Consider the following 55,113-nt stretch of genomic DNA (forward strand, 5'->3'; position numbering starts at 1 on the left):
CTCAAGCTTTACTTCAACGAGCGCGGCCGGGCCAAGCTGCAGCTGGCGGTTGCAAAGGGCAAGAAGCTGCACGACAAGCGCGAGTCCGAGAAGAAGCGCGATTGGAGCCGGGAGAAAGGCCGGCTGCTGCGGGCGAGGGGATGACGAGATGAATCAACGGAACCTGCTCGAGGTCGACTGGAGTCAGATTCCCGCGCCTGCCGACGACGGCGCCGCCGCGCATCTTGAGGGCATGACGTTGCCGCCGATCGGCCTGCTCGCGACCGACGACACATCGGTCACCCTGTCGGCGCTGCGCGGCCGCACCGTGGTGTTCGCCTATCCCCGCACCGGCGAGCCCGGCAAGATTGCGCTGGTCGACGATTGGGACATGATCCCCGGAGCGCGCGGCTGCACGCCCCAGACCTGCGCATTCCGCGATCTCTACGCCGAGCTGAAGGCCGCCGGCGCCGCGCAGGTGTTCGGTCTTTCGACCCAGAGCAACGACTACCAGATCGAGATGGCCTCGCGCCTGCATCTGCCGTTCCCGGTGCTCTCGGACGAGAAGCTGGCGCTGACGCGCGCCTTGAACTTGCCGACCATGGAGGTCGCGGGCCTGACGCTGATCAAGCGCCTCGCGCTTGTTATCGACGACGCCAGGATCACGCACGTGTTCTATCCGGTGTTTCCGCCCGACCGGAACGCCGGCGACGTGCTGGCTTGGCTCAAGGCGAATCCCGTCAACAAAGCGCCATCCGATTAGGATGAACGTCATCGCGCTTTGGCTCATTGTTTGAGCATGATCCGGAAAACCGCTACGCACTTTTCAGGATCATGCTCTAATCGAGATCCGCCTTCACCCTCGCGAACACGGATCTGAACATATCAGGCGTCAGCACACCGGTGTTCGTGTTGTAGCGGGAGCAGTGATAGCTGTCGTAGAGCCTGAACGCGCCGGCCTGATGCACCGCGCCGTGGCCGAAGGGGGCTTGCGAGGCCTTCAGTTTCAGCGGCTTGAGCACGCTGTCGTGCGCAATCCGCCCGAGCGCCACGATCGCGCGCAGGTTCGGCATCGTCGCGAGATTGGCCACGAGGAACTGGCGGCAGGTGTTGATCTCGATCGGAAGCGGCTTGTTCTGCGGCGGAACGCAATGCACGGCATTGGCGATCCGGCAGTCGACGAGTTTCAGTCCGTCATCCGGGCGCGCCTGATAGGTGCCCCTGGCAAAGCCGTACTCGATCAGCGTGGCGTAAAGCAGGTCGCCGGCGTAGTCACCCGTGAACGGCCGCCCCGTGCGGTTGGCGCCCTGCATGCCCGGGGCGAGGCCCACGATCAGGAGGCGGGCCTTGATGTCGCCGAAGGGCGCAACCGGCGCATTGTGCCACCATGGCTCGCGCGCGCGGTTCGCCTCGCGGAAGGCGACCAGGCGCGGGCAGAGCGGGCAGTCACGGTCGGGAACGATTGTGAGAGGCTGGCGGCTTGACCGGACCGCCTCACTCCTCGAAGTCGTCATCGCCCCTCGGCGCCATCGTGGTCGCGCGCTGGAGGAATTGCGGGGCGTGGTGACGTTCGCCGCGCTCGCCGCGGTCACGCGGGGCGGGGCGCTCGGACGGATCGCGGCCGAGCTTGGACTGCAGCTCGACGAGGTCGGTGAAGACGTCGGCCTGGCGGCGCAGCTCGTCGGCGATCATCGGCGGCTGGCTCGCAATGGTGGAGACCACCGTGACCCGCACGCCGCGGCGCTGGACGGCCTCGACCAGGGAGCGGAAGTCGCCATCACCCGAGAACAGCACCATCTGGTCGATGTGCTCGGCGAGCTCCATGGCGTCGACAGCGAGTTCGATGTCCATGTTGCCCTTCACCTTGCGCCGGCCGGAGGCGTCGATGAATTCCTTGGTCGCCTTGGTGACGACGGTGTAGCCGTTGTAGTCCAGCCAGTCGATCAGCGGGCGGATCGAGGAGTATTCCTGGTCCTCGATGATGGCGGTGTAATAGAACGCCCGCAACAACGTCCCGCGGCTCTGAAACTCCTTCAGCAGGCGCTTGTAGTCGATGTCGAAGCCGAGGGTTTTCGCCGTCGCGTAGAGATTGGCCCCGTCGATGAAGAGCGCGATCTTGTTGGTAGGAGAAGGTGACATTCAGTTGCTCGCGTAGTGTTCGTGATTGATCGTTTTTTGTTGGCGCGGCGACAGCAGGCCGCGCAGTTCTAGAGTGCCGCAGAGACCCGTCGAAACCGCAAATCCGGAGAAGTCGGGGCAATCAAGGTATAGTTATGGCGGACTTGCATACACCCGGGGCCGCCCTCAACGGCAGCCCGGAAAACCACCCGTCCCAGCCCCAATGTGGGGGTAGCAGAGCGGTTTGGCGAGGCCAAATCACAAAATGGTCTTGCGAAACGGTCCCAGCCCCTATAACTAGCCCCAATCATCCACATATTTCGTCCCACCCACAACGGAGCGACAGTCCATGGCTCGCGTCACCGTAGAAGATTGTATCGACAAGGTCGACAACCGGTTTGACTTGGTCCTGCTGGCCGCCCACCGTGCCCGCATGATCTCGTCCGGTTCACAACTAACGGTTGACCGCGATAACGACAAGAACCCTGTTGTGTCTTTACGCGAAATTGCCGAGACGACGATCTCGCCGGAGGACCTCCGCGAGGAGCTGGTGCACTCGCTCCAGAAGTTCGTCGAGGTGGACGAGCCCGAGCCGGATACGGTGCCGCTGATCGGTTCCGCGGGCGCAAGCGTCGATGCCGACGACACCGAGGTCGCCGTCGAGCGCATGACCGAAGAGGAGCTCCTGAAGGGTCTGGAAGGCCTCGCGCCTCCCGAGGAGCAGCCCGAGGAAGACGAGTAATTCTTCCATCGAGATCATCTTCGTCTTGTGATCATATCAAAGGCCCGAACCGCTGTTCGGGCCTTTGCTTTTGTTGACCTTTTCGTGGTTACCATAGCGCTGCGGTCAGCGCTTGGCCCTGTCACTGAATTGATCGGACACGGGCGCGATCGGAGTTAGGATGTATGCAACGGGCCGGCCCAAGCCCGTTTGAAGGCAGGACGGCATGGTATATCGGCGCCGCAGATTCACGCAGATGCAGGCCGCAACCGAATCGGTTGCCGTGGCCCCGACTGCGCCGGTCGCGCGCCCCGCCAGGCCTCGCGCCCGCATGATGCGTCAATATGACCTCGTCGAGCGCGTCAGGTCCTACAATCCCAACACCAACGAAGACTTGCTGAACCGGGCCTACGTCTATGCCATGAAGGCGCACGGCTCGCAGACCCGCGCCTCGGGCGATCCGTATTTCTCGCACCCGCTCGAAGTGGCGGCGATTCTCACCGACCTCAAGCTCGACGACGCCACCATCGTGGCGGCGCTGCTGCACGACACGATCGAGGATACCGAGGCAACGCGGGCCGAGATCGACCAGATCTTCGGACCTGAAATCGGCGCGCTGGTCGAGGGGCTGACCAAGCTGAAGCGGCTCGAGCTGGTCTCGCGCGAGGCCAAGCAGGCCGAGAACCTGCGCAAATTGTTGCTGGCCATTGCCGATGATGTCCGTGTGCTTCTGGTCAAGCTGGCCGACCGCCTGCACAACATGCGCACGCTGGACTTCGTGCCGACGGAATCGCGCCGGCGCATCGCCGAGGAGACGCTCGACATCTACGCGCCGCTGGCGGGGCGCATGGGCATGCAGGAAATGCGCGAGGAGCTGGAGGATCTGTCCTTCCGCACCCTCGATCCCGAAGCCTATTCGGTGGTGATGCAGCGGCTCGATGCGCTCGCCGAGCGCAACCGCAACCTGATCGGCGAGATCGAGGACCAGCTCTCCAACAATCTGCGCCATCGGGGCCTGGGGGCGCGGGTCTATGGCCGGCGCAAGAAGCCGTTCTCGATCTGGACCAAGATGGAGCGCAAGTCGGTCGGCTTCGAGCAATTGTCCGACATCTTCGGCTTCCGCCTCGTCGTCAGCGACATCGAGGCCTGCTATCGCGCGCTCGGGATCGTCCACACCACCTGGCCGGTCGTGCCAGGACGATTCAAGGACTACATCTCGACGCCGAAACAGAACGACTACCGCTCGATCCACACCACCGTGATCGGCCCCGGCAACCAGCGCGTCGAGCTGCAGATCCGCACCGAGGCGATGGACCAGATCGCCGAGCGCGGCATCGCCGCGCATGTCTTCTACAAGGAGGGCGTGGGGTCGCCGACCGAATTCCTCAAGCGCGAGTCCAACGCGTTCGCCTGGCTGCGGCACACCATCGGCATCCTCTCGGAGAGCGCGAACCCGGAGGAATTCCTCGAGCACACCAAGCTCGAGCTGTTTCACGACCAGGTGTTCTGCTTCACTCCGAAGGGCAAGCTGATCGCGCTGCCGCGCCATGCCAACGTGATCGACTTCGCCTATGCCGTGCATACCGACGTCGGCAACAGCGCGGTGGGCTGCAAGATCAACGGCAAGTTCGCGCCGCTGTCCTCGGAGCTTCAGAACGGCGACGAGGTGGAGGTGCTGACCTCGGAGGCGCAGTCCGCGCCGCCGTCTGCCTGGGAAACGCTCGCCGTCACCGGCAAGGCGCGCGCCGCGATCCGCCGCGCCACGCGCACCGCGGTGCGCGATCAATATGTCGGCCTCGGCCGGCGCATCGTCGAGCGCCTGTTCGAGCGCGCCAAGATCGAGTACGCCGACGACAAACTCAAGGGCGCGCTGCCGCGGCTCGCGCGCACCTCGATCGAGGACGTCATGGCGGCGGTCGGGCGCGGCGAAATCAAGGCCTCCCACGTCGCGCGTGCGATGTACCCGGACTACAAGGAAGAGCGCATCGCGCGCTACGGCGTCAAGAAGGGGCTTGCGGCCAAGCTCAAGGAGAAGGGGGTGTCCGAGCCGTCGCGCAGCCCGGTTGCGATCCCGATCCGCGGCATCAATTCCGAGCTTCCGGTGAAGTTCGCGCCGAACGGCGGCGCGGTCCCCGGCGATCGCATCGTCGGCATCGTCACACCGGGCGAGGGCATCACGATCTACCCGATCCAGGCCCCGGCGTTGAAGGATTTCGAGGAGGAGCCGGAGCGCTGGCTGGACGTCCGCTGGGACATCGAGGATTCCGCGCCGCAGCGCTTCCCGGCCCGCATCAAGGTCGAGAACGTCAACGAGCCCGGCGCGCTGGCGCAGATCGCGACCGTGATCGCCGAGCACGACGGCAACATCGACAACATCAGCATGCAGCGCCGCTCGCCCGATTTCACGGAGACGACGATCGATCTGGAAGTCTACGATTTGAAGCACCTCAGCGCGATCCTGGCCCAGCTGCGCGCGAAGGCGGTCGTCGCCAAGGTCGAACGTGTTAATGGATAGGCGCATCTCGCATGCGCGGTTCCCTCTGATTCCGCGAGTCCTGAAATGCCCGCACCTCCGCTCCGCCTCGGCGTCAACATCGATCACGTCGCAACCGTGCGTAACGCGCGCGGCGGCCGCCATCCCGATCCGGTGCGCGCCGCGCTGCTCGCGATCGAAGCCGGCGCCGACGGCATCACCGCACATTTGCGCGAGGACCGCCGGCACATCCGCGACGAGGACATGGCGCGCCTGAAGGCGGAGATCTCCAAGCCGCTCAATTTCGAGATGGCCGCAACGGACGACATGATGCGGATATCGCTCGCCACCAAGCCGCACGCGGTGTGCCTCGTGCCGGAGCGGCGCCAGGAGGTGACGACCGAAGGCGGGCTGGATGTGGTCGGCCAGCACAACGCGCTCGCGCCTTTTATCGCGCGGCTCGGCGATGCCGGCATCCGCGTCTCGCTGTTCATTGCGGCCGACCCCGCCCAGATCGAGATGGCCGCACGGCTGCGGGCGCCCGTGATCGAGATCCACACCGGTGCCTGGTGCGATGCCGTCGTCGATGGCCACAGCGACAAGGCCGAGGCCGAATGGCAGCGGATCGTGGCGGGAGCGAAGCTGGCGAAAGACGCGGGGCTGGAGGTTCACGCCGGCCACGGGCTGGACTATGCGACGGCGGAGAAGATCGCGGGCTTGTCGGAAATCAAGGAGCTGAACATCGGCTATTACATGATCGGCGAGGCGCTGTTCGTGGGGCTGGCCGAAACCGTGCGCAGCATGCGCGCGGCAATGGACCGTGGCCGGAGCCGGGCATGATCATCGGCATCGGCTCCGACCTGATCGACATCACCCGCGTGGCCAAGGTGATCGAGCGCCACGGCGAGCGGTTCCTCGACCGCATCTTCACCGCGGCCGAGCGGGCCAAGGCGGAGCGGCGGGCCAAGAACGAGAAGATGGTGGTGGCGACCTACGCCAAGCGCTTCGCCGCCAAGGAGGCCTGCTCCAAGGCGCTTGGCACCGGCATCAGGCGGGGCGTCTGGTGGCGCGACATGGGGGTGGTCAACCTGCCGGGCGGGCGGCCGACCATGCAGCTCACCGGCGGCGCCCTGGCCCGGCTCCAGGCCTTGACGCCGGAGGGATTCGAGGCGCGGATCGACCTTTCGATCACCGACGACTGGCCGCTGGCCCAAGCCTTCGTCATCATCTCGGCCGTGCCGCTGGCGAAGCCCTGACGTGACTCGGCCGATTTTATAATTCGCATGTGAAATCAATGTCTTATTCAGTTTCGATGCGATCCTTGATTGCGTGGCCTCCGACAACCGTCTAAAAGTTCGCCGACGCAGATCAGCTTGGGCGAATTCGGCTTTACGCCGGAATTGGCCCTCACTATCAGAATCAGGACAATCTCCATGGGTCGCGAAGCAATGGGCTGTTCGCGCCAGGAGGGCGCTCTGTGACCGCCGGCCGGAATTGAGAGAGCAATGAGCGTGACTTCGGGAACGAAAACTGAGAGCGGCGTCGGCGAAACGATCCGGGTCGTGATCCACGCTCTCCTGATCGCGTTGGTGATCCGCACTTTTCTGTTCCAGCCCTTCAACATCCCGTCCGGCTCGATGAAGGCGACGCTGCTGGTCGGCGACTATCTGTTCGTCTCGAAATATTCCTACGGCTATAGCCATTATTCGATTCCGTTCTCGCCGCCGCTGTTCTCCGGGCGGATCTGGGGCTCGGACCCCGCTCGTGGCGACATCGTCGTGTTTCGCCTGCCGAAGGACGATTCCACCGACTACATCAAGCGGGTGATCGGCCTTCCCGGCGACCGTATCCAGATGCGGGACGGGCTGCTCTACATCAACGACACGCCGGTCGAGCGGCAGCGCATGAGCGAGTATGTCGGCGAGGAGCCCTGCGGCTCGGAAGGTGGCGGCATTTCGCGGGTGAAGCGCTGGAAGGAGACGCTGCCGAACGGCGTGTCCTATGAGACGCTGGACTGCGCCGACAACGGCTACATGGACAACACCAACGTCTACACCGTCCCGTCCGGCCATTTCTTCATGATGGGCGACAACCGCGACAACTCCACCGATAGCCGCTTTCTCGGCCAGGTCGGCTACGTCCCGCAGGAGCACTTGATCGGCCGCGCCCAGATGATCTTCTTCTCCATCGCTGAAGGCGAGCACGCCTGGATGTTCTGGCGCTGGCCGTGGTCGGTGCGGTGGAGTCGCTTCTTCAAAATCGTCCGATGAAAGACGAAGCCAAAGACATCGCGACCCAACCGATCGAGGCGCAAGCCGCTCCCGAGAGCGAAGCTGCGGCGAAGGCGCCTGCCAAGAAGAAGCGGGCGCGGAGCAGCAAGGCCAAGGGCACGGACGCGAACGCGGCGGTCGAAGCGCGCATCGGCCACAGCTTTGCCGACCCGAACCTGTTGATGCAGGCAATCACGCATGTCTCGGCCCTGAAGTCCGGGCGCAAGCGCGGCGACAGCTATCAGCGGCTGGAATTCCTCGGCGACCACGTTCTCGGGCTCGTCGTCTCCGACATGCTCTATCACGCCTTCCCGAACGCGGACGAAGGCGAACTGTCCAAGCGGCTTGCCGAGCTCGTGCGCAAGGAGAGCTGCGCGGACGTCGCCAAGTCGCTCGGTCTCGTCGACGACATCAAGCTCGGCTCGGTAGGCTCCAGTGCCGATGCCCGCCTGCGCAAATCCATCCTCGGCGACATCTGCGAGGCCGTGATCGGCGCCATCTATCTCGACGGCGGCCATGCGGCGGCAGCCGAATTCGTCAAGCGCAACTGGACCGAGCGCATGCACAAGCCGCGCCGGCCCTTGCGTGATCCCAAGACCGTGCTGCAGGAATGGGCGCAAGGCAAGGGACTGCCGACGCCTGTCTATCGCGAGGTCGAGCGCACCGGCCCGCATCACGATCCGCAGTTCCGTGTCGCCGTCGATCTGCCGGGCCTGGCCCCGGCCGAGGGCATCGGCGGCAGCAAGCGCGCGGCAGAGAAGGTGGCAGCGTCGGTGATGATCGAACGCGAAGGCGTCGGCGGCAGCAATGACGGTTGAAGCAAGCGGCGAGGCGCCCAGCGCGACGCGCTGCGGTTTCGTCGCGCTGATCGGCGCGCCGAATGTCGGCAAGTCGACGCTGGTCAATGCGCTGGTCGGCGCCAAGGTCACGATCGTCTCGCGCAAGGTGCAGACCACGCGCGCGCTGATCCGCGGCATCGTCATCGAGAACAACGCGCAAATCATTCTGGTCGACACGCCCGGTATCTTCTCGCCCAAGCGCCGGCTCGACCGCGCCATGGTCTCGACCGCCTGGAGCGGGGCGCATGACGCCGATCTGGTCTGCGTGCTGCTCGATGCCAAAACCGGGATCGACGAGGAGGCGGAGGCGATCCTCGCCAAGGCCGCCAGCGTCAATCACGACAAGATCCTCGTCATCAACAAGGTCGACCTGGTCCAGCGCGAGAAGCTGCTGGCGCTGGCGCAGGCCGCCAACGAGCGCATGACGTTCGCAAGGACCTTCATGATCGCGGCGATCTCGGGCGACGGCGTCGACGACATCCGCAAGACGCTCGCAGACATGGTGCCGCCGGGTCCGTTCCTCTACCCCGAGGACCAGATGTCGGACGCGCCGATGCGGCAGCTCGCGGCCGAGATCACCCGCGAGAAGATCTATCAGAAGCTGCACCAGGAGTTGCCCTACCAGTCCACGGTCGAGACCGACAAGTGGGAGGAACGCAAGGACAAGTCGGTGCGGATCGAGCAGACCATCTATGTCGAGCGCGAAAGCCAGCGCAAGATCGTGCTCGGCAAGGGCGGCGCCACCATCAAGTCGATCGGTGCCGACTCGCGGAAAGAGCTGATGCAGATCCTTGACGTGCCGGTGCACCTGTTCCTGTTCGTCAAGGTGCGCGAGAACTGGGGCGACGATCCCGATCGCTATCGCGAGATGGGCCTGGACTTTCCAAAGGAATAACCAAGAAAAAGATCGACATCCGATGAGCCTACCCACCAACGTCCAGCGCTTCGAAGCGCTGCTCTATGCATCGTTGATGCTGGACGCCGTCTCGGTCGCCGTGCAGGACCGTACGCCTACCACCGCGGTGACCGAGCAGATGATCATGACCGGGACTCTGCTCGCCGGCGGCATGATCCTCCTGCTGCTCTATCTCGTCCGGCTGGCCGCGCATCATCGCAAGAACTGGCCCCGCTGGGTGCTGGGGGCGGCACTGGTGCTGTCGGTGATCTCGCTCGGCCAGATCATCGGCGAGAAGGGCCTGGAGCTCGACAGCGCCATCGAGATCGTCTCCTGCGCGCTGACGACCATGGGCCTGTATTTCTCCTTCAGCGGCGACGCGCAGGGCTGGTTCAACGCATGAGTCGTTACGCCCGGTAGGCGTGGACGATGACAACCGCGCTTACGATGATGGCCCAGATCACGAGGCCGACGATCACGCCAAGCGCGGGGGACAGGACCACCCGGCCTGCGCTGGAGCGCGTGATCTGAAGGAAGCCGGTCCAACCGATTCTGGTCATGGCTTTGGGGAATTCGACCCTGACTTTGCCCAACGTGACTGCGAACAACAGAGCCAGCGCCGTGAAATAGAAAATGGCCGGCAGTGCGCCGAAGACAACCCACCAGAGCAGCCAGACGACCAACTCGAAGATTGAGACAATCAAACCGCCAATGATGTCCATTGCAATCGTAATCCGGGGCGTCTCCGAGCTTCTGCGTCAAGATATATAGCGCTATATTTGGCGGATGGAATGGACCGACGAAGGCATCGTGCTGGGGGTGCGGCGGCATGGCGAATCCAGCGCCATCGTCGAGCTGCTGACGCGCGCGCATGGCCGGCATCTCGGCCTCGTCCGTGGCGGGGCCGGCTCGCGGATGCGGCCGCTGCTGCAGCCGGGGAACAGCGTCAGTGCGGTATGGCGGGCGCGGCTCGACGAGCATCTGGGCACCTATGCGATCGAGGGATTGAAGCTGCGCGCGGCGACGCTGTTGGCATCATCCCACGGCGTCTACGGCGTCACCCATCTCGCCTCGATCGCGCGGCTGTTGCCGGAGCGCGATCCGCACGAAGACATCTTTGCGCTGCTCGAGCACTCGCTCGATGATTTCGACGACATCGGCAGCGCGGCCGTGCACCTGATCCATTTCGAGCTGGCGATGCTCACTGAACTGGGTTTTGGCCTGGCGCTGGACAATTGTGCGGTGACCGGCGAGACCACGGACCTGATCTATGTCTCGCCGAAATCCGGTGGTGCGGTCTCGCGGGGCGCCGGCGAGCCGTGGCGCGACCGGCTGCTGCGCCTGCCGCCGTTCCTGCGCCAGGGCGAAACCGCGGGCGATCTCACCGAGCAGGATCTCCAGGACGGCTTCCGGCTCACCGGCCTGTTCCTGCTCCGCCACGTGCTGGAGCCGCGCGGCCAAGGCCATTCCGATGCGCGTGCCGGCTTCATCAACGCCCTGATGCGCCAGCAGGCGAGGGCCGCGATCCCGGCGTCATGACGTAATAGACCTCCAGCCTTGCGCAGTGGCATGCGGTTCCCTGGAACGAAATCGTTGTGAACAGATTGGGCCTGAGGTTCCACATCGGGGACAGCCCAAATGTTGATCAGGGGATTCGCCTTGTCCGCGACGCTGCTTGCGTTCACGCCCGACGCCATGGCCGGTGAGCCGCAGCCCGGGGTCTTTCGCCGGGCCTCGTGTACGGTGGTGCGATATTACGTGGCGAAATATTCCGCTGCCGCCGCAGAGACATGGGCGCGGTTCCATGGTGCGACCGAGGCCGAGATCGAGGCCGCCCGCCGTTGCCTGACCAATGCGCCGGCGCCTGCCCAAACACCTGGTCCAGCCTCAACCCAGACCGTCACAGCCGGCTGGGCAGGCTAGCAGGCCGCCCACAGGGAACCATTCGATCCTTGCCCGATTCGCTTCCACGGTTTAACCGGGCGGCATGGGAAAACGAATCGTTCCGCCGGAAGAACCGGCTGAAATCCACGAGGTCCGGCTGCAGGAAGCGCTGGAAGAGCGCTATCTCGCTTATGCGCTCTCCACCATCATGCACCGTGCGCTGCCGGACGCGCGCGACGGCCTGAAGCCGGTGCACCGGCGCATCCTCTATGGCATGCGCCTGCTCAGGCTCGACCCCGGCACGGCCTTCAAGAAATCGGCCAAGATCGTCGGCGACGTGATGGGCTCGTTCCATCCGCACGGCGACCAGGCGATCTACGACGCCATGGTCCGCCTCGCGCAGGATTTCTCCTCGCGCTATCCGCTGGTCGACGGCCAGGGCAATTTCGGCAATATCGACGGCGATAACCCCGCCGCCTACCGCTACACCGAAGCGCGCATGACCGACGTCGCGCGGCTTCTGCTCGAGGGCATCGACGAGGACGGGGTCGAATTCCGCGCCAATTACGACGGCCAGTCGAAAGAGCCCATCGTGCTGCCGGGTGGCTTCCCGAACCTGCTCGCCAACGGCGCGCAGGGAATCGCCGTCGGCATGGCGACCTCGATCCCGCCGCACAACGCCGCCGAGCTGTGCGATGCCGCGCTGCACCTGATCGAGAAGCCCGACGCAAAGTCGAAGGCGCTCTTGAAGTGGGTCAAGGGTCCGGATTTCCCGACCGGCGGCATCATCGTCGATTCCAAGCAGGCGATCGCCGAGGCCTACACCACCGGCCGCGGCTCGTTCCGCGTCCGGGCGCGATGGACGCAGGAGGAGGGCGCGCGCGGCACCTGGGTCGTCGTGGTCACCGAGATCCCGTTCCTGGTGCAGAAGTCGCGGCTGATCGAAAAGGTCGCCGAGCTGCTGGACCAGAAGAAGCTGCCGCTGGTCGGCGACATCAGGGACGAGTCGGCGGAAGACGTCCGCATCGTGATTGAGCCGAAGTCGAAGAACGTCGATCCGGTGCTGATGATGGAATCGCTGTTCCGCCTCACCGAGCTCGAGAACAAGATTCCGCTGAACCTCAACGTCCTGATCAAGGGCCGCATCCCCAAGGTGGTGGGGCTCGCGGAGTGCTTGCGCGAATGGCTCGACCATCTGCGCGACGTGCTGATCCGCCGCAGCAACTACCGCAAGGCGCAGATCGAGCACCGGCTGGAAGTGCTCGGCGGCTTCCTGATCGCCTATCTGAACATCGACAAGGTGATCCGGATCATCCGCACCGAGGACGAGCCGAAGCCCGAGCTGATGAAGGCGTTCAAGCTCACCGAGGTACAGGCGGAAGCCATCCTCAACATGCGCCTGCGCTCCTTGCGCAAGCTCGAGGAGATGGAGATCCGCACCGAAGACAAGAACCTCCGCGCCGAGCTCAAGGGCATCAACGCGGTGCTCGCCTCAGAGCCCGAGCAGTGGAAGAAGGTCGGCGAGCAGGTCGGCAAGGTCCGCGACATGTTCGGACCGAAGACGGCGCTGGGCAAGCGCCGCACCACCTTTGCGGATGCACCCGAGCACGACCTCGCCGCGATCGAGGAGGCCTTCGTCGAGCGCGAGCCGGTGACGGTGGTCGTCTCCGACAAGGGCTGGATCCGCACCATGAAGGGGCACGTCGAGGATCTCTCGGGCCTCGCCTTCAAGCAGGACGACAAGCTCGGCTTCGCCTTCTTCGCCGAGACGACCTCGAAGCTGCTGCTGTTCGCCACCAACGGCAAGTTCTACTCGCTCGACGTTGCGAAGCTGCCGGGTGGCCGCGGCCATGGCGAGCCGATCCGCCTGTTCATCGATTTGGAGCAGGAGGCCGCGCCCGTCGCCCTGTTCGTCAACAAGGGCGGACGCAAGTTCCTGGTCGCCAGCCACGAAGGCCAGGGCTTCGTCGTCAACGAGGATGATTGCGTCGGCACCACCAAGAAGGGCAAGCAGGTCCTCAACGTCGAGATGCCGAACGAGGCGCGCGCGATCACCGAAGTGACAGGCGACACCGTCGCGGTCATCGGCGAGAACCGCAAGATGCTGGTCTTCCCGCTCGACCAGGTGCCGGAAATGGCCCGCGGCCGCGGCGTGCGCCTGCAGAAATACAAGGACGGCGGCCTGTCCGACGTTGCGGTGTTCGACGCCAAGGCCGGCCTGACCTGGAAGGATTCCGCAGGACGCGAATTCTCCGCGACCATGAAGGAGCTGGCGGAGTGGCAGGGCACGCGCGCCGACGCCGGCCGCCTGCCGCCGAAGGGTTTCCCGAAGTCGAACAAGTTCGGCCGCGTAATCGGGTAGGACATAGGCCCCAACTGTCGCTACAACAACGCTGTCATGCCCCGCCTAGCGCGCAATTGCGCGCGGGGCGGGGCATCCAGTACGCCGCGGCTTCTCCGTATCCATCACTGTCTCTGGAATGCTGGATCGCCGGTCAACCGGGCGATGACAGCGCGGGTGTGGCGCGCAAACGCGTGGCAGCTAGCTATGAGCGCATACGTGCGGGCACGAACATTGCTTTTCCTGACGACTGCAAACGGCTGGTCAAAAGGCAAGAACACCCCAATGCTCAAACTGAAGGCTTTCATTCCCGCGCTGTTCGGCGTTGCGCTGGTGGCGGCGCCCGCGCATGCGGCGGGCAATCTCGTCGCGGTGCTCGAGGCGGAGATCGTCACGCTCGATCCGCATTTCTCCACGGCCTATATTTCGCGCACGTTCGGCTACATGGTGTTCGACACGTTGTTTGCGAAGGATGCCAAGGGCGACATCAAGCCGCAAATGGTGCAGGACTGGAAAATCTCGCCCGATGGCTTGACCTATACGTTCACGCTGCGCGACGGCCTCAAATGGCATGACGGCCAGCCGGTCACATCAGCAGACTGCGTGGCCTCGCTGCGTCGCTGGGGCACCCGCAGCGCGCTTGGCCGCCGCATTTTCGCGATCACGGCTTCGCTCGAGCCGTCCGATGCGAAAACCTTCGTGCTGACGCTGAGGGAGCCGTCTGGCCTCGTCATCGACGCGCTCGGCAATCCTGTCAGCCCGGTCGCTTTCATGATGCCCGAGCGCGTCGCGAAGACACCCGGCGACCAGCGCATCGCCGAGATCGTCGGCTCCGGACCGTTCGTCTACAGCAAGGCCGATCACCGCACCGGCGACCGCATGATCCTGAAGAAGTTCGGCGACTATGTGCCGCGCCCCGAGCCCGCGGACTTCCTGGCCGGCGGCAAGCGCGTCAATGTCGACACGCTCGAGATCCGCGTCATTCCCGATGGTGCGACCGCCGCCTCTGCGCTGCAGGCCGGCGAAGTCGATTTCATGCAGTACGCGCCATTCGATCTGTTGCCGCAGCTGGAGAAGAACACGCGCGTCAAGCTCGTCAACTTTACCGGCGGCAACATGTTCGCCGGTGCCTACCGTCTCAACGCCGCATCGAAGCCGTTCGATGATCCGGAAATCCGCCGCGTGCTGTGGAAGCTGGTCGACCAGCGCGAAGTGCTGGATGCGCTCGGGCTCGACGCCAAATACGCCACGCCGTGCGCGACCTATTTCACCTGCGGCACCACATACGAGAGCAAGGCCGGCACGGAAGCCGCCGCAAAGCCCTCGATCGAAGCGGCGAGGGCTGCGCTGAAGGCGACCAAATATGCCGGCGAGCCCGTCGTCGTGATGCAGGCCAACGACCTCGAAGCGCCGCGCGTTTCGGCGCAGGTGCTCGCCGAGCGGCTGAAGGCTGCCGGTTTCAACGTCGATCTGCAGGTGATGGACTGGGCGAGCGTGCTGGCGCGCCGCGCCAAGAAGGAGGGCTGGAGCGTCTATGGCGTCCACGCCGGCGGCTTCGATCTGGGCTCGCCGCTGACCAATGTCATGGTCGCCTTCAACTGTGCCGACTTCACCGGCTGGCAATGCGATGCGCGCATCACCCCGCTGATGGAAGCCTTCGCCAAGGCTCCGGCCGAGGCCGACCGGAAGAAGATCGCGGGCGAGATCCAGGCCGTCATGTACGATCAGGCGCCCGGAATCCCGTGGGGTCAGTTCGCCCAGCCGACCGCCTATCGCGCCACCCTGCGCGGTCTGATACCGTCCGCCATCCCGGTGTTCTGGAACGTCGAGAAGTAACGCGATGTACGATGTCATTGTTGTCGGCGGCGGCTCCGCCGGCGCCGCAGTCGCCGCACGGCTCTCCGAAGATCCGGCCCGCCGCGTGCTGCTGCTCGAGGCGGGGCGCGACTGGCGCGCCGATGAAGCGCCCTGGGAGGTGCGGACGCCGAATCCGATCCCGATCATCCACAAGCGCGAGTATCAGGAGAAATGGCAATGGCCCGATCTTCTGACGCGCCGCGTCGCAGGGCAGGAGCCGCGCTTCTACTGGCGCGGCAAGGGGCTCGGCGGCTCGTCGATGATGAACGGCCAGATCGCAATCCGCGGCGTTGCCGATGCGTTCGACGAATGGGCGGCCAATGGCTGCACCGGCTGGTCGGCGAAAGAGGTGATGCCGCTGTTCTCGGTGATCGAGGACGATCTGGAATTCGGCGATGCCGCTGGCCACGGCCGCGGCGGGCCGCTGCCGGTCTACCGCGCGCCTCTGGAAAAGTGGGGCCCGATCGACCGCGGCTTGCGCGATGCGGCGCTGGCGAGCGGCTATCCCTGGTGCGCCGACGTCAATGGTCCGGACGGCGAGGGTGTTGCGTGCTACCCCATCAACAGCCGCAACTTGCGCCGCATCACCACCAACGAGGGCTATCTCGAGCCCGCGCGCGGGCGCGCCAATCTGGAGATCCGCGGGGATGCGCTGGTCGATCGCGTGCTGATCAGCGACGGACGGGCGATCGGCGTCCGCGTTCAAATCGAGGGGCAGGACACCCACGAGATCAGCGCACGCCAGATCGTGCTGTGCGCCGGTGCCATCCACAGTCCGGCGATCCTGCTGCGCTCGGGCATCGGGCCGGCCGAGGAATTGAAGGCGATGGGGATCGGCGTCGCCCGCGATCTGCCGGTCGGCCGCCATTTCTTCGACCACCCGCTGTTTCGCGCCACGATCCAGCTCCGGGACGAGCTTCGCCCCACCGATCCGGATACGCGCCACACCAATTGCTGCGTGACCTATTCCTCGGGCCTCGCCAATGGTGGCAAGCGTGACATGATCCTGATCGCCTTCAATCATCGCGGCATCGGTAACCCCGGTGCGATTGGCGCGGGGTTGTTCAACGCTTATTCGCGTGGAACGCTCAAGCTGGCCTCGACCGATCCTGCAATCGATCCGGTCGTCGAGGAGAACATGCTGGCCGATCCGCGCGACATGCTGCGCATGATGGATGCGGTGAAACGCCTCGCGGTCATCACGTCGCAGCCGGCGCTGTCGGGCATGGCCGACTGGATCCGGCTCGCCGACACGGATTTGACTCTGCCGCAGGCCGCCAGCCTGCCGGATCACGAGCTCGACGCGGTGCTGCGCCGTGAGACCGGCGACATCCAGCATGCCGCCGGCAGCTGCCGCATGAGCGGCGTGAACGATCCCGATGGCGTGGTCAATCCCGACGGCACCGTGAAAGGGATCAGCGGCCTGCGCGTCGCCGACGCCTCGATCATGCCGTCCGATTGCCGCGCCAACACGCACTTCACGACGGTGGTGATCGGAGAAGCGATCGCGCGGATGATGATGCGGTAGCCGGCGGCCAGGATTGAAGCCGCCATGATGGGTCATGCGCGCTTCGCGAGAGGGTGCGTCGAGTGGCCGCGGGACCGGAATCAATTCAACGTTGCGCGACATCGTTCCTACAAATGTCGAAGACCACGGACGAATATCATTAGGAACGTTTGCAGGCGGCTTCGATTGGCATGTCATCGTCAATCGGAGTTTGAACAATGCGAAAGACAATCTTCTCAGTAGCCATGTGTGCGTTGCTTGCTGGCGCGTCGATCGGCTTCGCTCATGCGCAGGCGGGCGGAGGCGCGGGCGGCGCAGGCGGAGCGGGCGGCGCGGGTGCGGGCGCCAGCGCTGGAGGAACCGGCGCCGGTTCGGGTAGCGGAACGAGCGGAGCCGGCGGAACGAGCGGCGCGGCAGCTGGAACCGGAGGGTCCAGCGGGAGCACCAGTGGGTCCGCCGCCGGGAGCGGGGCAGGCACCGGTCAGGGTGGCCCCCAGACCATCCGTCCTGGCGGGTCCAACGATCCAACCGGTCGATGACGACAACCACGCTTTGTGAGCTGAAGAAGGGAAGCTGCGGGGGTGCAACCCTGCAGCTTCTCGCGCTGCTCTGCGGGGCGTCAACGAAAGTCGCTACGGGCTGAACAAACTGCGGAGGAAACGTTCCTTTTCGCCGGGCGCGTAACCTTGAGAAGCGCCGAAATACGGCTCAGTTGCGCCAGGGTAGGTCGCTTCCCCGTGGGGGGCCGCCGGAGGTGGCACGTAGGCAAAGCCTGAAGCGGCACCCGGCGGGATCATGCCCTGCTTGGTATGAACAGTCGCATGCCGCCGGTGCTGATGATGCACCTGTGCCGCGTCGGCAACGCCGCCCAAGGTGATCAGAAGACTCAAAGCCAAAATGAAACGCATTGCTTTTTCTCCAAACGCCCCGCCTGCTTAGTTGGCGTTCAGCCGCGGCGTTCCAACACATCCTGGCCTCACGATAAGTCACATCCCTGGCATCAGATCACCCCCGCCAGCCGCAGCGCCACGCCCGCCGCGCAGCTGCTCGCCAGCACCGTCAGCATGCCGAGCTTGAAGCGGAAGATCGCGGTGGCCGCCGCGATCGCCAGCACCAGCGCCGGCACGTCGACGCTTCTCAGCACCGGCATGTCGAAGTTCAGCGGAAACGCATTCACCGGCACGGTCTCGCGAAACAGCGTGTGCAGCGCGAACCAGATCGAGAGGTTGAGGATCACGCCGACCACGGCGGCGGTGATCGCACTGAGCGCACCGGCAAGGCCGGTGTTGCCGCGCAGGCGCTCGATATAGGGCGCGCCGACGAAGATCCAGAGGAAGCAGGGCGTGAAGGTGACCCAGGTCGCGAGCAGGCCGCCCAGCGTGGCCGCGAGCATCGGCGACAGGCCGCTCGGGTCGCGATAGGCCGCCATGAAGCCCACGAATTGCAGCACCATGATCAGCGGGCCCGGCGTGGTCTCGGCCATGCCGAGACCGTCCAGCATCTCATGCGGCTTGAGCCAATGATAATGCTCGACCGCCTGCTGGGCGACATAGGCCAGCACCGCATAGGCGCCGCCGAACGTGACCAGCGCCATCTTCGAGAAGAACAAGGCGATCTGGCTGAATACGTTGGCTTGGCCGAAGGCCATCAGCAGCGCGATCACTGGCACCAGCCAAAGCGCCAGCCACAATGCACCGACGCGGATCGCGCGCGCCGTGTTGGGCCGGACGTGATCGGGCACGGCCTCGCCCAGCATGCTGTCGATCGCGCCGCCGCTGCCATGGCCGTGACCGGCCGGCGCGAACTCGATGCGGCCGCTTCGGGCGCCGGCATAACCGATGAGGCCGGCGGCGATGATGATGATCGGGAAGGGGACCGCGAAGAAGAAGATCGCGACGAAGGCGATGCCTGCGAGCGCGATCATGATGCGGTTCTTCAACGCGCGCTTGCCGACCCGCACCACGGCCTCGACGACAATGGCGAGCACGGCAGCCTTGAGCCCGAAGAACAGCGCCTCAATGATGCTGACATTGCCGAAGGCGGCATAGATGTAGCTGAGACCCATGATGGCGATGATGCCGGGCAGGATGAACAGCCCGCCCGCCATCAGCCCGCCGGCGGTGCGATGCATCAGCCAGCCGACATAGGTCGCGAGCTGCTGCGCCTCAGGTCCCGGCAGCAGCATGCAATAGTTCAGCGCGTGCAGGAAACGGCCTTCGGAGATCCACTTCTTCTCCTCGACCAGGATGCGGTGCATCACCGCGATCTGGCCCGCGGGCCCGCCAAAGCTCAGGCAGGCGACACGGAGCCAGACGCGGAAAGCTTCGTTGAAGCTGATGCCGTGACCGGCACCAGCTCCCGTTTGATCGGCGCGAACGTCCATTACGCCTTCACCTTGTTGGTCGGCCAGTTGTGAGTCTCGGTAGTGGCGTCGCGGCACCAGCGGTAGAAGGCATCATAGAGCAGCATGCCGGCCTCGAGCTGCTCGAGGTCGTCGTCATACATCCGCGACAGGCCGAGCGAGGCCGCGAGCAGGCCGGGCGCCTCCGGCGCGAGCTCGGGTCGCGCGGTGTCGGCGCCGCGCACCAGCGTCGCGAGACGCAGCAGGGGCGGAGTTGCAATGCCGAACTCCTCGATCATCACGTCGAAGGTGCAGAGCTCGCCGCGGTGGCTCCAGAACACGTTCTCGATGTCGAAGGGCGCCGCATTGAACCGCTCGCCGACGGCGACCACCTCGGACGGTGCGACATAGAGGAACACCGCGTTCGGGTCGATGAAGCGGCGGATCAGCCACGGGCAGGCGATGCGGTCGACCTTCGGCCGCGCCCGCGTCACCCAGACGGTGCGCCCCTTGGCATCGCGCGGCGGCAGCTTGCGGGCGTCGACCAGCGGCAGCTTGGCCGCCTTCCAGCCTTCGAAGCCGCCCTCCAGCGTTTCGGCCTGCGCGCCGAGCTGGCGTAACCAGGCCGCGGTGCCTTGCGCGAGCTTCTCGCCGCGGAGGCAGGACACCACGGCGCGGCGGCCGGCGAAGGCGCCGCCCCAATCCGCCACGTTGTCGTGGCTGAGCTTGATGGCGCCGGGAATCAGCCGCCGGTCGGCGGCGAAATCCTGCTCGGTGCGCACATCGATCAGGACAGGCGCGTTCGCCGTGCCGATCAGCCGTGCCATTTTGTCGGATGAGATGGTCGTGAATGTAGGCATGTTTGCGTCCTCGCAAAAAACGAACGGGACGCGATGCTTGGGCCTGTCGCCTCGTGGGGAGATCGCTCAAATCCCCATGATGCAGATTACAGCGAAACTAAGAAGCGCTGTCAATCCGCGGGACGATTGGTGCTTAGAAAATTGGTGCCTGACGTCTATATTGGAGGCCAACGGACCTGAATGTTCGGGAGAATTCGATGCATTCCCATTCCATCGAACAATGGACCCATGACCACGCCTTCCTGGGCGAGAAGCACGACGACAACGAGCGCCGCACCTGGTTCGTGGTCGTGCTGACGCTGGTCATGATGATCGGCGAGATCGTTGCCGGCTCGCTGTTCGGTTCGATGGCGCTGCTCGCCGACGGCTGGCACATGGGCACCCATGCGGCAGCGCTCGGCATTGCGGCCTTCGCCTACCGTTTCGCGCGGCGGCATCTGGGGAATGCGCATTTCACCTTCGGCACCGGCAAGTTCGGCGATCTCGCCGCCTTCGCGAGTGCGATCATCCTCGGCCTGATCGCGGTCGAGATCGCCTATGAGAGCGTGCTGCGGCTGATCAATCCGGTGCCGATCGTCTACGGCGAGGCGATGGCGGTGGCGGCTCTCGGCCTCTGCGTCAATCTCGCCAGCGCGTGGCTGCTGCGCGACAGCCACGATCATCACCACGGCCATGGCCATGCGCATGATGACCACGCCGAGCATGACCACGAGCGCGATCATCACCACCATCACCACGACAACAACCTTCGCGCTGCCTATGTCCATGTCATGACCGATGCCGCGACGTCCGTGCTGGCGATCGCGGCACTCGCCGTCGCGATGTATTCGGGCTGGGTCTGGGCCGACCCGGCGGTGGGCCTGATCGGCAGCGCCGTGATCGCGAGCTGGGCATTCGGCCTGATCAAATCATCGGGTGCGGTGCTGCTCGACGTGCGCGCCGACGAGAAGCTGGAGCGGTTGATCCGCGCCCGCATGGAGGTCGGCGAGGATCGCGTGACCGACCTGCATCTCTGGCAGGTCGGCCCCGGACATTGTGCTGTGCTGCTTTCGGTGGTGTCGGACAAGCCGAAGCAGCCGGCCGTCTACAAGCGGCGGCTCGCGGGGCTGAAGGGCCTCAGCCACGTCACGGTCGAGGTCGAGACCTGCCCGCATTGACGTGAGGGATCAGCCCTTCGGAGCGGTTGCTGTCGGCGGGCTCGCTTCCGGCGTCTTCTTCGGTTTCAGCGTGCCGGCATAGAACGAGACCAGCCAGACCAGGAGAATCGCGAGCAGATAGACGGCCCAGGCCTGTGGCGGCGTGGTCGCCCAGCGCAGGAAGCCTTTGAAGGTGCGGGGCGGGCTGTTGTCGTCGCTCATGGCCCGCTTGTGCGCGAAAGCTCAGGTCTGGTCAATCCGGCCGCCGGTCGGGGCGGATCAGGAACAGCGCGGCCAGCGCCGAGAGGCTGAGCGCGGATGAGACGATCAGCACCTTGGCACCCATGAGGTCGATGAGCAGGCCGAAGGCGAGCGGCGCCACTGCCTGCGCCATCCGTGCCGGTGCGCCGATGATGCCGAGCCGATAGCCGAAATCCTTCGGGCCGAAGACCGACAGCGGCAGGGTGCCGCGGGCGATGGTCAGAATGCCGTTGCCGGAGCCGTGGAACAACGCGAAGGCGCTCGCCGCAGCGCCGCCGAAGATCGCGACGATCACGGCGCCGAGCGGGTGGGTGAGGCAGGCGAGCCGCGTCGACCACAGCGGATGGAAGCGGCTGAGGAAGCCGGCCTCCAGCATGCGTGCACCGACTTGCGCCGGCCCGATCAATGCACCGGCCGCGATCGCCTCGGCCGGCGTCGCCCCCGTCGTCTCCAGGATGCGCGGGAAATGCGCGGCCATCGCGCCGGTGACGGTCCAGACCGCCGCGAAGATGAAGGCGAGCAAGATCATGGTGCGGTCGAGCGGTACATGCGGCTTCGTGGCCGTGGCCGCCGCCTGCTTGGCGCCCTTGATCGCCGGCAGCATGAAGAAATTGAGCGGCAGGCCGATCAGGATGTTGGCGGCGGCCCAGGCAAAACAGGTTTCGCGCCAGCCGATATGGGCGAGGCCCCAGGCGGTGAGCGGCCAACCGACGGTGGAGGCGAAGCCCGCCATCAGCGTGATGCCGGTGATCGGCCTGCGCGCCTCGGTGCCGTAGATGCGCCCCAAAGCGGCGAAGGCGGCATCGTAGAGCCCCATCGCCATGCCGATGCCGAGCACCAGCCAGGCGATCGCCATCACCATCACCGACTGCGAGATGCCAAGGAGCACGAGGCCGGCGGCAACGGTCACGTTGGACGCCGACAGCACCTGACGGCCGCCGACGAGATCGATCTGCCGTCCAATGCGCGGGCCGAGCATTGCGGAGATCACCAGCGCCGCCGAAAACGCACCGAAGATCCAGTTGGAGGAGACGCCGAGCTCGCGCCCCATGGGATCGGCGAGCAGCGCCGGCAGATAATAGCTGGAGGCCCAGGCCAGGGTCTGCGTGGTGCCGAGCGCCAGGATGATCGGAAGCTGGCGCTGGGTCATGTCCTCGTATTTCTGATCGGCCGTGTCATCGGCGCATTTGCAGCTTGCGACGCGAGCGCGTCAACCGCGTCTGCGGCATATTCGACCTGCTGCGGGCGGGGAGCCTTTTGGTTGTATGCAGACATCCGCCTTCCGCTCGTCACGAATGCACGCCATAATGGCGCATGCAATTGACCTCGCGCCTTACGCTGATGAACTGGCTGACCGGCCAGGGGCTCACGGGCCTGCCTGAAAATGAACTGCTCCGCGGCTTCTGCGAGCGCTGCTGCGCCGAAGGGCTGGAACTATCGCGTGGCCTCGTCGTCATCGACACGCTGCATCCGATCTATGAAGGCCGCGGCTTCCGCTGGAGCGATCGTCCCAGCAACGAGAGCGATGCCTTCGAATACGGCTCGACCGCAGACGGCGACGCTGCCAAGAGCTGGCGACGCTCGGTGTTCTTCCACATGCTCGAGAATGGCGACGACGAGATGGTGATCGATCTCGCCGATGCGCCGTCGCTGGATTTCTCGCAGATCAACGAGCTCGCCGAGAAGGGCCACAAGCACTATCTCGCCTTCGTCCATCGCTTCGGCGAGAACGGCGCGCTCGGCCTGATGGATTGCCTCTATTCCTGCTGGACCACCCGCCGCGCGAGCGGGTTCTCCGGACTGGAGCTGGAAGCGTTGCGCGATCTGGTTCCGGTGTTGGGGCTCGCAATCAAGTCGGCGCAGCAGGTCGACATCGCGCGCACGCTCGGCCGCGTCTATCTCGGCCGCGACGCCTCCGAGCAGGTGCTGCGCGGGCGCATCTCGCGCGGCGTTACCGAGCGCATCAACGCCGTGCTTTGGTATTCGGACCTGCGCGGCTCGACCGGGATCAGCGAGAGCATCGGTCCCGACGAGATCATCCCATTCCTCAACGACTATGCGCAGGCCGTGATCGATCCGATCCACGAAGCCGGCGGCGACGTGCTGAAGCTGATCGGCGACGGGGTGCTCGCGATGTTCTGGGGCGAGGACATGGCGGATGCGCGGCGTGCGGCGCTCCGCGCCGAGCACCTGTTCCGCAAGAACGTCGCCGCGCTGAACGAGCGGCGTGCGGCGGAGGGCCGTCCGACCACGTCGGCCTATATCGGGCTGCATGTCGGCGAGGTCTTCTACGGCAATATCGGCAGCGAGGACCGGCTTGATTTCACCGTGGTCGGCCCGACCGTCAACGAGGTCAGCCGCATCGCTTCAATGAGCCGCTCGGTCGATCGCGAGCTCTTGGCCTCGTCCGAATTCTACAAGGGCTTGGATGCCGCCGGCCGCCGCTATCTCGTCTCCACCGGCCGCTACGCGTTGCGTGGCATCGGCCGCGCGCAGGATCTCTACACGCTCGATCCGGAAGTCGACGCGAGCGAGCCGGTCAGGGGCAGCTACGAGCGCTATCTGGCGGGCTAGGGCAGGCTGCGCCAACATACTCCGTCATTGCGCGCGCAGCGACTTGTCCGCCGAAGCCTTGGCGAAGACGGAAGCAATGACAATTGTGCTCAGCACCCCGCCGCCACCTCGTCTCCCACCATGTCCGGCTGCCGGTCCAGTCCCACCGCCGGTGACAGCAGGATCACCACCGCCTGCACGCCGAACAATGCAGCGGCGAGATAGAGGCATGCTTCCGCGCTCCAGAGGCCGCCGACGAGCGCGCCCAGCACTGAACCGAGCGGGCGGGCGCCGTAGCTCATGATGTTGATGGCGGAGACGCGGCCGAGCAGGCGCGGCGGCGTCACGGACTGGCGCAGCGTCGTGGTCGAGATCACCCACAGGATCGGGCCGACGCCGAGCAGGAAGAAGCTCAAGCCCGCGAGCCAGGGCGAGGGGACCAGCACCGTCAGCGCCATCACCAGGGCGGCGACGAAGCCGGTGACCGGGCCGAGCCCCACCACGGTGCCAAAGGCGATGCGCTTCATCACACGCGTCGCGAGCAGCGCGCCGATCACCATGCCGACGCCGTACATCGTCAGCACCGTGCCGACACCGGCGGCGCTCAGACCGAGATGGCGCACGGCGTAGGGCACGAACACCGCGATCTGCAGGAACCAGCCGGTGTTGAAGATGAACTGGGTGATGAAGACCGGCCGCAGCAGTGGGTGGTGAAACACGAAGGCCGCGCCTTCGCGGATCTCTTGGAGCGGATGCCGCCGCGGCGCCGGCGCACGTGCGGGCTCGTAGACGCCGGAGAGCAGCACGACCGCGATGGCCGAGAGCGCCGCGGCAAAGCCGAACGCCGGGCTCGCTCCCCACCATCCCACCAGCGCACCGCCGAGGGCGGGGCCGCTGGCGAAGGCGATGGTGCGCGCGAGCTCGACGCGCGCATTCGCCGCCGGCAGCAGGTCGGAACTCACCAGCAAGGGCACCAGCGCCGGTGCTGCCACGCTGTAAACCACGGTGCCGCACACCGCGGCGAAACCGAGCAGGGCCAGCAGCGGCAGGTTGAGAGCTCCCAGCGCGAGCAGCAGCACGACGGCCGCGAGCGCCGCCGCCCGCAGCGCCTCGGCGCTCGCCATCAGCCTGCGGCGGGAAATGCGGTCGGCAAGCACGCCGGCGGGGATGGCGAACAGGACGAAGGGCAGGGTGAGCGCGGTCTGCAGTAGGCCGGTCTGGCCTTCGGCCACCCCCAGCGTCAGCACGGCAACCATGGGCGCTGCCGCGAGCGCGATCTGCTCCGCCGACTGCGCCGCGAGATTGGACCAGGCGAGGCGGTTGAAGGTGTCCGGGAGGCGAGGGGACATTGACATGGCGCATATCCTGCTAAGGCAAATTTGCGCCAATGTTGGCCCCCGATGACCACCAGACCCACCCGCTTCCCGACAAGAGGCGATTTCCCACGATCCGCGGCGGTAACGTTTGCCCGCTAGATGCAGTTGCAAATGAGTTGCAATAAGAACGAAGTTGGGTATTCTGCCGACATGGATGCCCGATCTCCCCGCATGACTCCCGACCTCGCCGGCTGGCGCACCGACGCCCCCACTACCAAGAGCCTCGCCGAGGTCAATTCCACAGTCGCCATTCCGGCCGCGGGCCACTGGTCGCGACGGCTGCTGGCCTTCGTCGGTCCGGGCTATCTCGTCTCGGTCGGCTATATGGACCCCGGCAATTGGGCGACCGACCTCGCCGGCGGGTCGAAGTTCGGCTACACGCTGCTTGCGGTCATCCTGCTCTCGAATTTGATGGCGATCCTGCTGCAATCCCTGGCGGCTCGGCTCGGCATCGTCACCGACCGCGACCTCGCGCAGGCCTGCCGCGCCACCTATTCGCCGACGGTGAATTTCCTGCTCTGGCTCGCCTGCGAGGCAGCGATCATCGCCTGCGATCTCGCCGAGGTCATCGGCACCGCGATCGCGCTGAAGCTCCTGTTTGGCATTCCGCTGATCGGCGGGGCGCTGATCGCCGCGCTCGATGCTTTCCTGCTGCTCATCCTGATGAATCGCGGCTTCCGCTTCCTCGAGGCCTTCGTCATCGCGCTGCTCGTGGTGATCGCTGTCTGCTTCGCCGTCCAGATCGTGGCCGCGGCGCCGCCGGTGGCAGAGGTGCTGCACGGCTTCATGCCGAAGAGCGAGATCTTCACCAATCCTGAAATGCTCTACATCGCCATCGGCATCATCGGCGCGACCGTGATGCCGCATAATCTCTATCTGCACTCCTCGATCGTGCAGACACGAGCCTATGAACGCAACGACACGGGCCGGCGCGAAGCAATCAAATGGGCGACGACGGACTCGACCATCGCCCTGATGCTGGCGCTGTTCATCAACGCCGCGATCCTCGTCGTGGCCGCCGCGACCTTCCACAAGAGCGGCCATTCCGACGTTGCCGGGATTGAGCAGGCGTTCGAGTTGCTGTCGCCGCTGCTCGGCCTCGGCATTGCCTCGACACTGTTCGCGGTGGCGCTGCTCGCCTCCGGTCTCAACTCGACGGTGACGGCGACGCTCGCCGGCCAGATCGTGATGGAAGGCTTTCTCGATTTGCGCCTGCCGAGCTGGGCGCGCCGCCTCTTGACGCGCGGCATCGCCATCGTCCCCGTGATCATCGTCACCGCCATCTATGGCGAGCGCGGCACGGCCGATTTGCTGGTGTTCAGCCAGGTCGTTCTGTCGATGCAGCTGCCCTTCGCGGTCATCCCCTTGGTGCGCTTCGTCTCCGACCGCCGCAAGATGGGCAAGTTCGCGATTTCCACATACGTCGCTGCGGTCGCATGGATCGTCGCGGGCGTGATCGTGATCTTGAATCTGAAGCTGCTGGCGGATACGTTTTTTGGCTGAGTGGCGAATGGCGAATAGCGAGTGGGGTCGTTCCTACTCGCTACTCGCCATTCACCATTCGCTAATCCTGCGGCTCGGACGCAGTATCGCCCTGCGCGTCGATGCGGAGCCAGCCCGAGGGGGCCAGGCGCTGCTGCGGCAGGAAGCGGGCCTTGTAGTCCATCTTCTTGGAGCCTTCGATCCAGTAGCCGAGATAGACGTAAGGCAGGCCCTGACGTCGCGCACGGGCGATGTGGTCGAGGATCATGAAGGTGCCCATCGAGCGGCTGACCTGGCCCGGATCGAAGAACGAATAGACCATCGACAGGCCGTCGCTGAGGACGTCGGTGAGCGCCACCGCGATCAGCTCCTCGCCGCGGCCGGTGATGCCGCTGTCGGGGCCGCGCTTGCGGTACTCGATGATGCGGGTCTCGACATGGCTGTCCTCGACCATCATGGCGTAGTCGAGCACGGTCATGTCGGCCATGCCGCCGTGGCGGTGGCGAGCGTCGAGATAGGCGCGGAACACCGAATATTGCTCGGAGGTCGGTACCGCGCTGCGCTGCTCGCCGATGATGTCGGCGTTGCGGGCCATCACCTTGCGGAAGTTGCGCGAGGGACGGAACTCGTTGGCGATGACGCGGACCGAGACGCAGGCGCGGCACTGGTCGCAGGCGGGACGGTAGGCGATCGACTGGCTGCGGCGGAAGCCGCCATGCGTCAGGAGGTCGTTGAGGTCACCGGCGCGGTCCCCGACCAGATGCGTGAACACCTTGCGCTCATGCCGGCCCGGCAAATACGGGCAGGGAGAGGGCGCCGTAAGGTAAAATTGTGGGGTGTCGCGCGAGTGCTGGGTCAAGGGACGTCGTGGGCCTCCGAAACAGGCATCAGCATCGCGCTCCAGAAGCGCCTGGTCAATCGATTAGCTCACCACGTCCGCGCCGCCTGGGGTGCGGGTATGCGGACCGAATTGTTGATCACGACCGTTCCCAGCACGAAATCGTGCAGCAGGCGGCGGCGGCCGTTAAACAGGCCGACCAGCACCACGAACGGCGACAGGAACGAGACCGTCACCCAGAACAGCACGGCATGGGTCGCGCCGAGCACGAAATAGCCTGGCGCGCCGTACCAGGTGCGCAGCTCCAGGTCCATCAGGCGCATCCCGACCGTTGCCGAGGACGCACCGCCGATGCTGGCGCCGTAATAGACGATGGCCCAGATCACGGAGGCCGGCCAGGCGATCCAGAACAGCGCCCAGCCGATCCCGAGGGTGACCACGCCGAACAAGGCGATGAAGATGTAGCCGAGGATCACCGGCACCGAGATCACGACCATGTCGATCAGGAAGGCGAATACCCGCCGCGTCGCAACGCCCCGGAACAGCTCCGGATGCAGGTCGGGATCATAGGCGTGCGGTTGCATGTTGCCGTCATTGCGCCAGGCGCCTGAATTGCCCGAGTCGTACGACATGGTCCGTTCTCCCAGCGAAGCCCCGTCGCAGGACATGGGAACAGCCCGGCCACACGCCAAGGCTGTCAGCCCACCACCACAACAAAAATATTCCGGCGATTCGGGGGCCGTGGCCGCTTGCGCGGTCCGTGATTTGCACCATGCTGCGGCGAGAAGATCCCCCGCAGGAACGATTTTCAATGGCTCGTCAGGTCGAATTGCGTTGCCGCTGTGGCGGGGTTCGCGCCGTCCTCACCGGCGTGTCGCGGCAGACCGTCAATCGCGTGGTCTGCTACTGCGACGACTGTCAGGCCTTTGCACACCAGCTCGGCCGCGCCGATCTGTTGGATGCGAATGGCGGCAGCGACATTGTCCAGGCCGCACCATCGACGCTTACATTCGTGCAGGGGCTGGACCGGATCGTGGGGGTGCGGCTGGCCCCGAAAGGCCTTTATCGGTGGTATGCAAGCTGCTGCAACACACCGGTTGGCAACACCCTTTCGCCGAGTGTTCCCTTCGTCGGCATCATCGCGCAGGCGTTCGAGGGCGGCACGCCGGCGGTCGACGAGGCCGCGGGAGCGCCGATCGGCGCCATTCTCGGCAAGTATGCGGTCGGCGAGCCACCGGCGGGCTCGACGGGACTTAATCTTCCTCTTATCCTGCGGGCCATCGGCAAGGTGCTGGCATGGAAGCTGCGGGGCAAGGCATGGCCGCACCCGTTCTTCGACCGGGCGACGCGTGAACCGATCTATCCGATCACCGTGCTGTCGCGTGAGCAGCGCGAGGCGCTGCGTCCCTTATGCGGGCCTAAGCCCAAGGCGCAAGCGGCGGGTTGAGCGTTGCAGGGGTAGGGTGCGCCGGCAACTTCACCCTCGTGTCCCGGACAAGCGCCGCAAAGCGGCGCGCAGAGCCGGGACCCAGCAGGCCACAAGCGAGATCGCGGTGAGAGATGGGCCCCGGCTCTGCAACACATCACGTCGCAAGAGCGCCGTGCTGCATTGCGTCCGGGGCATGAAAGATCCGTTGCGTGGGCCTACAAGACCTACGCTTGGCTCCGAAGCTTCTCCGCGGCCTTCGGCGCAAAATAGCTCAGCACGCCGTCGGCGCCGGCGCGCTTGAAGGCGAGCAGGCTCTCCATCATCGCGCGCTCGCCGTCGAGCCAGCCGTTGTTCGCGGCTGCCGCGATCATCGCGTATTCGCCGGAGACCTGGTAGGCGAAGGTCGGCATCGCAAAGGTGTCCTTCACGCGGCGGACCACGTCGAGATAGGGCATGCCGGGCTTCACCATCACCATGTCGGCGCCCTCGGCGATGTCGAGCTCGACCTCGCGTAGCGCTTCGTCGGTGTTGGCGCTGTCCATCTGATAGGTGCGCTTGTCGCCGGTGAGCGTCTTGGCCGAGCCGATGGCGTCGCGGAACGGGCCATAGAAGGCCGAGGCGTATTTCGCCGCATAGGCCATGATCTGCACGTCGAGCAGGCCGGCGCGGTCCAGCCCCTCGCGGATCGCGGCGACGCGGCCGTCCATCATGTCGGAGGGCGCGATGATGTCGCAGCCGGCTTCGGCCTGCACCAAGGCCTGGCGCACCAGCACGGCGACGGTCTCGTCGTTGAGGATCCTGCCGTCGGAGATCAGGCCGTCATGGCCGTGGCTGGTGAAGGGATCGAGAGCGACATCGCAGAGGATTCCGATCTCCGGAAACTCTTTCTTGATCGCGCGCACGGCCTGGCAGACCAAATTGTTCGGGTTGGTGGCTTCCGTGCCTTCCTCGTCGCGCAAGGAGGGATCGGTGTAGGGAAACAGCGCGATGCAGGGGATGGTCAGCTTCATGGCGCGCTCGGCCTCGCGCACGGCCTGGTCGACGCTGAGGCGGTCGACGCCCGGCATCGAGGCGACCTGCTCGCGCTTGTTGGTGCCGTCGATCAGGAACAGCGGCCAGATCAGATCGTCGGTGGTGAGGACGTTCTCGCGCACCATGCGCCTAGCCCACTCGGCCTTGCGGTTGCGGCGCGGACGGACGGTCAGATCGAGGGCATGCGGCACCGCGGTGCTGTCCCGGCGCGAAACTTCGCGCAATTCGATCGGACGTCCGTATTTGATCGCCATCACTCTTCCTCCGGCTGGAATTATTCTTATACCAGCTCGCACGGTTCCCGTCACCGCGGCTTGACCCACCGCAAGGCAGAATTGACCTGACTTGGGCAGCCGATTGATTTTGCGGGCCGAAGCAGCCAGAAGGGGCCATGACCGAGATCTCCACCCGCGATGCGGCCCAGGGCGGCGCCAATGCCAGGGACTCTGCCCGTGACAGTGCCAGAGAGAGTGCGCTCTCGGTGGCGGCGATCTCCTCGGAGCGCTCGGAGTCCGACGACAATGTCTGGACCCGCAGGCTGGTGCTGTTCTTGCGGGTGATGGCCCTGCTCTCGATCCTGAAAGGCCTCTATCACTGGGCGCAGGTCACGGGCTTCGTCGGCGGCGAGGATGAGGCGTTCGAGAACCAGTCGATGGCCTGGCAGGCCGCGACCGTCTACTTCGCGGTGATCGAGCTCGTCGCCGCCGTCGGCCTCTGGTTGGCAACCCCCTGGGGCGCGGTGGTGTGGCTGACGACCGTGGTGTCGATGGCCGTGATCGAGCTGATGTTCCCGGGAATCTACGGCGGCAGCCTCGTCGTTGTCGGCGTCGAGGTCTTCATGCTTGCCGCCTATCTCGCGCTCGCCTGGATGGCCGCGCGCGAGCGGCCGCCGTAGGGCGATCGCGTCGCGATCAACAATACTCTCGTGCCCCGGACGCAATGCAGCGCGCCCCTGGCGATGCGCAGCATCGTCCAGTGCGGCGTGATGCGTTGCAGAGCCGGGGCCCATCTCTCGGCGATCTCGTTTGCGGCTTGACTGGGTCCCGGCTCGGCGATGCATCGCTGCGCGCTGCATCTTGTCCGGGACACGAGAGTGTTGCGTTTGGTTGACCGCTGGTTGCCTAAAATTCGCGGTAAGTTTTCATTGACCAGCCGGTTCCGCCACAGCTGTTACGCGTGCGTTTCGAAACGGGGCGGGGCTGTTCTGGAATGCGACAGCAGAGGCGGACGGAGGGTGAACAGGACCTTGCGAAGGTCAACAGAGGCTTTCAAAAAGTACTTGTGGCACAGGCTTAATGCGCAATTCACTGTCTTAAATTCATGATCTCTTTATTCTCTTATTTAAGCCGATGTTCAAACGCCCCCCTTAAGTTGCACCTATCAGACGGGACACAAGTTTCGTCGAATAAGTGTCGATAAAAACGACAACAGGGGAAGTGTCATGATGAAAGCCGTCGCAACTGCGGCAGATACCGCAGAGCGCGTCTCCGGCCAGCAGGGTTCGGTGCAGTCGCTCTATCTGGAAGCTTTGACTCTGGTGGAGCGGCTGCATCGCCGGCTCCTCGACGTGATCAAGGACGAATTCGATCGCCGCGGCCGTGCGGACATCAACTCGGTCCAGGCACTCTTGCTCTACAACATCGGCGACAAGGAGCTGACCGCGGGCGAATTGCGCACGCGCGGTTACTATCTCGGCTCCAACGTCTCCTACAATCTGAAGAAGCTCGTCGAGCTCGGCTTTCTCGATCATCAGCGCTCGCGCGTCGATCGCCGCTCGGTGCGCATCCGTCTGACCCCGCAGGGCCAGGAAGTCCGCCGCATCGTCGATGCGCTCTACCAGAAGCACGTCAAGACGGTGGAGCAGGTCGGCGGCATCTCCGGCGACGAATTTGCGACCCTCAACAAGTCGCTGCACCGCCTCGAGCGGTTCTGGACCGACCAGATCCTGTACCGTCTCTGATTTTCCAAGGGATCAAGGCCAAGCCGGCCCGCAACAAGACCGGCAAGCCCTCCCGAAAGTGCCTGACTTCCCCAAGCGCGCCGGCCCGGAGTTGCCCCTGGGCCGGAGCGTCGATGTTTTTTTGCACCTGCGAAAAAATCCCTCGGCGGCCAGGAACAAGTTCCGGGCTCGGCGCTTATCTCCTTCGGATCGGAGAAACGGCGATGCTGGTCGAGCGCGGGCTTCAAGTGATGAACGTGGAACTCGTCAGCGAGGCCTACGCCATCGCCGCGAACTATCTTCGCCGCTCCGGCGCAATGCCGGACACTCTCGTCACCGACGACCGCCTGCTTCACCTGATCGTCACGCTGCTCCAGCAGGGCGAATTCAACAGGATCAGGCTAGCCAACAAGGCTATCGCCCGGTTCCAGGCGCAGACCGAGGCCACAGCTGTTGCCTGATCAAAACCCCCAAGATCCCCACGAACCAGAGGATGCTATGGAAGCTGCCATCGACCGCATCATGCAGACCTATGACCTGCTCGCCAACCGCACCGCGGCGGCGAGCGCCGAAGCGCGTGAAAAGGTTACGAATTACCTCAGCATCCTGATGGAAGCCGGCGAGACGGACAGCCACAGGTTGACGGTCTGCGGCCTGACCTATCTGCGCCAGCTCGACGGCAGCGTCGACCCGGTGAAGGCGGGGTATACGGGGCTGTAGAACGACGCCGGCTCTACCCGAAGGTAGCTGGCAAAGAAGGAGGCCAAGGTGGCCCTGGCCCGGATACTGACAGGGAGCGGTCTCGCAAAACCGCTCCCGGGCTGCCCCCCAATCCCACCATATCTTGCATAAATATCCGGCCCGACCCGCAAATGCTTGGCCAGTTGCGGGCGATGTGGTAGATCGCGCGTGCTTCCGACCGCCACACCAGACCCGCCCGTAGCCCGCCAAAAGGCTGCGGCGGTGGAGATATTCGCAAGATGACCGCACCCAAGTCCGCCTCCGCGCCCGATTCGTTTTTTACCGCCTCGCTCGAGCAGGCCGATCCCGAAATCGCCGCCGCCATCAAGGGCGAGCTCGGCCGGCAGCGCCACGAGGTCGAGCTGATTGCCTCCGAGAACATCGTCAGCCGGGCCGTGCTGGAAGCGCAGGGTTCGGTGATGACCAACAAATACGCGGAAGGTTATCCGGGCGCGCGGTATTACGGCGGTTGTGAGTGGGTCGACGTCGCCGAGAACCTTGCGATCGATCGCGCCAAGAAGCTGTTCGGCGCCAGTTTCGCCAACGTGCAGCCGAACTCCGGCAGCCAGATGAACCAGGCGGTGTTCCTGGCGCTGCTGCAGCCCGGCGACACCTTCATGGGTCTGGATCTCGCCGCTGGCGGCCATCTCACGCATGGCTCGCCCGTCAACATGAGCGGCAAGTGGTTCAAGGCCGCGCACTACACGGTGCGCCGCGAGGACCAGATCATCGACATGGATGCGGTGGCCAGGCAGGCCGAGGAGGTCAAGCCCAAGCTGATCATCGCCGGCGGCTCGGCCTATTCGCGCGCCTGGGACTTCAAGCGCTTCCGCGAGATCGCCGACAGCGTCGGCGCCTACCTCCTGGTCGATATGGCGCATTTCGCCGGCCTCGTCGCCGGCGGCGTGCATGCCTCGCCGGTGCCATATGCGCACGTCACCACCACCACGACGCACAAGTCGTTGCGCGGTCCGCGCGGCGGCCTGATGCTGTGGAATGACGAGACGCTGACCAAGAAGCTCAACTCGGCGATCTTCCCGGGCCTGCAGGGAGGTCCCTTGATGCACGTGATTGCGGCCAAGGCGGTCGCCTTCGGCGAGGCGTTGCGTCCGGACTTCAAGGTCTACGCCAAGAACATCGTCGAGAACGCCAAGGCCTTGGCCGAGACCCTGAAGGGCCATGGTCTCGATATCGTCTCCGGCGGCACCGACAATCATCTGATGCTTGTCGATCTCCGGCCGAAGGGCCTGAAGGGCAACGTCTCGGAGAAGGCGCTGGTCCGCGCCGCCATCACCTGCAACAAGAACGGCATTCCGTTCGACCCGGAATCGCCCTTCGTGACCTCGGGCATTCGGCTCGGCACGCCGGCTGCGACCAGCCGCGGGTTCGGCGTGGCCGAATTCCAGCAGGTCGGCGGCATGATCGCAGAGGTCCTCAACGCGATCGCGCAGTCCTCCGACGGCAAGGCGCCGCTGGTGGAGGCTGCGATCAAGGAACGGGTCAAGGCGCTCACCGACCGGTTCCCGATCTACCAGTAAGGCCCGCATGATCCGGAAAAGCGGGTACCGGTTTTCCGAAGGGTCATGCGAAAATAAAGGTCACACGGATGCGCTGCCCGAACTGCAACAGTCTCGATACGCAGGTAAAGGACTCGCGTCCGACCGAGGACTCGTCCGTGATCCGCAGGCGGCGCGTGTGCGTCGCCTGCAATTTCCGCTTCACCACCTTCGAGCGCGTGCAGCTGCGCGAGCTTACGGTGATCAAGCGCAACGGCCGCCGCGTGCCCTTCGACCGCGACAAGCTGATGCGCTCGGTGCAGATCTCACTTCGCAAGCGGCAGGTCGAGCCGGAGCGCGTGGAGAAGATGGTCTCCACCATCGTGCGCGAGCTCGAGACCGGTGGCGAGGCCGAGATCTCCTCGGAGGTGATCGGCGAGACCGTGATGGAGCATCTGCGCACGCTCGACGACGTCGCCTATGTGCGCTTTGCCTCGGTCTACCGCAATTTCCGCGAGGCCAAGGATTTCGCCGACGTGCTCGGCGAGCTCTCCGGCGAGGAGGAAGCGCGGCTCGCCGCGGTGCGCAAATGATCTTCCGCATTCTGGAAGACCAATTTGCGCATAAGGCCCGCGAGGCCAAGGAGGCTGATCGCCGCTTCATGGAGTTGGCGCTTGCGCTCGGTCGGCGCGGGCAGGGGCGGACCTGGCCCAACCCGGCCGTCGGTGCCGTCATCGTCAAGGACGGCGTCATCGTCGGTCGCGGCTGGACGCAAGCAGGCGGACGGCCGCACGGCGAGCCCGAAGCGTTGCGGCGGGCGGGCGAAGCGGCGCGGGGCGCCACGCTCTATGTCACGCTGGAGCCGTGCTCGCATTTCGGCAAGTCGCCGCCTTGCGCCGATGCGGTGATCGCCGCCGGCATCAAGCGCGTGGTGGCGGCGATCGAGGATCCCAATCCGGAAGTTGCGGGCCAGGGCCATGCGCGCCTCCGCGCCGCCGGCATTGCGGTGGACGTCGGTCTGTGCGCGGCGGAGGCCGCGTTCGATCATGCCGGACATTTGCGCCGCATCCGGGACCGGCGTCCGCATGTGATCCTGAAGCTTGCGGTCTCGCCGGACGGCAAGATCGGTGCAGCCGGCGGCAAGCCGCTTGCGATCACGGGTGAGGCGGCACGCGATCGCGTGCACCTCTTGCGCGCGCAGAACGATGCCATCCTGGTCGGGATCGGCACGGTGCTGGCGGATGATCCGCTTCTCACGTGCCGCCTTCCGGGCATGGCGGCGCGCTCGCCAGTGCGTGTTGTGCTCGACCGGAGCCTGCGCACACCCGCATCGAGCGAGCTGGTTCGATCCGCACGCGAGACGCCGCTTTGGGTGATCGCGTCCGAGCTTTCGGAAGCGGCCGCCGCGACGCGTCTTGGCGCGGCCGGTGCGCAAATCATGCGCATGCCTCCGGGCAGTTCATCCGGGCTCGATCTTTCGGCCGTGCTGCATGCGTTGGCGGAGAAGGGCATCACGCGGCTGATGGTGGAGGGCGGCAGCCGTGTTGCCGCGTCCTTCGTCGCGGCCGATCTCGTCGACGAGATCTGGCTGTTCCGCGGCGCGGAAGACGTCGGCGAAGCCGGCGTCGATGCGCTCGATGCATTGCCCCTGTCGAAAATCACGCGGTCGCCGGCCTACAAGGTTCATGCTAGCGAGACCTACGGCAAGGATAACCTCACCATCTACGAGCGCGCGTAATGTTCACCGGCATTGTCACCGATATCGGCGAGATCGTCAGCTTCACGCCGACGGCGCAGGGGCAGTTGCACCGGCTCCGCATCGCCTGCGGCTACGATCAGAGCACCATCGCCGACGGCGCCTCGATCGCCTGCAACGGCGTATGCCTGACGGTGGTTGCCTCAGGCATCGATGGCGGCAAGACCTGGTTCGACGTCGATGCTGGCGCGGAGACGCTGGCGCTGACCACGGCCAAGCACTGGAAGCTCGGCACCAGGCTCAACCTCGAGCGCGCGCTGAAGATCGGCGACGAGCTCGGCGGCCACATCGTCGCCGGCCATGCCGACGGTATCGCGACGCTTCTCAGCCGCGAGGATCTGCCCGACATGGCGCGGTTCGAGCTTGCGACCACGCGGGAGCTGGCCCGGTTCATCGCCACCAAGGGCTCGATCACGCTCGACGGCGTGTCGTTGACGGTCAATACGGTGAAGGACGTGAGCTTTTCGGTGCTGATCATCCCGCACACGCTGACGGTGACGACCATCGGCGGCTGGAAGGCGGGCAATGAGGTCAATATCGAGGTCGACCTGATGGCCCGCTATGCGGCGCGGCTGACGGAAATGAAATGACGGCGAAGCCGTCATTCCGGGATGGTCCGTAGGACCAGACCCGGAATCTCGAGATTCCGGGTTCGCTTCGCGGCCCGGAATGACAGTTTCTAACTTGGCTTACCCGCCTGCGGCGACTACATAACGCGCCAACCCCTGTAGAACGGATTTGACGATGGCAGACGCGCGGCGCGCACCCCTGAAGGACCAGACCGACATTTCCGGCGCACGGGCGCTGATCGTCGAGGCGCGGTTCTATGACGATCTCCAGGATGCGCTGCTGGACGGCGCGGTGACTGAACTGAAGGCGGCCGGCCTGACCCACGACGTCATCACGGTTCCGGGGGCGCTGGAGATCCCCGCGGCAGTCGCCATCGCGGTCGATGCCGCGGTGGCGAATGGCAGGCCCTATGACGCGGTGATCGCGCTCGGCTGCGTGATCCGCGGCGACACCATTCATTTCGAGATTGTCTCGCAGGAATCCTCGCGCGCGCTGATGGACCTCGCGGTGGCGCGGAAGCTGCCGCTCGGCAACGGCATCCTCACCGTCAACACCGAGGCGCAGGCCTGGGCGCGGGCGCGCGCCAGCGAGCTCAACAAGGGCGGCGATGCCGCGCGCGCCGCGCTTGCGATGCTGCGCATCAAACGCCGCCTGGCGCAGGCCTGAAGCCATGGCCGAGAACACCAAGAAGCCGACAGGCGTTGGCGAGAAGAAGGCGAACCGGCGCGGTGCGGCCCGTCTCGCAGCCGTGCAGGCGCTGTACCAGATGGACATCGCCGGTGCCGGCATCAACGACATCTTTGCCGAGTTCGAAAGCCATTGGCTCGGCAACGAGGTCGAGGGCGAGACGTATCTGCCGGCGGAAGCGGCCTTTTTCCGCGATGTCGTCTCCGGCGTCGTGCGCGACCAGAAGAAGCTCGATCCTCTGATCGACGAGGCGCTGTCGAAGGGCTGGCCGCTCAAGCGCATCGAAGCGATCCTGCGGGCGGTGCTGCGGGCAGGGGCCTATGAGCTGCAGCATCGCAAGGACGTGCCGGGCCGGGTGGTGGTCTCCGAATACGTCGACGTCGCCAATGCCTTCGTCGACCGCGAGGAGACCGGCATGGTCAACGCCGTGCTCGACCAGATCGGCCGCCAGTTCCGCGGCGACGAGTTCGGACGGGGGTAGTTGGAGGTCGTCATTGCGAGGAGCGTGGCGACGAAGCAATCCAGACTATTTCTCCGGGGCAGTCTGGATTGCTTCGCTTCGCTCGCAATGACGGCCGGAGATGATGGATCTAGCTGATGACCACTCCGCAAAATCCCTCCGGCGAAGACTCCCTCATCGCGCGCTATTTCAAGCCGCTGGCGACCGACCCCGGCGCGCTCGGGCTGGTCGATGACGCTGCGGTGCTGTCCTCGTCCGGCGAGGACATCGTCGTCACCACCGACGCCGTGGTCGAGGGCGTGCATTATCTCGCTGGCGATCCGCCCGACACCATCGCGCGCAAGGCGCTGCGGGTGAACCTGTCCGATCTCGCGGCGAAAGGAGCGACGCCGGCAGGGTTCGTGCTGACGCTGGCGCTGCGCAGCAAGGAGGATGCCTGGCTGCGTCCTTTTGCGGACGCGCTGGGCGACGATGCGAAGACCTTCGCTTGTCCTCTGCTCGGTGGCGACACGGTGTCGACGCCGGGCCCGCAGATGATCTCGATCACCGCCTTCGGCCGAGTGCCTCGGGGGCGGATGATCGGCCGGACCGGCGCAAGGCCGGGCGACCGCGTCCTGGTGACGGGGACGATCGGCGATGCCGCACTCGGCCTCGACGTGCTCAAAGGCGGCGCGGTGGCGGCAGCGCTGGCATCCGATCCCGCGGCACGGGATTTTCTGGTCTCGCGCTATCGGGTGCCGCAGCCACGCAACGTGCTGGCGCGGTCCGTGCGCGATCATGCCACCGCGGCGATGGACGTCTCCGACGGCCTCGCCGGCGATCTGACCAAGCTCTGTGCCGCCTCCGGGGTCTCGGCTTCGGTCGACGTGACGAGCCTGCCGCTGTCGGCCGCGGCGGCCGGCCTTCGCGCCCGCAACGTCGCGTCTGTCGAGACGCTGCTCGCGGGCGGCGACGACTACGAGGTGCTCTGCACCGTTCCGCCGGCACAATGCGCGACGCTGATTGCCGCGGGGCAGTCCCACGGCGTTGCCGTGACCGTAATCGGCACGATCACGGAGGGGCAGAAGCCGCCGCGCTTCCTGGACGGGCAGGGCCAGGACCTGCTCTTGACGCGGCTGTCCTACAGCCACTTCTAGCAATTGCTCCAAGCCGGTATCCTGGTTCTCAGCACTTGGTCCTAAATACCTGCCGAGATCGGCCTTTTCGGCCTCATCCGGCGTTGCACCCTCAATTTGATTTTGGCAAGCTCGCGGCCGACTGGAGCCGCCCCCTAAGGGCAAGGGGGCGGCTTTGTTCAAAATCAAGGCGCCGCACCGCACGACGGAACACAAAAGGCGCCGGGGGTACATCAAGGATCTGAGGCAACATCACATGACAGCATTATGGTTGATAGTGCTCTGCGGAGCGCTTTCCGTCGTCTACGCGATTTGGGCGACGTCTTCGGTCTTGGGCGCGGATGCGGGGTCGCCGCGCATGCAGGAGATCGCTGGGGCGGTGCGCGAAGGCGCACAGGCCTATCTGCGGCGCCAGTACACCACGATCGGTATCGTCGGTATCGTCATCTTCGTGCTGCTTGCCTATTTCCTTGGCCTCTATGTCGCCATCGGTTTCGCCATCGGCGCGATCCTGTCCGGCGCTGCGGGCTTCATCGGCATGAACGTCTCGGTCCGCGCCAATGTGCGCACCGCCCAGGCCGCGACGACGTCGCTCGCCGGCGGCCTGGAGCTCGCCTTCAAGGCGGGCGCCATCACCGGACTTCTGGTCGCCGGTCTCGCGCTGCTTGGCGTGACCCTCTATTTCGGCTTCCTGGTCCATTCGCTGAAGCTCGCGCCCGATAGCCGCGTCGTCGTCGACGCCCTGGTGGCGCTCGGCTTCGGCGCCTCGCTGATCTCGATCTTCGCCCGTCTCGGCGGCGGCATCTTCACCAAGGGTGCCGACGTCGGCGGCGACCTCGTCGGCAAGGTCGAGGCCGGCATTCCCGAGGACGACCCGCGCAACCCTGCGACCATCGCGGACAACGTCGGCGACAATGTCGGCGACTGCGCCGGCATGGCCGCCGACCTGTTCGAGACCTATGCGGTGACCGCGGTCGCCACCATGGTCCTGGCGGCGATCTTCTTCGCCAAGACGCCGATCCTCGCCAACATGATGACGCTGCCGCTCGCGATCGGCGGCATCTGCATCATCACCTCGATCGTCGGCACCTTCTTCGTCAAGCTCGGGCCGAGCCAGTCGATCATGGGCGCGCTCTACAAGGGCCTGATCGCAACCGGCATCCTGTCGCTGATCGGCATCGCCCTGGTGATCTACTACCTGATCGGCTTCGGCAAGCTCGAGGGCGTCAACTACACCGGTCTGGCACTGTTCGAGTGCGGCGTGGTCGGTCTCGTCGTCACCGCGCTGATCATCTGGATCACCGAATACTACACCGGCACCGACTATCGTCCGGTGAAGTCGATCGCCCAGGCCTCGGTCACCGGCCACGGCACCAACGTGATCCAGGGCCTCGCCATTTCGATGGAAGCGACCGCGTTGCCTGCGATCGTCATCATCGCCGGCATCCTGGTCACCTACAGCCTCGCCGGGCTGTTCGGCATCGCGATCGCGACCGCCACCATGCTGGCGCTGGCCGGCATGATCGTCGCCCTCGACGCCTTCGGCCCCGTCACCGACAATGCCGGCGGCATTGCCGAAATGGCGGGACTGCCGAAGGAGGTGCGCAAGTCGACCGACGCGCTCGACGCGGTCGGCAACACCACCAAGGCGGTCACCAAAGGCTACGCGATCGGCTCCGCTGGTCTCGGCGCCCTGGTGCTGTTCGCGGCCTACAACGAGGACCTCAAGTTCTTCGTGGCCCGCTCCGCGCAGCATCCCTACTTCGCCGGCGTCAATCCGGACTTCTCACTGAACAATCCCTACGTTGTGGTGGGCCTGCTGTTTGGCGGTCTGCTGCCGTATCTGTTCGGTGCGATGGGCATGACCGCGGTCGGCCGTGCGGCCGGCGCGATCGTCGAGGAGGTCCGTCGGCAATTCCGCGAGAAGCCGGGCATCATGCAGGGCACCGACAAGCCTGACTACGGCAAGGCGGTCGACCTGCTCACGCGCGCGGCAATCAAGGAGATGATCATCCCCTCGCTGCTGCCGGTGCTGTCGCCGATCGTCGTCTACTTCCTGATCTATGCGATCGCGGGCGGCGGCGCGGCCGGCAAGTCGGCGGCGTTCTCGGCCGTCGGCGCCATGCTGCTCGGTGTGATCGTGACTGGCCTGTTCGTCGCGATCTCCATGACCTCGGGCGGCGGTGCCTGGGACAACGCCAAGAAGTACATCGAGGACGGTCATTTCGGCGGCAAGGGCTCTGATGCCCACAAGTCCGCGGTGACCGGCGACACCGTCGGCGATCCCTACAAGGACACGGCGGGACCTGCGGTGAACCCGATGATCAAGATCACCAACATCGTGGCTCTGCTGCTGCTGGCGATCCTGGCGCACTGAGCCACGCTGACGCGACAAGAGAAAACCCCGCGGTGCGAGCCGCGGGGTTTTTGTTCTATTGATCCGACGCACTCACCACGTCATTGCGAGGAGCTCTTGCGACAAAGCAATCCAGAATCGTTCCGCAGAGACAGTCTGGATGCTTCGCTTCGCTCGCAATGACGGGGGACGGACCTACTGCACGTCCATCTGCAGGCCTTCCTTCTGGATGATGCCGGCGAACTTCTTCGTCTCGGTGTCCACGAAGGTGGCGAACTGCTCCGGCGTGCCGTAGTCGGCGCGGGCGCCCATGGTGGCGATCTGCTTCTTGACGTCGTCGCGCTCCAGCATCGCCTTGACCTGGAGATTGAGCGCGCCCAGCACCTCGGGCGAGACGCCCTTCGGCAGGAAGACGGCGAACCAGGAGGAGACGTCGAAATTCGCCAGCTCCGGCGCGCTCTCACGCATGGTCGGCAGATCTTTAGCGAGGTCGCTGCGCTCGGGCGTGGTGACGCAGAGACCGGTGAGCGTGCCGCTCTGCACCTGAGGCAGGGTCGGATAGAGATTGTCGAACAGGATCTGGATGTCGCCGGCAAGGGCGGCCTGGAGCGCGGGGCCGGCGCCGCGGAACGGGATGTGCGTCATCTTCAGGCCGGTGAGCTGGAGAAACCAGGCGCCGGTGAGGTGAGGGCTCTGGCCGACGCCGGAGGAGGCGTAGCTGAGTTTGTCCGGATTGGCCTTCAGATACGCGATCAGCTCGGGAATCGACTTGATGCCGGTCTTCGGATGCGCCGAGACGATGTTCGGAATCCGGATCATGTTCGAGACCGGCTGAAGCTGGTCCGGCTTGTAGCTGAGGTTCTTGAAGATGCTGTAGGCGATCGCGTTCGGGCCGGGATTGCCGATCAGGATGGTGTGACCATCCGGCTTGGCGCGCACGGCTTCGGCGGTGCCGATCGTGCCGCCGCCGCCGGAGCGGTTTTCCACGACGGCCGACTGACCCCAGGCGCTTTGCAGATGCGCGGCCAGGAGGCGGCCCATCACGTCGGTCGAGCCGCCGGCCGCGGCCGGCACGATGAGACGAACGTTTTCAGTGGGCTTCCAGTCGGCAAGGCTCGATCGCGGCAGAATTGCTGCGGCCGACAGGCCGGCAGCACCGGCGAGCACACGACGGCGGGACAACAAAGGTTTAGGCACGAATCCACTCCTGCTTTTTGCTTTGCGGGAACCGTAGGGAACGGCACGTGCGACCGCAAGTCGCGCGCGACGACAAGCGCCGCGCAGAGAGCGGCACGACGACGCAGGCGTAAGCCCATATACCTTGCGATGGAATTAAACGGCTTCAGGAGTCTCGTTCGACGCGCATTTTCGACGCGAAGCGACAAGCCGCTTCGATCGAATCCTTCGACCGCCTCAGTTGAAGCTGAGCAGCTTGAACAGCGGTGTGAGGTAGCTCATCTCCTGACCCGACGTCGGCGTGGTGCGGCTGATGAAGTCGAAGATCTTGCCGTCCTGGAGACCGTAATTCGCAAGCCGGCGCACGCGCCGGCTCTTGTCGAAATAGACCGCGATGACGCGCTGATCGACCACCTTCTGGTTCATGAAGGCGACTGGGCGCTCCGAGCGCTGCGAGATGTAGTAGAACACTTCACCGTCGAGGGTCGCGACCGTCGAGGGCGTGCCCATCACGATCAGCACCTGATCCTGGCTCGCGCCGATCGGAATCTGCTCGAGCGCGCCGGGCGGCAGAATGTAACCCTTCTGGAACTGCTCGCCGGTGCAGGCTGCAAGGGCCACGCCGATCATTGCGGTGGCCGCGAGCATGCGCAGGCCGCGCCAGCAGGCATGAAGGCCGCGCCGCATGTCCGCGCGCAGGCTAATCTCGTTCGTTGTCGTCATAGCGGAACTGATTCCGTCCCCTTGCGTCGCGCGAGGCGCTGAAGTACCGGGCTGGGCGTCTGAATGCAACTCGCGCGCGCCCGCTTGCGGAAACCACAATGCTTTGGCCGTTCAATCACTTCAGGAAACCCCGGCGAACCCCGCCCGGCACCATCGAGGCCATCTATGGCATGATCGTGACGCAGGCGCGAGAACCCCTGTTTTACCGGGACTTGGGGGTACCAGATACGGTTAACGGGCGTTTCGACCTGTTGCTGCTGCATCTGTGGCTGCTGCTGCGCCGCCTGCGCGCGGTTCAGGGCGCCACCGAGCTGTCCCAGGCGCTGTTCGACCGCTTCTGCGAGGATATGGATGACAATCTGCGCGAGATGGGGGTGGGCGACCAGACCGTGCCGAAGCGGATGCGGGCCTTCGGCGAGGCCTTCTACGGCCGCGTCCAGGCCTATGACCAAGCGATGGACGCCGGCGGCGAGGCGCTGGCGGCGGCGATCTGCAAGAATATCTTGAACGGGACCGGCTCCGACCAGGCGAAGCAACTCGCGGCCTATGCGAGGGCCAGCGAGGCCGAACTTGGCCGGACCGACGAGTCCGCGCTGCTGCGCGCGTCCTTCAAGTTTCCCCCGGCGTTGCCAGAGGATGTCACGCCATGAGCCGACCGACGACCGAATCCGAGCCCGATCCCTGGCGGGCGCCCGTCATCGTTGCGCAGATCCCGGACGCCGGGCTGCATCGCGAGCTCGAGGCCTCGGCCGCCGAGAGGCAGGCGATGGCGGAGGTCGCGGGCCTGCGCGAGGTCCTGTCCGCCCATGCCAGCTTCGATGTCGTGCCGAAAAGCGGCGGGCGGGTCCAGATCACCGGCCTCGTCCGCGGCCGGATCGGCCAAAACTGCGTGGTCACGCTGGATCCGATCGAGAGCGAGATCGAGGAGGAGGTGGACCTGATGTTCGCCCCCGAGGCCGAGGCGCGCCGTCTGGTCGATCTGATCGAGGAGGGGCAGGACGCCGAGGCGCCGGCGGAGGTTGCCGACCCGCCCGAGCCGATCACGGGCGGCATCATCGATCTCGGCCGGCTCGCCACCGACGTCCTGTTCCTGGCGATCGATCCCTATCCGCGCAAGGAGGGGGCCGTGTTCGAGGCGGAGGTCACCGCTCCCGACCCCGAGGATCATCCCTTCGCCGTGCTGAAGGCATTGCAGGACAAGAAGAAGGGCCAATGAAGGGCATTTTGCGTTTGCGGTCGCCTGGCCAGGGACGCGAGCCATTTGCCTCGATGGTTTGAGACAGCTGTTTATCTATCTGATTTCAATGCATTTCTCGCAAAATCCGTGGCCGGCGGCCGGATCGTCCCGAATGCAAAAGGCTGGGGGCAAGAGGTTGTTTCGGGGGTACAAAACGCTATTGTCGCGCCCCGGTCCGGGTGCGGCGTTGCGCTTGGCCGGTCGCCATCCCGGTGGCAAACCCATTTTGCGGCCCCGCTGATCCCAAGACCGCACCAGACCAGGTTTCCAGGACTTTCATGCCAAGCAAGGTTCGCATCGCGCTGGACGCCATGGGGGGCGATGTCGGTCCCGCCGTGGTCATTCCGGGCGCCGCCATCTCGTTTGGCCGGCACCGCGACACCGAGTTCCTGCTGGTCGGCGACCGCGCCAGGATCGAGCCCGAGCTCGACCAGCATCCGAAGCTGAAGGCCGTCTCCAAGATCGTCCATACCGACGTCGCCGTCAGCATGAAGGACAAGCCGAGCCAGGCGCTGCGGCGCGGCCGCAAGACCTCCTCGATGTGGCTGGCGATCGATGCGGTCAAGAAAGGCGAGGCGGATGTCGCGATCTCCGCCGGCAACACCGGCGCGCTGATGGCGATGGCGCGCTTCCATCTGCGCACCTTGCCGGGCATCGACCGGCCGGCGATCTCCGCGATCTGGCCGACCCTGCGCGGGGAGTCCGTCGTGCTCGACCTCGGCGCCACCCTCGGCGGCGATGCCCACCACCTGGTCTCGATGGCGGTGATGGGCGCGGCCAAGGCGAGCGTGCTGTTCAACAAGACCCGGCCCACGGTCGGTCTGCTCAATATCGGCGCCGAGGAGATCAAGGGGCACGAGGAGATCCGCGAGGCCAGCGAGATCCTGCGGGCGCGGAACCTGCCGGAGCTCGACTATATCGGCTTCGTCGAGGGCGACGGCATCGGCAAAGGGCTCGCCGACGTGATCGTCACCGAAGGCTTCAGCGGCAACATCGCGCTGAAGGCGGCCGAGGGAACCGCACGGCAGATGGCGGAATTGCTTCGTCACGAGATGCAGCGGAGCTGGATGTCCAAGCTCGGCTACCTCTTCGCCCGCAGCGCCTTCCAGGCCCTGCGCGATAAGATGGACCCCAACAAGTCCAATGGTGGCGTGCTGCTGGGACTGAACGGTGTGGTGGTCAAGAGCCACGGCGGAACCAACGCCGAAGGCTTTGCCTATGCGATCGATGTTGGCTATGAGATGGCTCACTACGATCTCCTGAACAAGATCAATCAGATGCTCAACCGCGAGGGTGGTGCACTCAAATTCGTGCAGCCCGCGCCGGAGGATGTTTCGTGACTCAGATTCGTTCGGTCGTGCTCGGCTGCGGCTCTTATCTGCCGGAGCAGGTGGTGACCAACGCCCAATTGGCGGCGCGCATCGATACCTCCGACGAGTGGATCGTGCAGCGCACCGGCATTCGCGAGCGGCACATCGCGGCCGAGGGCGAGTTCACCTCGCATCTGGCGCTCCGGGCGGCGCAGGCCGCGCTCAACGACGCCGGCGTGGACGCCCAATCGATCGAGCTGATCGTGCTGGCGACCTCGACGCCCGACAACACCTTCCCTGCGACCGCGGTCGCCGTGCAGCACGGGCTCGGCATCAATCATGGCGCGGCGTTCGATCTGCAGGCGGTGTGCTCGGGCTTCGTGTTCGCGCTCGCCACCGCCGACAATTTCCTGCGCACCGGCGCCTACAAGCGCGCGCTGGTGATCGGCGCGGAGACCTTTTCGCGCATCCTCGACTGGAACGATCGCGGCACCTGCGTGCTGTTCGGCGACGGCGCCGGCGCCGTGGTGCTGGAGGCGCAGGAGCAGCCCGGCCATGCCGCGACCGACCGCGGCATCGTCACCACCCACTTGCGCTCCGACGGCCGCCACAAGGCAAAGCTGTTCGTCGACGGCGGGCCGTCCTCGACCCAGACCGTCGGCCATCTGCGCATGGAGGGCCGCGAGGTCTTCAAGCATGCGGTCGGCATGATCACCGACGTCATCGTCGATGCTTTTGCGGCGACCGGGCTCAATGCCGACGGCATCGACTGGTTCGTGCCGCACCAGGCCAACAAGCGAATCATCGACGCTTCCGCGCACAAGCTGCACATCGCGCCGGAGAAGGTGGTGCTGACGGTCGACCGTCACGGCAACACCTCGGCCGCCTCGATCCCGCTGGCGCTCTCGGTGGCGCGCAAGGACGGCCGCATCAAGAAGGGCGACATGGTCCTGCTGGAGGCCATGGGTGGCGGCTTCACCTGGGGCTCCGCGCTGGTGCGCTGGTAAGCCACACCGATAAAATTTTGCCGGAATCAGAGCCGATTCTCGCGACGTCTGCATTGATGTGCGGTGTTGACCGCACTATCGTAAGCTCATAATTTCAGACAAGAATTGTTCGCCGTGAGGTGGGGCAGGGCGATGAGCGAGAGCAGCAAAACCGTAACGCGTGTCGATCTGTGCGAAGCCGTCTACCAGAAGGTGGGCCTGTCGCGCACGGAATCGTCTGCCTTCGTGGAACTCGTGCTGAAGGAGATCACCGACTGCCTGGAGAAGGGCGAGACGGTGAAATTGTCCTCGTTCGGCTCCTTCATGGTGCGCAAGAAGGGCCAGCGCATCGGCCGCAACCCGAAGACCGGCACCGAGGTGCCGATCTCGCCGCGCCGCGTCATGGTGTTCAAGCCGTCGGCGATCCTGAAGCAGCGGATCAACGCCCAACACCGCACCAACGGCGATGCCACCAAGGCTCAAGAAGAGGCGTAACCGCCTTTCGGAAAGGACTGGCCTTTGGACAAGGCGCCGGATGCGTTCCGAACCATCAGCGAAGTAGCGCAGGAACTCGACATTCCGCAGCACGTGCTGCGGTTCTGGGAGACCCGCTTCTCCCAGATCAAGCCGATGAAGCGCAGCGGCGGCCGCCGCTATTACCGTCCCGACGACGTCGACCTGCTCAAGGGCATCCGCCGGCTGCTCTACGGCGAGGGCTACACCATCCGCGGGGTGCAGCGGATTCTGAAGGAGCACGGCGTCAAGTCGGTGCAGGGCCTCGCCGACGGCGCGGCCGCAGTCTCCTTCGGCGCCATCGAGGACGCCATCGGCGCGACCCTGATGGAGCCCGAGGACGAGGCCCCCATCAAGGGCGTCACCGACACCGACGACGACGACTACCAGGGCGATGAAGAGGAAGGCATCGACTTCCGCTTCACCGAGATCGACGACGAAGAGATCCTCACCACCTTCCGCAAGGGCGGCGCCGCCGCGCCCGCCGGCCCCAGCGCGCTCGACCGCGAGCGGCTGGGTCGGGCGCTGGCCGACCTCGTCGCCTGCCGGGAGATGCTGGATCAGGCCCTGAAGGACGGCTAGGGGCGGGCTCGCCGGCTTTACGGGCAGTTCCGGGAGGTTGGGACGGATACAGCAAAATGCTGCCGCCTCGCCTTGCGCAAAGCGGCGATCCTAGCTAATGGAACGGCATTCGGAGCGTGGCGCAGCCCGGTTAGCGCACTAGTCTGGGAGACTAGGGGTCGGAGGTTCAAATCCTCTCGCTCCGACCATTTTTTTCAACGCATCTGTCGGGTGGGGTGATTGTCGGCGCGGAGCCTGCTCCGGGCCGCGAGGGACGCCTGTGACCGGACGCGCGGCCTGCGGCGGGCGATACAAACGTCGAAAACAACCCCATGCACAGTAGCGATGTCATTGAGTCATATGGTTTTTCCGAATCGACGCGTCGGACAGGGGTAAGGAGCGGATCGTCCGGAGGACAATGACGATCGAGCTGTCGCCGAGAGGCTCAAATCTTGACCATCCTCCTCGCAATTCCGAAACCGTTCGGGTCCGATAAGAGTTTCGATACGCGGCATCAGGACGCTTCCATTGGGCGAGGGCAGCATGTTTCAGCTATCGTGGAGCGAGATCTTCGTCCCGACGCATTCCGTCATGGAAATGATCGTGCGGGGCACCATCATGTATCTCGGCATCTTCACGTTGATGCGCTTCATTCTGAAGCGTCAAACCGGCGGGCTCAGCATCCCCGATCTGCTTCTCGTCGTCCTGCTGGCAGACGCGGCGCAGAATGGCATGGCGGGTGAATACCACTCGATCACGGAAGGTATCGTGCTCGTCGCCACCATCATTTTCTGGAATCTTGCAATCGACTGGGTCGGGTATCACGTGCCGTTCGTGGAGCGGCTTGCCCGCCCGGCGCCGCTCCTCCTCATCAAGAACGGGCAGGTCCTTCGCCGCCACATGCGGCAGGAACTGGTGACGATGGATGAGTTGATGAGCAAACTTCGCGAGGAGGGCATAGCGAGCCCCTCGGACGTCGTAGAGGCCTATATCGAGGGCGACGGAAATATCAGCGTGAAAAAGAAGGAGGCCTGACGGCCTTCGTCTGCCCGCCGACATGATCGGCGCTGCGGAGCGTCATAAGTGCCCTGGTTTGACGCCCACCTACCTCAAATACCCCACCACCATCCGCGTCGTCTCGTCGACCAGCACCTTCACCATCTTCTCCGACGCCATCTCTCCGTTCGGCACCGTGTTGTGCGCGATGGCTTCGATCGTGCTCACGTACATGAATGCTGCGAGCGCGGGGTCAAGCTTGCGCATCTCCTTGCGGTGGCGTTCGAGATAGGCGCGCACGAGGGCGTGGATTTCGTGGCTGTAGGCTTCGACCTCGACGAGCTGGCTGGAGCGGGGGATCTGCTCGGCGAGGACGCGGTGCAGATTCGGGTCGATGGGAATGGGCCTCGATCGCGGTCTTGACGGCCGGCGCGGTTGTCAAACTTCCGTTAACGGCTGCTGCTTATCCGTCCCGCGAGCGACCTGCGGCGCCGTTCCGGCGGCGCGCAGTACAAGATGCTCGAGGGGGCCGGTGCTTTCCGGCGCCCTCTGTCCATCCACCGGACTCTCATGTGAAGGTTTCTCCACTCGCTTTGACCAGGATCTGTAGTAGGCAACCGCCGTCATGATCGCGATTCCCGCAGCTCCGACGAGCAGTTGGGCGAGGATGCCGTTCCCTGCCAACTGCAGGATGAAGTACCCGATGAAGGCCAGGAGAATGCCCACACAGAACACTTCGAGGGACTGCTGGCCGCACTTTACCAGGGGTCGCAAGATGGTGGCTCGTAGCCCGCGCGCATCGATCGGTATGAACCGGGCACCAAGGATAATCAGCACCATCAAATGAAGATAGCGGTAGGGCGCCAGATTGGTCTTGTCGTTGGGATTGAAAAGCTCGAACACGGCAGGCCCAAACAAGGCCCGGAGCTGAGGCTGGTGAGCAGCTAAGGTCATCAGCGCCGCAAAAATCAAATAGGCAATCGCAACCACCAGCACGACCCTGGATCGCAGCAGAAAATGCAGGCGTCCCGCACCCGTCAACGCGAGCCATGCGCCCGTCACAAACAGAAGCTGCCACGCCAGCGGATTGAAGTACCAGCTTCCCGACGGATAGGAAGGCAGGTTCCAATGGAATTGCCGCGCAGCCAGATACAACAGCACCGACCCGATCATGACGGCGTCGGGAAATCTCAACATCAACCAGAGGATCGGAGGAAACAGGCCCATCAAGACGACGTAGAGCGGCAGCACGTCCAAGTTCAGAGGCTTGTATCGCAGCAAAAGCCCCTGCGTCATCATCTCGACCGGCGCGCTGGTGACCGGTCCGGCGTTGAACAGATCGACCAGATCAGGCGCGTTGAACCTCTCCGACAGGAAATGGATGAAAGCCAGGTAGATCATGAATAGCAGGATATGGGCGGTGTAGATTTGCCATACGCGCCTGAAGAGCCTGCTCGTTCCGAACACAAAGCCTCGCTCCATCTTTCGGGTATAAACCAGCGCCGAGGTGTAGCCGGAGATGAACACGAACAGGTCGGCCCCGTCGCTGAATCCATAATTCCGGAACGAACACCACACCAGCACCGTGCCGGGCACATGGCCGAGAAACATCGCCCAGTTGGCGAGGCCGCGAAACAGGTCGAGACGCAAATCACGTTGCGGTGGTGGCAGCGCAAGCGCGAGCTTCATTTCGCTTTCCGTCGTGTCACGATTCACGATCGATGTCCGCGCTCCGGTACTCCGCCGGGACCGCTCACGCTGGATGGCAGACAATATGACACCCATATGACAATGTTGGCGCGCTGAGGCCAGCGGGATATTGACCTGAGTCAATTGGCCCGCCGAGAGCCTCGGTCCTACGCATGGTAACTTGGTCCCGAGCAAACGCGCGCGCTGTGTCATCGGGCCTGGCGAAGTGGCCGCTTCCTCGATCCGTCGTGTTCGGACATTACGGTGACAGTGCATTCAACTGGCGCGCCTCTCAGGGCGCAGGACGCTGCCTCATCCAAATGGGCGCGCTGTCACCGATTTCCGTAGTCTCAGGCTCCGCTACCTCAAATACCCCACCACCATCCGCGTCGTTTCGTCCACCAGCACCTTCACCGTCTTCTCCGACAGCATCTCTCCGTTCAGCACCGTGTTGTGCGCGATGGCTTCGATCGCGCTCACGCACATGAACGCTGCGAGCGCGGGGTCGATCTTGCGCATCTCCTTGCGGTGGCGTTCGAGATAGGCGCGCACGAGGGCGTGGATTTCGTGGCTGTAGGCTTCGACCTCGGCGAGGTGGCCGGAGCGGGGGATCTGCTCGGCCAGGACGCGGTGCAGGTTCGGGTCGATGTGATGGGCCTCGATCGCGACCGTGACGAGGCGGCGCACGGCCTTCTCGATCGAGAGGTCGGCGACCTCTGCGAAGGCGGCGCGGACGACATTCATGATCTTATCGTTGTGGCGGTCGATCACGGCGGCGACGAGCGCCTCCTTGCTGGGAAAATATTGGTAGAGCGAGCCGACGCTGACGCCGGCGATCTCGGCGATACGGTTGGTGCTGGTCTTCTCAAATCCTTCCTTGACCAGAATGCGAGCAGTTGCCTCGACCAGCGCGTCGACGGTGGCGCGGGATCGCTCCTGCGAGGCATTTTTCCGGGGTGTTGTGGACGGTTTGCGGGCCACGGATTTGTGATCTGAATGCGAGTAGGAAAAGCGAGTGAATGCTCGCATTATATCGACCAATGGCGGCGGGTCGGCAACCCTCTTCGTCGCCGGGTCGAAACAGCCGGATGGGGGATGTGGCGATGAGCGTTGCAAGACTTGTGTCGGCCTTTCAATTCTGTCCGGGCAGCTGCGTGTTTGGCGCGCGGGCGCCTCGCGATCCCGCCCCGAGCCTGCAGAGCCGCGCCTTCAACCTGCTGCTGCAACAGCTGCCGTACAAGGCGCAGCTCGCATCCGCCGAAGCGGTGCAGGCGCGCGTGCAGAAGCTGGCGCTGGCGCCGGCCTCTCATGAGCCGATCGGGCTCGGCCGCGATGTCGAGGTAACGCTGACCAAGATGGGCGGCTGGCCGGTGTATTACACCGCGCCATCGTCGGGACACGAGGGCTGCAACTACGTCATGTTTCTGCATGGCGGCGGCTACATCAACGAGATCGTGCCGGCGCATTGGCGCTTCGTCGGGGAGATGACGCGCAAAGCGCGCGTCTGCTGCGTCGTGCCGGTCTACCCGCTGGCGCCGCGGGCGACCGCCAAGGATGTCGTGCCGGCGACGGCCGAGCTGCTGCGCATGCTGCTGGAAGACGCCGGCGAAGCAAAGGTGACGGTCGTCGGCAATTCGACCGGCGCTGGGCTTGCGCTCGCCGCCTGCCAATGGCTGCGCGATCGCGGTCATGGGCAGCCGAGCCGGTTACTGCTGATCTCGCCCGCGGCCGATGCCTCGGTCAGCCGTCCGGAGCAGGTTCCGATCGCCGCGCGCGATCCGATCCAGGATATTCCGGGCATCGTCGAGGCGGCGCGGCTCTATGCCGGTGAGCTCGATGTCGGCCATGCCTTCGTCAGCCCGCTCAACGGCGACTTCCACGCGCTCGCGCCGATGACGATCTTTTCGGGCACGCGCGATCTGCTTTATCCCGACAGTGTCGATCTTGCCGCAAGGGCGAGGGCGGTGGGCGTGCCGGTCGAGCTGCATCTGCTGCGCGAGCAACCGCACAATTTCGCGCTGATGCCGACGCCGGAAGGGCGGCGGGCACGTGCGATCATCTTGCGTGAGGTGGCTTAGTGGGAGGGCGTGATCATTGTCGCAGAGCGCCTGCCGCGATCGGCCCGGCGCTGGTGATGTCCGCACGGAGGGGTAAGCAGCCCCCGGGGCGTTTCCTCTTGGATCGGTCGTTCTGGCATCCGTGGTCTTGGTACCAGTAGTTTTGCGGGGCCTTAGGCGTGGCCCTTGATCTCATAGTGACCCGGCACGCATTTGTAGCGCTCGAGGCGCCAGTTCGCGTGATAGATAGGATGCTCGCCCATCCACTTCGCGAGAGGCGCTTGTGCGCCGATCGCGCACTGCATCAGCGAAATCTCGGGCGTCATGTTGCTGTCGGTCACGATTTCCTCGACGCAACTGCCTGAGCTGGCTGCGCCAAGCCGGCAAAGCACGGCAACGACGGTCACGAACATTCCTATCACCTCATCGGTTGTTTCTGACCACGAAGAGGATGCAAGCGGAGTGCCAGAGCCTGTGACACGCAAACAACACGCTGGCCTGGCCGACTCAACCCAGCGTCCACCCCCCCATTTGGCGATTCGGATTGTAAAAAAACTGCCATTAACCCGAAGCCGGACAAATACGGGGAACCCGCTGGAAAACACCCGGGAATGATCGATTGTCCGGGCCGCGTCGCCTATGAGCCACTTCACAAGGCCGGGGCCGCATCGTGCGTAGTCCGCCCGCCGGAATACCGAAGGCGAAGATGGCGGCGCACGGCTTTTACCCGCGGATGTCGCGCTGCTACAGTTTTGCGCGCGCCTCGTCAGCGGCGCCGTGACCAAGAAACACACCGACAAGGGGAGGGACCGAAGTCCCATGAAGGATTTTGCTGGAAAGATCGCAGTCATCACCGGCGGCGGCACGGGAATGGGGCGCGAGCTCGCACGGCAGCTCGTCGCCGAGGGCTGCAACGTCGCGATGTGCGACGTGTCGGAAGCGGCGATGGCCGAGACCAAGCGGCTCTGCGAGGCCGAGAAGCTGCCACAGGGGCTTCGCGTCACGACGCACGTCGCCGACGTCGCGATCGAGGATCACCTGAAGCGGTTTCGCGACGAGATCGCCGAGCAGCAGAACACGGACAGGATCCATCTGTTGTTCAACAATGCCGGCATCGGCGGCGGCGGCAGCCTGTTCACCAACACCCGCGAGCAATGGGAGCGCACCTTCAACATCTGCTGGGGCGGGGTCTATCTCGGCGTTCGCACCTTCCTGCCGATGCTGGTCGCGGCGGACGAGGCCCACATCGTCAACACCGCCAGCGTCAACGGCTTCTGGGCCTCGATCGGCATGGGGCAGGCGCACACCGCCTACAGCGCCGCCAAGTTCGCGGTGAAGGGATTTACCGAAGCGCTGATCAACGATCTTCGCCTGCACGCCCCGCACGTCAAATGCTCGGTGGTGATGCCCGGCCACATCGGCACGTCGATCGTCTCCAATTCGCGCAAGGTGCAGAGCGGCGACGGCTCGGAGCGGCTCAACGCGGACGAGGTGGCGCTGACTCGCAAGCGCATGGCCGCGGCCGGCGTGCCGGATGCCGACAAGATGTCGGACGAGGACATCCAGGCCGCGTTCGCCGAGCGCGCCCGCAGCTTCCTGGAGGACGCGCCGACCACCGCCGCGCAGGCGGCGAAGATCATTCTGGACGGCGTCAAGGCGGAGCGTTGGCGCATCCTCGTCGGCAAGGATGCCGAGCGCCTCGACGAGCGCGTGCGCGCCACGCCGGAGCAGGCTTACGACCGTGCCTTCTACGAAAGTTTTACGCAGGAGGTCGGCTGGCGGCTTGGTTGAGGCCGCCGCCGCGGCGCCGACCCATCGCACCCGAGAGCCCGAGGAGGCGCGTCAGCGCCGTCTCGAAGGAGAGGCGTGCGCGCACGCCGCCGCTAGGGGGCATATTCATTAGCACGCCAACGAGGCGCGCTAATATGGGTATGATGCTCGTCATGGCAAGAGATGCTCGGACAATTCTAAGTGTCAGCTGCTGCCAATGCTCGTCGCGCACCATGAGCTGCCGGAATGTCACCCATCCGTCATGACGATTGTTCAAGCGATGTTGATCTCAAATGCCTGTAACGGCGCGCGAGGCGGCTTGGTCGGCGATCTGAAATGGTTTAGTCAATCGGCGTAACGCGACGATTAGAGCGTAGCTTTCGATGATGCCCGCATGCCTCTCCGACGACTGGACCTTTTGCCCGGAGCGAGAGGACATTTCAGCTGAGTTCACGCGGCTGCTCACGGCGGCCCAGGAGGGCGGCGCCACGATCGCGGAATGCCTGATGATCGCGCGGCAGCTGAAGCCCGACGACGACCGCTCCTGGCACCGCGAGTGGAAGAAGCTGGCGCAGACCAATCGGCAGCGCGCGGAGGCTGCGTTCGCGGAGGGCCACCGCGCCAGTGCGCAGCGCAATTGGCTGCGCGCCATGAACTATTATGGGACCGCAACGATGCCGCTCGACGCCGCCGACGAGCGCCGCTGGGTGGCGGTGTTGGCCACGCAGGAATGCGCGCGCAGCTACCTCACCGCGCGTAGCCCGGCCGGCGAGGCGGTGACGA

At 65.0% G+C, this 55,113-nt stretch carries 59 protein-coding genes and 1 tRNA gene (2 of these 60 only partly in view); 42 read left to right on the forward strand and 18 right to left on the reverse strand.

From position 1 onward, the window contains the following. Window positions 1–144, forward strand: partial view of an SsrA-binding protein SmpB gene (gene smpB, locus AC24YW_RS19680; protein ID WP_025036727.1) — the 3' end only. It extends 330 nt beyond the left edge of the window; the window shows 144 of its 474 coding nt (coding positions 331–474); its start codon lies off the left edge, out of view; it ends in the stop codon at window positions 142–144. Window positions 145–148: 4 nt separating this feature from the next. Continuing rightward, window positions 149–742, forward strand: a complete 594-nt coding sequence (locus AC24YW_RS19685; RefSeq protein ID WP_487484281.1) for a peroxiredoxin — start codon at window positions 149–151, stop codon at window positions 740–742. Window positions 743–818: 76 nt separating this feature from the next. Here the strand turns inward: AC24YW_RS19685 and AC24YW_RS19690 are convergent, their stop codons facing one another. Then, window positions 819–1,493: a uracil-DNA glycosylase gene (locus AC24YW_RS19690; protein WP_487484282.1), complete on the reverse strand. Its 675-nt coding sequence runs from the start codon at window positions 1,491–1,493 to the stop codon at window positions 819–821. After that, entirely contained in the window at window positions 1,474–2,118 is a 645-nt protein-coding gene (locus tag AC24YW_RS19695) for a LabA-like NYN domain-containing protein (protein ID WP_025036724.1), read from the reverse strand. The genes AC24YW_RS19690 and AC24YW_RS19695 overlap by 20 nt, the downstream gene beginning before the upstream one ends. Before the next feature lie 328 nt (window positions 2,119–2,446). On the opposite strand from AC24YW_RS19695, the gene rpoZ reads away from it, so the two are divergent. From rpoZ to AC24YW_RS19735, 8 genes are all read left to right on the forward strand, one after another. Further along, window positions 2,447–2,839, forward strand: a complete 393-nt coding sequence (rpoZ, locus tag AC24YW_RS19700) for a DNA-directed RNA polymerase subunit omega (RefSeq protein WP_007603391.1) — start codon at window positions 2,447–2,449, stop codon at window positions 2,837–2,839. A 205-nt stretch (window positions 2,840–3,044) separates the two neighbouring features. Next, window positions 3,045–5,333, forward strand: a complete 2,289-nt coding sequence (locus AC24YW_RS19705) for a RelA/SpoT family protein (protein ID WP_487484283.1) — start codon at window positions 3,045–3,047, stop codon at window positions 5,331–5,333. 45 nt (window positions 5,334–5,378) lie between these two features. Further along, a complete protein-coding gene (locus tag AC24YW_RS19710; RefSeq protein ID WP_487484284.1) occupies window positions 5,379–6,131 on the forward strand; it encodes a pyridoxine 5'-phosphate synthase in 753 nt (250 codons plus the stop codon). Continuing rightward, window positions 6,128–6,547 carry a holo-ACP synthase gene (acpS, locus tag AC24YW_RS19715; protein ID WP_487484285.1) on the forward strand — a complete coding sequence of 140 codons (420 nt, stop codon included), beginning with the start codon at window positions 6,128–6,130 and terminating at the stop codon, window positions 6,545–6,547. Before AC24YW_RS19710 ends, acpS begins: the two co-directional genes overlap by 4 nt. 249 nt (window positions 6,548–6,796) lie before the next feature. After that, window positions 6,797–7,561, forward strand: a complete 765-nt coding sequence (gene lepB, locus AC24YW_RS19720) for a signal peptidase I (protein ID WP_487484286.1) — start codon at window positions 6,797–6,799, stop codon at window positions 7,559–7,561. Then, window positions 7,558–8,379 carry a ribonuclease III gene (gene rnc / locus AC24YW_RS19725; RefSeq protein WP_487484287.1) on the forward strand — a complete coding sequence of 274 codons (822 nt, stop codon included), beginning with the start codon at window positions 7,558–7,560 and terminating at the stop codon, window positions 8,377–8,379. Before lepB ends, rnc begins: the two co-directional genes overlap by 4 nt. Then, window positions 8,369–9,295: a GTPase Era gene (gene era / locus AC24YW_RS19730; RefSeq protein ID WP_487484288.1), complete on the forward strand. Its 927-nt coding sequence runs from the start codon at window positions 8,369–8,371 to the stop codon at window positions 9,293–9,295. Before rnc ends, era begins: the two co-directional genes overlap by 11 nt. Before the next feature lie 22 nt (window positions 9,296–9,317). Continuing rightward, complete coding sequence (locus tag AC24YW_RS19735) at window positions 9,318–9,698, forward strand: hypothetical protein (protein ID WP_487484289.1); 381 nt, start codon at window positions 9,318–9,320, stop codon at window positions 9,696–9,698. Window positions 9,699–9,702: 4 nt separating this feature from the next. Here the strand turns inward: AC24YW_RS19735 and AC24YW_RS19740 are convergent, their stop codons facing one another. Next, complete coding sequence (locus tag AC24YW_RS19740) at window positions 9,703–10,017, reverse strand: hypothetical protein (protein WP_487484290.1); 315 nt, start codon at window positions 10,015–10,017, stop codon at window positions 9,703–9,705. A gap of 64 nt (window positions 10,018–10,081) precedes the next feature. Between AC24YW_RS19740 and recO the strand changes: the two genes are divergently transcribed. From recO to AC24YW_RS19765, 5 genes are all read left to right on the forward strand, one after another. Continuing rightward, on the forward strand, window positions 10,082–10,834 hold the full coding sequence (recO, locus tag AC24YW_RS19745; protein ID WP_487484291.1) for a DNA repair protein RecO: 753 nt from the start codon (window positions 10,082–10,084) through the stop codon (window positions 10,832–10,834). Between the two features lie 99 nt (window positions 10,835–10,933). Then, complete coding sequence (locus AC24YW_RS19750) at window positions 10,934–11,218, forward strand: hypothetical protein (RefSeq protein WP_487484292.1); 285 nt, start codon at window positions 10,934–10,936, stop codon at window positions 11,216–11,218. A gap of 64 nt (window positions 11,219–11,282) precedes the next feature. Beyond that, complete coding sequence (gene parC, locus AC24YW_RS19755; RefSeq protein WP_487484293.1) at window positions 11,283–13,541, forward strand: DNA topoisomerase IV subunit A; 2,259 nt, start codon at window positions 11,283–11,285, stop codon at window positions 13,539–13,541. A gap of 264 nt (window positions 13,542–13,805) precedes the next feature. Continuing rightward, the gene (locus AC24YW_RS19760; protein WP_487484294.1) at window positions 13,806–15,356 is read left to right on the forward strand and encodes an ABC transporter substrate-binding protein; all 1,551 of its coding nucleotides are present in this window, start codon (window positions 13,806–13,808) and stop codon (window positions 15,354–15,356) included. Between the two features lie 4 nt (window positions 15,357–15,360). Next, a complete protein-coding gene (locus AC24YW_RS19765) occupies window positions 15,361–16,905 on the forward strand; it encodes a GMC family oxidoreductase (protein WP_487484295.1) in 1,545 nt (514 codons plus the stop codon). A 611-nt stretch (window positions 16,906–17,516) separates the two neighbouring features. Here AC24YW_RS19765 and AC24YW_RS19770 read toward each other — a convergent pair. From AC24YW_RS19770 to AC24YW_RS19780, 3 genes are all read right to left on the reverse strand, one after another. Continuing rightward, entirely contained in the window at window positions 17,517–17,792 is a 276-nt protein-coding gene (locus AC24YW_RS19770) for a hypothetical protein (RefSeq protein WP_487484296.1), read from the reverse strand. 92 nt (window positions 17,793–17,884) lie between these two features. Further along, a complete protein-coding gene (gene chrA / locus AC24YW_RS19775) occupies window positions 17,885–19,267 on the reverse strand; it encodes a chromate efflux transporter (RefSeq protein ID WP_487484297.1) in 1,383 nt (460 codons plus the stop codon). Beyond that, window positions 19,267–20,085: a chromate resistance protein ChrB domain-containing protein gene (locus AC24YW_RS19780; protein WP_487484298.1), complete on the reverse strand. Its 819-nt coding sequence runs from the start codon at window positions 20,083–20,085 to the stop codon at window positions 19,267–19,269. Before AC24YW_RS19780 ends, chrA begins: the two co-directional genes overlap by 1 nt. A gap of 197 nt (window positions 20,086–20,282) precedes the next feature. On the opposite strand from AC24YW_RS19780, the gene dmeF reads away from it, so the two are divergent. Further along, window positions 20,283–21,242 (forward strand): CDF family Co(II)/Ni(II) efflux transporter DmeF, encoded by a 960-nt coding sequence (gene dmeF, locus AC24YW_RS19785; protein ID WP_487484299.1) that lies wholly within the window; start codon window positions 20,283–20,285, stop codon window positions 21,240–21,242. Between the two features lie 9 nt (window positions 21,243–21,251). On the opposite strand, the gene AC24YW_RS19790 is transcribed toward dmeF, so the two are convergent. Both AC24YW_RS19790 and AC24YW_RS19795 read right to left on the reverse strand, forming a co-directional pair. Beyond that, entirely contained in the window at window positions 21,252–21,443 is a 192-nt protein-coding gene (locus tag AC24YW_RS19790; protein WP_487484300.1) for a hypothetical protein, read from the reverse strand. 31 nt (window positions 21,444–21,474) lie between these two features. Further along, window positions 21,475–22,632 carry an MFS transporter gene (locus tag AC24YW_RS19795; protein ID WP_487484301.1) on the reverse strand — a complete coding sequence of 386 codons (1,158 nt, stop codon included), beginning with the start codon at window positions 22,630–22,632 and terminating at the stop codon, window positions 21,475–21,477. A 164-nt stretch (window positions 22,633–22,796) separates the two neighbouring features. On the opposite strand from AC24YW_RS19795, the gene AC24YW_RS19800 reads away from it, so the two are divergent. Further along, a complete protein-coding gene (locus AC24YW_RS19800) occupies window positions 22,797–24,056 on the forward strand; it encodes an adenylate/guanylate cyclase domain-containing protein (protein ID WP_487484302.1) in 1,260 nt (419 codons plus the stop codon). An 89-nt stretch (window positions 24,057–24,145) separates the two neighbouring features. Here AC24YW_RS19800 and AC24YW_RS19805 read toward each other — a convergent pair whose 3' ends face one another. Next, window positions 24,146–25,390: an MFS transporter gene (locus AC24YW_RS19805; protein WP_487484303.1), complete on the reverse strand. Its 1,245-nt coding sequence runs from the start codon at window positions 25,388–25,390 to the stop codon at window positions 24,146–24,148. A gap of 171 nt (window positions 25,391–25,561) precedes the next feature. Here AC24YW_RS19805 and AC24YW_RS19810 point away from each other — a divergent pair, with 171 nt between their 5' ends. Beyond that, entirely contained in the window at window positions 25,562–26,914 is a 1,353-nt protein-coding gene (locus AC24YW_RS19810) for an Nramp family divalent metal transporter (protein ID WP_487484304.1), read from the forward strand. Window positions 26,915–26,975: 61 nt separating this feature from the next. Here AC24YW_RS19810 and AC24YW_RS19815 read toward each other — a convergent pair whose 3' ends face one another. Together AC24YW_RS19815 and AC24YW_RS19820 are read right to left on the reverse strand one after the other, a co-directional pair. Next, the gene (locus AC24YW_RS19815) at window positions 26,976–27,752 is read right to left on the reverse strand and encodes an arginyltransferase (RefSeq protein ID WP_225151846.1); all 777 of its coding nucleotides are present in this window, start codon (window positions 27,750–27,752) and stop codon (window positions 26,976–26,978) included. Window positions 27,753–27,820: 68 nt separating this feature from the next. Further along, entirely contained in the window at window positions 27,821–28,363 is a 543-nt protein-coding gene (locus tag AC24YW_RS19820) for an RDD family protein (protein WP_487484305.1), read from the reverse strand. A gap of 179 nt (window positions 28,364–28,542) precedes the next feature. Between AC24YW_RS19820 and AC24YW_RS19825 the strand changes: the two genes are divergently transcribed. Next, on the forward strand, window positions 28,543–29,178 hold the full coding sequence (locus AC24YW_RS19825; protein WP_487484306.1) for a DUF6151 family protein: 636 nt from the start codon (window positions 28,543–28,545) through the stop codon (window positions 29,176–29,178). 206 nt (window positions 29,179–29,384) lie between these two features. On the opposite strand, the gene hemB is transcribed toward AC24YW_RS19825, so the two are convergent. Continuing rightward, window positions 29,385–30,446, reverse strand: a complete 1,062-nt coding sequence (gene hemB, locus AC24YW_RS19830) for a porphobilinogen synthase (RefSeq protein WP_487484307.1) — start codon at window positions 30,444–30,446, stop codon at window positions 29,385–29,387. Window positions 30,447–30,583: 137 nt separating this feature from the next. On the opposite strand from hemB, the gene AC24YW_RS19835 reads away from it, so the two are divergent. From AC24YW_RS19835 to AC24YW_RS19890, 12 genes are all read left to right on the forward strand, one after another. Beyond that, window positions 30,584–31,087: a DUF6163 family protein gene (locus AC24YW_RS19835; RefSeq protein ID WP_487484308.1), complete on the forward strand. Its 504-nt coding sequence runs from the start codon at window positions 30,584–30,586 to the stop codon at window positions 31,085–31,087. A 546-nt stretch (window positions 31,088–31,633) separates the two neighbouring features. Next, window positions 31,634–32,152 carry a transcriptional regulator LdtR gene (gene ldtR, locus AC24YW_RS19840; protein WP_025036696.1) on the forward strand — a complete coding sequence of 173 codons (519 nt, stop codon included), beginning with the start codon at window positions 31,634–31,636 and terminating at the stop codon, window positions 32,150–32,152. A gap of 203 nt (window positions 32,153–32,355) precedes the next feature. Then, window positions 32,356–32,592 carry a hypothetical protein gene (locus AC24YW_RS19845; RefSeq protein WP_487484309.1) on the forward strand — a complete coding sequence of 79 codons (237 nt, stop codon included), beginning with the start codon at window positions 32,356–32,358 and terminating at the stop codon, window positions 32,590–32,592. Between the two features lie 37 nt (window positions 32,593–32,629). Continuing rightward, window positions 32,630–32,851, forward strand: a complete 222-nt coding sequence (locus tag AC24YW_RS19850) for a hypothetical protein (protein ID WP_487484310.1) — start codon at window positions 32,630–32,632, stop codon at window positions 32,849–32,851. A gap of 260 nt (window positions 32,852–33,111) precedes the next feature. Continuing rightward, window positions 33,112–34,410 (forward strand): serine hydroxymethyltransferase, encoded by a 1,299-nt coding sequence (gene glyA / locus AC24YW_RS19855; protein ID WP_487484311.1) that lies wholly within the window; start codon window positions 33,112–33,114, stop codon window positions 34,408–34,410. Window positions 34,411–34,478: 68 nt separating this feature from the next. Continuing rightward, window positions 34,479–34,961 carry a transcriptional regulator NrdR gene (gene nrdR, locus AC24YW_RS19860; protein ID WP_487484312.1) on the forward strand — a complete coding sequence of 161 codons (483 nt, stop codon included), beginning with the start codon at window positions 34,479–34,481 and terminating at the stop codon, window positions 34,959–34,961. After that, window positions 34,958–36,106, forward strand: coding sequence for a bifunctional diaminohydroxyphosphoribosylaminopyrimidine deaminase/5-amino-6-(5-phosphoribosylamino)uracil reductase RibD (gene ribD, locus AC24YW_RS19865; protein WP_487484313.1), 1,149 nt, complete (start codon window positions 34,958–34,960; stop codon window positions 36,104–36,106). Before nrdR ends, ribD begins: the two co-directional genes overlap by 4 nt. After that, window positions 36,106–36,714, forward strand: a complete 609-nt coding sequence (locus AC24YW_RS19870; RefSeq protein ID WP_487484314.1) for a riboflavin synthase — start codon at window positions 36,106–36,108, stop codon at window positions 36,712–36,714. Before ribD ends, AC24YW_RS19870 begins: the two co-directional genes overlap by 1 nt. Window positions 36,715–36,868: 154 nt before the next feature. Further along, window positions 36,869–37,360: a 6,7-dimethyl-8-ribityllumazine synthase gene (gene ribH / locus AC24YW_RS19875; protein ID WP_487484315.1), complete on the forward strand. Its 492-nt coding sequence runs from the start codon at window positions 36,869–36,871 to the stop codon at window positions 37,358–37,360. 4 nt (window positions 37,361–37,364) lie between these two features. Continuing rightward, window positions 37,365–37,862 carry a transcription antitermination factor NusB gene (gene nusB, locus AC24YW_RS19880; protein WP_487484316.1) on the forward strand — a complete coding sequence of 166 codons (498 nt, stop codon included), beginning with the start codon at window positions 37,365–37,367 and terminating at the stop codon, window positions 37,860–37,862. Between the two features lie 116 nt (window positions 37,863–37,978). Next, window positions 37,979–38,977 carry a thiamine-phosphate kinase gene (gene thiL / locus AC24YW_RS19885; protein ID WP_487484317.1) on the forward strand — a complete coding sequence of 333 codons (999 nt, stop codon included), beginning with the start codon at window positions 37,979–37,981 and terminating at the stop codon, window positions 38,975–38,977. A 235-nt stretch (window positions 38,978–39,212) separates the two neighbouring features. Further along, window positions 39,213–41,333 (forward strand): sodium-translocating pyrophosphatase, encoded by a 2,121-nt coding sequence (locus AC24YW_RS19890; RefSeq protein ID WP_487484318.1) that lies wholly within the window; start codon window positions 39,213–39,215, stop codon window positions 41,331–41,333. 174 nt (window positions 41,334–41,507) lie between these two features. On the opposite strand, the gene AC24YW_RS19895 is transcribed toward AC24YW_RS19890, so the two are convergent. Together AC24YW_RS19895 and AC24YW_RS19900 are read right to left on the reverse strand one after the other, a co-directional pair. Next, the gene (locus AC24YW_RS19895) at window positions 41,508–42,509 is read right to left on the reverse strand and encodes a Bug family tripartite tricarboxylate transporter substrate binding protein (protein WP_487484319.1); all 1,002 of its coding nucleotides are present in this window, start codon (window positions 42,507–42,509) and stop codon (window positions 41,508–41,510) included. Window positions 42,510–42,725: 216 nt separating this feature from the next. Beyond that, window positions 42,726–43,211, reverse strand: coding sequence for an outer membrane protein assembly factor BamE (locus AC24YW_RS19900; protein ID WP_487484320.1), 486 nt, complete (start codon window positions 43,209–43,211; stop codon window positions 42,726–42,728). Between the two features lie 98 nt (window positions 43,212–43,309). Here AC24YW_RS19900 and AC24YW_RS19905 point away from each other — a divergent pair, with 98 nt between their 5' ends. From AC24YW_RS19905 to AC24YW_RS19940, 8 genes are all read left to right on the forward strand, one after another. Next, on the forward strand, window positions 43,310–43,861 hold the full coding sequence (locus tag AC24YW_RS19905) for a ubiquinol-cytochrome C chaperone family protein (RefSeq protein ID WP_487484321.1): 552 nt from the start codon (window positions 43,310–43,312) through the stop codon (window positions 43,859–43,861). Continuing rightward, window positions 43,858–44,427: a YceD family protein gene (locus AC24YW_RS19910; RefSeq protein ID WP_487484322.1), complete on the forward strand. Its 570-nt coding sequence runs from the start codon at window positions 43,858–43,860 to the stop codon at window positions 44,425–44,427. Before AC24YW_RS19905 ends, AC24YW_RS19910 begins: the two co-directional genes overlap by 4 nt. A 299-nt stretch (window positions 44,428–44,726) precedes the next feature. Next, window positions 44,727–45,788, forward strand: coding sequence for a phosphate acyltransferase PlsX (gene plsX, locus AC24YW_RS19915; protein ID WP_487484323.1), 1,062 nt, complete (start codon window positions 44,727–44,729; stop codon window positions 45,786–45,788). Further along, a complete protein-coding gene (locus AC24YW_RS19920) occupies window positions 45,785–46,765 on the forward strand; it encodes a beta-ketoacyl-ACP synthase III (RefSeq protein ID WP_487484324.1) in 981 nt (326 codons plus the stop codon). The genes plsX and AC24YW_RS19920 overlap by 4 nt, the downstream gene beginning before the upstream one ends. 132 nt (window positions 46,766–46,897) lie before the next feature. Then, window positions 46,898–47,239, forward strand: coding sequence for an integration host factor subunit alpha (locus AC24YW_RS19925; protein ID WP_487484325.1), 342 nt, complete (start codon window positions 46,898–46,900; stop codon window positions 47,237–47,239). A 24-nt stretch (window positions 47,240–47,263) separates the two neighbouring features. Further along, window positions 47,264–47,839, forward strand: a complete 576-nt coding sequence (locus tag AC24YW_RS19930; protein WP_487484326.1) for a MerR family transcriptional regulator — start codon at window positions 47,264–47,266, stop codon at window positions 47,837–47,839. 110 nt (window positions 47,840–47,949) lie between these two features. After that, window positions 47,950–48,027, forward strand: a tRNA-Pro gene (locus AC24YW_RS19935). A gap of 334 nt (window positions 48,028–48,361) precedes the next feature. After that, window positions 48,362–48,853: a DUF421 domain-containing protein gene (locus AC24YW_RS19940; protein ID WP_042336754.1), complete on the forward strand. Its 492-nt coding sequence runs from the start codon at window positions 48,362–48,364 to the stop codon at window positions 48,851–48,853. Between the two features lie 69 nt (window positions 48,854–48,922). On the opposite strand, the gene AC24YW_RS19945 is transcribed toward AC24YW_RS19940, so the two are convergent. The 3 genes from AC24YW_RS19945 to AC24YW_RS19955 all read right to left on the reverse strand — a co-directional run bounded on the left by AC24YW_RS19945 (window position 48,923) and on the right by AC24YW_RS19955 (window position 51,484). Then, window positions 48,923–49,216: a hypothetical protein gene (locus AC24YW_RS19945; RefSeq protein WP_487484624.1), complete on the reverse strand. Its 294-nt coding sequence runs from the start codon at window positions 49,214–49,216 to the stop codon at window positions 48,923–48,925. A 36-nt stretch (window positions 49,217–49,252) separates the two neighbouring features. Beyond that, complete coding sequence (locus AC24YW_RS19950) at window positions 49,253–50,503, reverse strand: OpgC domain-containing protein (RefSeq protein ID WP_487484327.1); 1,251 nt, start codon at window positions 50,501–50,503, stop codon at window positions 49,253–49,255. Between the two features lie 360 nt (window positions 50,504–50,863). Beyond that, the gene (locus AC24YW_RS19955; protein ID WP_487484328.1) at window positions 50,864–51,484 is read right to left on the reverse strand and encodes a TetR/AcrR family transcriptional regulator; all 621 of its coding nucleotides are present in this window, start codon (window positions 51,482–51,484) and stop codon (window positions 50,864–50,866) included. Between the two features lie 122 nt (window positions 51,485–51,606). Between AC24YW_RS19955 and AC24YW_RS19960 the strand changes: the two genes are divergently transcribed. Further along, window positions 51,607–52,581: an alpha/beta hydrolase gene (locus AC24YW_RS19960; protein ID WP_487484329.1), complete on the forward strand. Its 975-nt coding sequence runs from the start codon at window positions 51,607–51,609 to the stop codon at window positions 52,579–52,581. 152 nt (window positions 52,582–52,733) lie between these two features. Here the strand turns inward: AC24YW_RS19960 and AC24YW_RS19965 are convergent, their stop codons facing one another. Continuing rightward, on the reverse strand, window positions 52,734–52,973 hold the full coding sequence (locus AC24YW_RS19965) for a hypothetical protein (RefSeq protein WP_025036674.1): 240 nt from the start codon (window positions 52,971–52,973) through the stop codon (window positions 52,734–52,736). A gap of 406 nt (window positions 52,974–53,379) precedes the next feature. Here AC24YW_RS19965 and AC24YW_RS19970 point away from each other — a divergent pair, with 406 nt between their 5' ends. Both AC24YW_RS19970 and AC24YW_RS19975 read left to right on the forward strand, forming a co-directional pair. Further along, window positions 53,380–54,351 (forward strand): SDR family NAD(P)-dependent oxidoreductase, encoded by a 972-nt coding sequence (locus AC24YW_RS19970; protein ID WP_487484330.1) that lies wholly within the window; start codon window positions 53,380–53,382, stop codon window positions 54,349–54,351. Between the two features lie 362 nt (window positions 54,352–54,713). Next, window positions 54,714–55,113: the start of an alpha/beta hydrolase family protein gene (locus AC24YW_RS19975; RefSeq protein ID WP_487484331.1), read on the forward strand. Its footprint extends 713 nt past the window's final position; only the first 400 of its 1,113 coding nucleotides appear in the window; it begins with the start codon at window positions 54,714–54,716; its stop codon lies beyond the right edge, outside the window.

This window comes from Bradyrhizobium sp. USDA3516 (assembly GCF_057651995.1).

Coding starts and splice junctions, on each gene's coding strand:
- AC24YW_RS19685 (WP_487484281.1), top strand. CDS start 149: ATGAATCAACGGAACCTGCTCGAGGTCGACTGGAGTCAGATTCCCGCG.
- AC24YW_RS19690 (WP_487484282.1), bottom strand. CDS start 1,493: ATGACGACTTCGAGGAGTGAGGCGGTCCGGTCAAGCCGCCAGCCTCTC.
- AC24YW_RS19695 (WP_025036724.1), bottom strand. CDS start 2,118: ATGTCACCTTCTCCTACCAACAAGATCGCGCTCTTCATCGACGGGGCC.
- rpoZ (WP_007603391.1), top strand. CDS start 2,447: ATGGCTCGCGTCACCGTAGAAGATTGTATCGACAAGGTCGACAACCGG.
- AC24YW_RS19705 (WP_487484283.1), top strand. CDS start 3,045: ATGGTATATCGGCGCCGCAGATTCACGCAGATGCAGGCCGCAACCGAA.
- AC24YW_RS19710 (WP_487484284.1), top strand. CDS start 5,379: ATGCCCGCACCTCCGCTCCGCCTCGGCGTCAACATCGATCACGTCGCA.
- acpS (WP_487484285.1), top strand. CDS start 6,128: ATGATCATCGGCATCGGCTCCGACCTGATCGACATCACCCGCGTGGCC.
- lepB (WP_487484286.1), top strand. CDS start 6,797: ATGAGCGTGACTTCGGGAACGAAAACTGAGAGCGGCGTCGGCGAAACG.
- rnc (WP_487484287.1), top strand. CDS start 7,558: ATGAAAGACGAAGCCAAAGACATCGCGACCCAACCGATCGAGGCGCAA.
- era (WP_487484288.1), top strand. CDS start 8,369: ATGACGGTTGAAGCAAGCGGCGAGGCGCCCAGCGCGACGCGCTGCGGT.
- AC24YW_RS19735 (WP_487484289.1), top strand. CDS start 9,318: ATGAGCCTACCCACCAACGTCCAGCGCTTCGAAGCGCTGCTCTATGCA.
- AC24YW_RS19740 (WP_487484290.1), bottom strand. CDS start 10,017: ATGGACATCATTGGCGGTTTGATTGTCTCAATCTTCGAGTTGGTCGTC.
- recO (WP_487484291.1), top strand. CDS start 10,082: ATGGAATGGACCGACGAAGGCATCGTGCTGGGGGTGCGGCGGCATGGC.
- AC24YW_RS19750 (WP_487484292.1), top strand. CDS start 10,934: ATGTTGATCAGGGGATTCGCCTTGTCCGCGACGCTGCTTGCGTTCACG.
- parC (WP_487484293.1), top strand. CDS start 11,283: ATGGGAAAACGAATCGTTCCGCCGGAAGAACCGGCTGAAATCCACGAG.
- AC24YW_RS19760 (WP_487484294.1), top strand. CDS start 13,806: ATGCTCAAACTGAAGGCTTTCATTCCCGCGCTGTTCGGCGTTGCGCTG.
- AC24YW_RS19765 (WP_487484295.1), top strand. CDS start 15,361: ATGTACGATGTCATTGTTGTCGGCGGCGGCTCCGCCGGCGCCGCAGTC.
- AC24YW_RS19770 (WP_487484296.1), bottom strand. CDS start 17,792: ATGCGTTTCATTTTGGCTTTGAGTCTTCTGATCACCTTGGGCGGCGTT.
- chrA (WP_487484297.1), bottom strand. CDS start 19,267: ATGGACGTTCGCGCCGATCAAACGGGAGCTGGTGCCGGTCACGGCATC.
- AC24YW_RS19780 (WP_487484298.1), bottom strand. CDS start 20,085: ATGCCTACATTCACGACCATCTCATCCGACAAAATGGCACGGCTGATC.
- dmeF (WP_487484299.1), top strand. CDS start 20,283: ATGCATTCCCATTCCATCGAACAATGGACCCATGACCACGCCTTCCTG.
- AC24YW_RS19790 (WP_487484300.1), bottom strand. CDS start 21,443: ATGAGCGACGACAACAGCCCGCCCCGCACCTTCAAAGGCTTCCTGCGC.
- AC24YW_RS19795 (WP_487484301.1), bottom strand. CDS start 22,632: ATGACCCAGCGCCAGCTTCCGATCATCCTGGCGCTCGGCACCACGCAG.
- AC24YW_RS19800 (WP_487484302.1), top strand. CDS start 22,797: ATGCAATTGACCTCGCGCCTTACGCTGATGAACTGGCTGACCGGCCAG.
- AC24YW_RS19805 (WP_487484303.1), bottom strand. CDS start 25,390: ATGTCAATGTCCCCTCGCCTCCCGGACACCTTCAACCGCCTCGCCTGG.
- AC24YW_RS19810 (WP_487484304.1), top strand. CDS start 25,562: ATGGATGCCCGATCTCCCCGCATGACTCCCGACCTCGCCGGCTGGCGC.
- AC24YW_RS19820 (WP_487484305.1), bottom strand. CDS start 28,363: ATGTCGTACGACTCGGGCAATTCAGGCGCCTGGCGCAATGACGGCAAC.
- AC24YW_RS19825 (WP_487484306.1), top strand. CDS start 28,543: ATGGCTCGTCAGGTCGAATTGCGTTGCCGCTGTGGCGGGGTTCGCGCC.
- hemB (WP_487484307.1), bottom strand. CDS start 30,446: ATGGCGATCAAATACGGACGTCCGATCGAATTGCGCGAAGTTTCGCGC.
- AC24YW_RS19835 (WP_487484308.1), top strand. CDS start 30,584: ATGACCGAGATCTCCACCCGCGATGCGGCCCAGGGCGGCGCCAATGCC.
- ldtR (WP_025036696.1), top strand. CDS start 31,634: ATGATGAAAGCCGTCGCAACTGCGGCAGATACCGCAGAGCGCGTCTCC.
- AC24YW_RS19845 (WP_487484309.1), top strand. CDS start 32,356: ATGCTGGTCGAGCGCGGGCTTCAAGTGATGAACGTGGAACTCGTCAGC.
- AC24YW_RS19850 (WP_487484310.1), top strand. CDS start 32,630: ATGGAAGCTGCCATCGACCGCATCATGCAGACCTATGACCTGCTCGCC.
- glyA (WP_487484311.1), top strand. CDS start 33,112: ATGACCGCACCCAAGTCCGCCTCCGCGCCCGATTCGTTTTTTACCGCC.
- nrdR (WP_487484312.1), top strand. CDS start 34,479: ATGCGCTGCCCGAACTGCAACAGTCTCGATACGCAGGTAAAGGACTCG.
- ribD (WP_487484313.1), top strand. CDS start 34,958: ATGATCTTCCGCATTCTGGAAGACCAATTTGCGCATAAGGCCCGCGAG.
- AC24YW_RS19870 (WP_487484314.1), top strand. CDS start 36,106: ATGTTCACCGGCATTGTCACCGATATCGGCGAGATCGTCAGCTTCACG.
- ribH (WP_487484315.1), top strand. CDS start 36,869: ATGGCAGACGCGCGGCGCGCACCCCTGAAGGACCAGACCGACATTTCC.
- nusB (WP_487484316.1), top strand. CDS start 37,365: ATGGCCGAGAACACCAAGAAGCCGACAGGCGTTGGCGAGAAGAAGGCG.
- thiL (WP_487484317.1), top strand. CDS start 37,979: ATGACCACTCCGCAAAATCCCTCCGGCGAAGACTCCCTCATCGCGCGC.
- AC24YW_RS19890 (WP_487484318.1), top strand. CDS start 39,213: ATGACAGCATTATGGTTGATAGTGCTCTGCGGAGCGCTTTCCGTCGTC.
- AC24YW_RS19900 (WP_487484320.1), bottom strand. CDS start 43,211: ATGACGACAACGAACGAGATTAGCCTGCGCGCGGACATGCGGCGCGGC.
- AC24YW_RS19905 (WP_487484321.1), top strand. CDS start 43,310: ATGCTTTGGCCGTTCAATCACTTCAGGAAACCCCGGCGAACCCCGCCC.
- AC24YW_RS19910 (WP_487484322.1), top strand. CDS start 43,858: ATGAGCCGACCGACGACCGAATCCGAGCCCGATCCCTGGCGGGCGCCC.
- plsX (WP_487484323.1), top strand. CDS start 44,727: ATGCCAAGCAAGGTTCGCATCGCGCTGGACGCCATGGGGGGCGATGTC.
- AC24YW_RS19925 (WP_487484325.1), top strand. CDS start 46,898: ATGAGCGAGAGCAGCAAAACCGTAACGCGTGTCGATCTGTGCGAAGCC.
- AC24YW_RS19940 (WP_042336754.1), top strand. CDS start 48,362: ATGTTTCAGCTATCGTGGAGCGAGATCTTCGTCCCGACGCATTCCGTC.
- AC24YW_RS19950 (WP_487484327.1), bottom strand. CDS start 50,503: ATGAAGCTCGCGCTTGCGCTGCCACCACCGCAACGTGATTTGCGTCTC.
- AC24YW_RS19960 (WP_487484329.1), top strand. CDS start 51,607: ATGAGCGTTGCAAGACTTGTGTCGGCCTTTCAATTCTGTCCGGGCAGC.
- AC24YW_RS19965 (WP_025036674.1), bottom strand. CDS start 52,973: ATGTTCGTGACCGTCGTTGCCGTGCTTTGCCGGCTTGGCGCAGCCAGC.
- AC24YW_RS19970 (WP_487484330.1), top strand. CDS start 53,380: ATGAAGGATTTTGCTGGAAAGATCGCAGTCATCACCGGCGGCGGCACG.